The organism is Pseudomonas sp. B3G-3, from assembly GCF_028640915.1.
In the GTDB taxonomy this organism is placed as follows: Bacteria; Pseudomonadota; Gammaproteobacteria; order Pseudomonadales; family Pseudomonadaceae; genus Aquipseudomonas; species Aquipseudomonas chlororaphis_I.
The window spans coordinates 1-42,109 of the sequence record NZ_JAQZAB010000102.1; the positions used below are offsets into that span (position 1 = coordinate 1).

At 56.5% G+C, this 42,109-nt stretch carries 32 protein-coding genes and 5 pseudogenes; 13 read left to right on the top strand and 24 right to left on the bottom strand.

Annotated features, from left to right (window positions below; translation table 11 throughout):
* The 3 genes and pseudogenes from PVZ80_RS13400 to PVZ80_RS13405 form a co-directional block, all read left to right on the top strand.
* Nucleotides 1-444: pseudogene (locus tag PVZ80_RS13400) on the top strand (IS3 family transposase); the annotation flags it as partial.
* 888 nt (nucleotides 445-1,332) lie between these two features.
* Nucleotides 1,333-1,608 (top strand): annotated as a pseudogene (locus tag PVZ80_RS33975) (PAS domain-containing protein); the annotation flags it as partial.
* A 216-nt stretch (nucleotides 1,609-1,824) separates the two neighbouring features.
* Nucleotides 1,825-2,898: a methyl-accepting chemotaxis protein gene (locus PVZ80_RS13405; RefSeq protein WP_435307294.1), complete on the top strand. Its 1,074-nt coding sequence runs from the start codon at nucleotides 1,825-1,827 to the stop codon at nucleotides 2,896-2,898.
* A 91-nt stretch (nucleotides 2,899-2,989) separates the two neighbouring features.
* Here PVZ80_RS13405 and PVZ80_RS13410 read toward each other — a convergent pair.
* From PVZ80_RS13410 to hutH, 17 genes and pseudogenes are all read right to left on the bottom strand, one after another.
* Nucleotides 2,990-3,468 (bottom strand): annotated as a pseudogene (locus PVZ80_RS13410) (integrase core domain-containing protein); the annotation flags it as partial.
* A gap of 234 nt (nucleotides 3,469-3,702) precedes the next feature.
* On the bottom strand, nucleotides 3,703-5,004 hold the full coding sequence (locus PVZ80_RS13415) for a hypothetical protein (protein ID WP_273864039.1): 1,302 nt from the start codon (nucleotides 5,002-5,004) through the stop codon (nucleotides 3,703-3,705).
* 79 nt (nucleotides 5,005-5,083) lie between these two features.
* Nucleotides 5,084-5,854 carry an SDR family NAD(P)-dependent oxidoreductase gene (locus tag PVZ80_RS13420; RefSeq protein ID WP_273864040.1) on the bottom strand — a complete coding sequence of 257 codons (771 nt, stop codon included), beginning with the start codon at nucleotides 5,852-5,854 and terminating at the stop codon, nucleotides 5,084-5,086.
* Nucleotides 5,855-5,865: 11 nt separating this feature from the next.
* Nucleotides 5,866-6,873: a zinc-dependent alcohol dehydrogenase gene (locus PVZ80_RS13425; RefSeq protein ID WP_273864041.1), complete on the bottom strand. Its 1,008-nt coding sequence runs from the start codon at nucleotides 6,871-6,873 to the stop codon at nucleotides 5,866-5,868.
* Nucleotides 6,874-6,935: 62 nt separating this feature from the next.
* On the bottom strand, nucleotides 6,936-8,261 hold the full coding sequence (gene hisD, locus PVZ80_RS13430; protein ID WP_273864042.1) for a histidinol dehydrogenase: 1,326 nt from the start codon (nucleotides 8,259-8,261) through the stop codon (nucleotides 6,936-6,938).
* Nucleotides 8,262-8,311: 50 nt separating this feature from the next.
* Nucleotides 8,312-9,076, bottom strand: a complete 765-nt coding sequence (locus PVZ80_RS13435; RefSeq protein WP_273864043.1) for an ABC transporter ATP-binding protein — start codon at nucleotides 9,074-9,076, stop codon at nucleotides 8,312-8,314.
* Nucleotides 9,073-9,930, bottom strand: a complete 858-nt coding sequence (locus tag PVZ80_RS13440; protein ID WP_273864044.1) for an ABC transporter permease — start codon at nucleotides 9,928-9,930, stop codon at nucleotides 9,073-9,075. The genes PVZ80_RS13435 and PVZ80_RS13440 overlap by 4 nt, the downstream gene beginning before the upstream one ends.
* A gap of 133 nt (nucleotides 9,931-10,063) precedes the next feature.
* A complete protein-coding gene (locus tag PVZ80_RS13445) occupies nucleotides 10,064-11,137 on the bottom strand; it encodes an ABC transporter substrate-binding protein (RefSeq protein WP_273864045.1) in 1,074 nt (357 codons plus the stop codon).
* Nucleotides 11,138-11,562: 425 nt separating this feature from the next.
* Complete coding sequence (gene hutC / locus PVZ80_RS13450) at nucleotides 11,563-12,300, bottom strand: histidine utilization repressor (protein WP_257373653.1); 738 nt, start codon at nucleotides 12,298-12,300, stop codon at nucleotides 11,563-11,565.
* 3 nt (nucleotides 12,301-12,303) lie between these two features.
* Nucleotides 12,304-13,437, bottom strand: a complete 1,134-nt coding sequence (gene hisC, locus PVZ80_RS13455) for a histidinol-phosphate transaminase (RefSeq protein ID WP_110175341.1) — start codon at nucleotides 13,435-13,437, stop codon at nucleotides 12,304-12,306.
* Nucleotides 13,434-14,234, bottom strand: a complete 801-nt coding sequence (locus PVZ80_RS13460; protein WP_435307295.1) for an amino acid ABC transporter ATP-binding protein — start codon at nucleotides 14,232-14,234, stop codon at nucleotides 13,434-13,436. Before PVZ80_RS13460 ends, hisC begins: the two co-directional genes overlap by 4 nt.
* Nucleotides 14,235-14,323: 89 nt before the next feature.
* The gene (locus tag PVZ80_RS13465; RefSeq protein WP_081360987.1) at nucleotides 14,324-14,995 is read right to left on the bottom strand and encodes an amino acid ABC transporter permease; all 672 of its coding nucleotides are present in this window, start codon (nucleotides 14,993-14,995) and stop codon (nucleotides 14,324-14,326) included.
* Nucleotides 14,992-15,651, bottom strand: coding sequence for an amino acid ABC transporter permease (locus tag PVZ80_RS13470; RefSeq protein ID WP_257373654.1), 660 nt, complete (start codon nucleotides 15,649-15,651; stop codon nucleotides 14,992-14,994). The genes PVZ80_RS13465 and PVZ80_RS13470 overlap by 4 nt, the downstream gene beginning before the upstream one ends.
* Before the next feature lie 73 nt (nucleotides 15,652-15,724).
* Nucleotides 15,725-16,561, bottom strand: a complete 837-nt coding sequence (locus tag PVZ80_RS13475; RefSeq protein WP_257373655.1) for a transporter substrate-binding domain-containing protein — start codon at nucleotides 16,559-16,561, stop codon at nucleotides 15,725-15,727.
* Nucleotides 16,562-16,662: 101 nt separating this feature from the next.
* A complete protein-coding gene (locus PVZ80_RS13480) occupies nucleotides 16,663-18,039 on the bottom strand; it encodes an FAD-binding oxidoreductase (RefSeq protein WP_273864047.1) in 1,377 nt (458 codons plus the stop codon).
* Nucleotides 18,039-19,241 (bottom strand): alpha-hydroxy acid oxidase, encoded by a 1,203-nt coding sequence (locus tag PVZ80_RS13485; protein WP_273864048.1) that lies wholly within the window; start codon nucleotides 19,239-19,241, stop codon nucleotides 18,039-18,041. The genes PVZ80_RS13480 and PVZ80_RS13485 overlap by 1 nt, the downstream gene beginning before the upstream one ends.
* Nucleotides 19,242-19,298: 57 nt before the next feature.
* On the bottom strand, nucleotides 19,299-20,828 hold the full coding sequence (gene hutH, locus PVZ80_RS13490; RefSeq protein ID WP_273864049.1) for a histidine ammonia-lyase: 1,530 nt from the start codon (nucleotides 20,826-20,828) through the stop codon (nucleotides 19,299-19,301).
* Nucleotides 20,829-21,240: 412 nt separating this feature from the next.
* Between hutH and PVZ80_RS13495 the strand changes: the two genes are divergently transcribed.
* Nucleotides 21,241-22,203, top strand: a complete 963-nt coding sequence (locus PVZ80_RS13495; protein WP_041988089.1) for an isopenicillin N synthase family dioxygenase — start codon at nucleotides 21,241-21,243, stop codon at nucleotides 22,201-22,203.
* 63 nt (nucleotides 22,204-22,266) lie between these two features.
* Here the strand turns inward: PVZ80_RS13495 and PVZ80_RS13500 are convergent, their stop codons facing one another.
* Nucleotides 22,267-22,572 carry a hypothetical protein gene (locus PVZ80_RS13500; RefSeq protein ID WP_041988086.1) on the bottom strand — a complete coding sequence of 102 codons (306 nt, stop codon included), beginning with the start codon at nucleotides 22,570-22,572 and terminating at the stop codon, nucleotides 22,267-22,269.
* Between PVZ80_RS13500 and PVZ80_RS33980 the strand changes: the two genes are divergently transcribed.
* Entirely contained in the window at nucleotides 22,555-22,623 is a 69-nt protein-coding gene (locus tag PVZ80_RS33980) for a hypothetical protein (protein ID WP_353857165.1), read from the top strand. The genes PVZ80_RS13500 and PVZ80_RS33980 overlap by 18 nt on opposite strands.
* A gap of 295 nt (nucleotides 22,624-22,918) precedes the next feature.
* Here PVZ80_RS33980 and PVZ80_RS13505 read toward each other — a convergent pair whose 3' ends face one another.
* On the bottom strand, nucleotides 22,919-23,599 hold the full coding sequence (locus PVZ80_RS13505; RefSeq protein ID WP_110175483.1) for a glutathione S-transferase: 681 nt from the start codon (nucleotides 23,597-23,599) through the stop codon (nucleotides 22,919-22,921).
* A gap of 186 nt (nucleotides 23,600-23,785) precedes the next feature.
* On the opposite strand from PVZ80_RS13505, the gene PVZ80_RS13510 reads away from it, so the two are divergent.
* From PVZ80_RS13510 to PVZ80_RS13520, 3 genes and pseudogenes are all read left to right on the top strand, one after another.
* Complete coding sequence (locus PVZ80_RS13510) at nucleotides 23,786-24,358, top strand: TetR/AcrR family transcriptional regulator (RefSeq protein ID WP_273864050.1); 573 nt, start codon at nucleotides 23,786-23,788, stop codon at nucleotides 24,356-24,358.
* A 124-nt stretch (nucleotides 24,359-24,482) separates the two neighbouring features.
* A pseudogene (locus tag PVZ80_RS13515) lies at nucleotides 24,483-24,877 on the top strand (IS3 family transposase); the annotation flags it as partial.
* 1,575 nt (nucleotides 24,878-26,452) lie between these two features.
* Nucleotides 26,453-27,082 carry a response regulator transcription factor gene (locus PVZ80_RS13520; protein WP_041988073.1) on the top strand — a complete coding sequence of 210 codons (630 nt, stop codon included), beginning with the start codon at nucleotides 26,453-26,455 and terminating at the stop codon, nucleotides 27,080-27,082.
* A gap of 498 nt (nucleotides 27,083-27,580) precedes the next feature.
* Here PVZ80_RS13520 and PVZ80_RS13525 read toward each other — a convergent pair whose 3' ends face one another.
* The 4 genes from PVZ80_RS13525 to PVZ80_RS13540 form a co-directional block, all read right to left on the bottom strand.
* A complete protein-coding gene (locus PVZ80_RS13525) occupies nucleotides 27,581-29,971 on the bottom strand; it encodes an ATP-binding protein (protein WP_435307286.1) in 2,391 nt (796 codons plus the stop codon).
* 68 nt (nucleotides 29,972-30,039) lie between these two features.
* On the bottom strand, nucleotides 30,040-30,432 hold the full coding sequence (locus PVZ80_RS13530; protein WP_273864051.1) for a transporter substrate-binding domain-containing protein: 393 nt from the start codon (nucleotides 30,430-30,432) through the stop codon (nucleotides 30,040-30,042).
* A gap of 254 nt (nucleotides 30,433-30,686) precedes the next feature.
* On the bottom strand, nucleotides 30,687-31,316 hold the full coding sequence (locus tag PVZ80_RS13535) for a transporter substrate-binding domain-containing protein (RefSeq protein WP_273864052.1): 630 nt from the start codon (nucleotides 31,314-31,316) through the stop codon (nucleotides 30,687-30,689).
* A gap of 231 nt (nucleotides 31,317-31,547) precedes the next feature.
* Complete coding sequence (locus tag PVZ80_RS13540; protein WP_273864053.1) at nucleotides 31,548-32,741, bottom strand: EAL domain-containing response regulator; 1,194 nt, start codon at nucleotides 32,739-32,741, stop codon at nucleotides 31,548-31,550.
* A gap of 233 nt (nucleotides 32,742-32,974) precedes the next feature.
* Between PVZ80_RS13540 and PVZ80_RS13545 the strand changes: the two genes are divergently transcribed.
* The 3 genes and pseudogenes from PVZ80_RS13545 to PVZ80_RS13555 all read left to right on the top strand — a co-directional run bounded on the left by PVZ80_RS13545 (nucleotide 32,975) and on the right by PVZ80_RS13555 (nucleotide 38,390).
* Complete coding sequence (locus PVZ80_RS13545) at nucleotides 32,975-36,235, top strand: hybrid sensor histidine kinase/response regulator (protein ID WP_041988068.1); 3,261 nt, start codon at nucleotides 32,975-32,977, stop codon at nucleotides 36,233-36,235.
* A 796-nt stretch (nucleotides 36,236-37,031) separates the two neighbouring features.
* A complete protein-coding gene (locus PVZ80_RS13550) occupies nucleotides 37,032-37,289 on the top strand; it encodes a hypothetical protein (RefSeq protein WP_231999310.1) in 258 nt (85 codons plus the stop codon).
* A gap of 74 nt (nucleotides 37,290-37,363) precedes the next feature.
* A pseudogene (locus tag PVZ80_RS13555) lies at nucleotides 37,364-38,390 on the top strand (linear amide C-N hydrolase).
* Here the strand turns inward: PVZ80_RS13555 and PVZ80_RS13560 are convergent.
* A complete protein-coding gene (locus tag PVZ80_RS13560; RefSeq protein WP_273864055.1) occupies nucleotides 38,368-38,736 on the bottom strand; it encodes a hypothetical protein in 369 nt (122 codons plus the stop codon). The pseudogene PVZ80_RS13555 and the gene PVZ80_RS13560 sit on opposite strands and share 23 nt — an antisense overlap.
* A 593-nt stretch (nucleotides 38,737-39,329) precedes the next feature.
* Between PVZ80_RS13560 and PVZ80_RS33985 the strand changes: the two genes are divergently transcribed.
* Both PVZ80_RS33985 and PVZ80_RS13570 read left to right on the top strand, forming a co-directional pair.
* Complete coding sequence (locus PVZ80_RS33985; protein WP_371923056.1) at nucleotides 39,330-39,515, top strand: hypothetical protein; 186 nt, start codon at nucleotides 39,330-39,332, stop codon at nucleotides 39,513-39,515.
* A gap of 273 nt (nucleotides 39,516-39,788) precedes the next feature.
* Nucleotides 39,789-42,109 (top strand): inverse autotransporter beta domain-containing protein (locus tag PVZ80_RS13570; RefSeq protein ID WP_273864056.1); only part of this gene is annotated, 2,321 nt, incomplete at its 3' end.

A 42,109-nucleotide genomic window follows, 5' to 3' on the forward strand; every position in this document is an offset into this window, starting at 1 on the left:
ATTTGGCTGTGGTGTTGGATCTGTTTTCTCGCCAGGTCGTTGGCTGGTCAATGAAGTCGCAGATGACCAGTGATTTGGCTATTGACGCGTTGTTGATGGCGGTTTGGAGGCGTAAACCGAAGCAAGAAGTGATGGTTCATTCCGACCAAGGCAGCCCAGTACAGCAGCTCCGATTGGCGCAGCTTTTTGAAGGCAAACAATTTGGTTGCCAGCATGAGTCGCCGAGGCAACTGTCATGACAACGCTGTGGTCGAGAGCTTTTTCCAGCTTCTGAAACGGGAACGGATCAAGCGAAAAGTCTACACCTCGCGGCAAGATGCTCGTAGTGATGTGTTCGATTACATCGAGATGTTCTACAACGCAAAACGCCGTCATGGTTTCAACAATCAGCTGTCACCGGCAGAGTTTGAAAAGCGTTACGCAATGAGCTTGCAAGGTGTCTAGAGAATCCGGGGCGATTCATCCGCCATGAATTCCCGGCCGACACTGCCGAGCGATATGGCTGGATAAACCGTGCGATTCCAGATAAGGAGCTAGATGCCTTCGTCAAACACTTCGCCCAACGCGTCGCTAGTTTTGATATTCGAACCCTGGAGTTTGCCTAGAAGACGGTGAATGCCCTCGCCGGGGGCCTTGGAGACTCAGAACGCTGGGCTTCCAACCTAGCTTTTATTGCGTCAACACAATGGGGCGGCGTATTGCACATATACCCTTACCTCTACCGAGGAAAGTGGTATGGATAAGTACCACCGCCTCAATTTCAAGCTGCACGATTACCTGGAGATCGCTTGTATTTAGCACTATCTATTGCTGGTAGAACTTGACGAGGGTTCGAGCTTTGAAGTACAGGCCCTGATTGCACGTCTAACGCACAGAAAGAAGTGTAGTAGTCAACTACAGAAGAGTCCTTCTGCCTGCTCAGCGACGATGACCCACTGGGGGTTCGCCTCGACAGGCTTGCCGCTATAACCCCGAAAAGCCATAAACCAAGTTCGGCCGCATTGAGCTCATCGGACAGTTCTGTCGCGCAACCACAACCAGTAATCGCCCGAGCAATTTACCTACATGGCGCCGTTGCCATTGGCGTTGGGATCTTGACCGGATGCTTACCCAGAACAGACATCTATGCTACTTGAAATGCAGCTTCCTTACGCTCAAAAAGTCCATTTATCCAATATATTCAATGATATAGAGAATAATAAAAAACTGGATCCAATCTGCGCCGAAAAACTTAATGCAACTCATTGTTGTTAAAGGATTTTTTAGAAAAATTTATTAACCTTTTCCTAGTGTCTGCCGATGGCTTTTTACAGGGTATAGGGAGTGTTAGGTATGAGAAATAATCAGCCAGTTACACAGCGTGAGATTTCACTCGCACCTCAGCAGAAACTCATCTCAACGACAGATGTTCGAGGCGTGATCACATACTGCAATGACGCGTTCGTGGAGATCAGTGGTTTTGATAGAGCCGACCTGATTGGCGCCCCGCAGAATATCGTCCGCCATCCTGACGTCCCCCCTGCCGTGTTTGCCCATATGTGGGGCGCTCTCAAGCAAGGCCGACCGTGGATGGGGGTTGTCAAAAACCGTTCCAAAAATGGTGATCACTACTGGGTCAACGCTTACGTCACACCGATATTTGAAGGCAGTCAAGTTGTGGGCTTTGAATCGGTCAGAGTTAAACCGACGGCAGATCAGATCCGTCGTGCTGAATCCCTCTATAAGCGCATCAGCCAGGGAAAACCGGCCATCCCTCGCTATGATAGCTGGCAGCCCGCGCTGCTGAATTGCCTGCCGTATCTGGCCATGGGGCTGGTGGGTACCATGAGTGGCTTGTTCTTCAGCGCGCCTGTGGCGATTTCCGTGGTCGTAGGTATAGCCGTGCCGATAGGTTTGCTCTCTTCGCGCTGGCAGGCGCGAGGAACTCTGCGCCTGTTGCAGATGGCTGAGCCCTCTACCTCCGACTCATTGATCGCCCAGATGTACAGCGATGCGCGTGGATCACAAGCCCGCCTGGAAACCGCCTTCGTCAGCCAGACTTCACGCCTGAAGACTTGTTTGACACGCCTGCAAGACACCGCGGAGCAACTCAGTGAGCTGGCGGGACAATCCGATGTGCTTGCAACTGACAGCTCAAAAGGCCTTGATCGCCAGCGTGTAGAAACCGAACAGGTGTCAGCCGCGGTCAACCAGATGGCCGCGACCACTCAGGAAGTTGCCAGCCACGTCCAGCGTACGGCGGATGCTACTCAACAGGCTAACCTGCTGACCAGTCACGGCCGAGATGTGGCTCGAGACACCCGCGAGGCTATCGAGCGCCTCTCCGCCGTTGTCGGAGAGACAAGTCTGACGGTTGCTCAGTTAGCCAGGGACAGCAACGAGATAGGGACGGTCGTTGACGTGATCAAAGGTATCGCCGATCAGACCAACTTGTTGGCACTGAATGCTGCCATCGAAGCAGCGCGCGCCGGCGACATGGGCCGGGGCTTCGCGGTCGTGGCCGACGAGGTTCGTCAGTTGGCCCAACGCACCTCGCAATCCACTACTCAGATCCATGACTTGATCACCAAGCTCCAGGCTTCTTCCAGCAATGCCGTGCAGACCATGGAGAGCGGTCATCGTCAGGCCCAAGAAGGCGTGACCTGGGTACTTGAGGCAGACAAGGCCTTGATGGGCATCAGCGAAGCGGTCTCCCACATCACCGACATGACCACCCAGATTGCTGCCGCCACTGAAGAACAAAGTGCCGTCGCCGAGGAGATCAGTTGTAACATCACCACGATCGCCCACCTGGCCGATCAAACCTCGGAGCAGGCTCATCAATCGGCCGAGTTGAACAAGGAGCTAACCAAAACTGCGTCCACGCAGTACTCATTGGTTGAGCGCTTTAACCGATAACCGAACAATCCTTTTGGAGAGGTCCGTCTTGCGCAGGCTTTTGTACCTGCTGCGCGGCCCCAGCGCTATAAGTGGGGAGGGGGGGTAGGAGTCAACTAATCCCGGACACGACGTTAGGTTTTTTCTCGGCCTGAGCTGGCGCGAGCCCAGCGTTGAATTGATGAGGCCGAATCCAGTTGTACCGATGCATCAAAAATGACTGATGTCGTGCTGGGCCTCTTGGGCCGGTAGCCAGTGGTTGGTATCCATTCGGTTTTCAGACTCTGGAACACACGCTCCATAGACGCATTGTCCCAGCAATTTCCTTAGCGACTCATGCTCTGGCGCATACGATAACGCCAGAGCTGCTTGCGGAATAAACAACTCGCATACAGAGCCTGGTTATTTGCTCACAAGCTCAAGTTCGTGCATTAAGCTACGTACCTTGAACCAGCCCAGTTGCTCGCCGTCTTCACGCATCATCTACAAGATGCTCCGGCTGTCCGCAGCACTGCGACTTTGCGTGAATAGTTCATTGGCGCGACTGCGCAGCCGAAGTTGCTCAACATCAGGAGTCTTGCGTCTGAGACGCTAGGCGGCGGGTGACTTCAACCACCTTGCACAGCTAACCAGCTCATGAACGCTCAACTGGCCAATCAGCGCGAACGCTCATTATCTTCCGACATCAAGAGTGAAGTAGCCTTTTAATGTTGCTGCCCGAGGTGTTCATGGGCAAGACGGCAGAAGAAAGGTTAGCACTACTGTTTGGAGGCCAGGCGCAGTGCCAGGTAGTACTGAGGTGTTCTGCCTGGCCTGCGGGCCGTCTCAGTGCGGCTGCAATCCGCTGAAGAAACGGCTGAAGATATCTTCGCCTTCAACCGGCTCACTGCCTGCGATCATCGCCAGTGCCAAACCCAGCGCCGAACTGTGCGCCGTATGGCCGCTGCCCCCGTCGGCTCGCAGGTCGAGCACCAGGGTCGGGCAACAGAACAGCGCCAGACGCATGACCCGCTCCCAATCCGTCGGTAGCCAATGCCTGTCACGTAGCGCGGCCAACAGCGGTTGCCAGTAATGACGGCTTTTGCTCTCCAGGAACGCGCTGCGCAATGGCGTCAGCTGCCAGTTGTGCTCGACGATCAGTTGTTCGCCCTTGATGCTGGCCGTTACGTGAAACTGACTGGCGACCCGCGTTGGCTCGTAGAGCCACACCGGATGAGCAAAGATGTTGTGGAACGTCGCCTTGATTTCTGCCAGCAGCGCCGGGATCTGGCGACCGGCGAAGGCAGGGTCGAAACTCACCAGACGCGGCGCCTGGCCGCTGACTTTTTCGTACCAGACATTGGCGTTATGCGCATCGCCGTGGGCAGTGACCACACCATGATCGGCCAGCCGCTGCGGGGCTAAACGCTGGCCGCTCTCGGCAAACAACTCGCCGAGCGAAGATGCATAAGTTACGCCATTGATCGTCCAGCGCAGATCCTTGAGTTGATCCCACTCGACCACAGTGCCTGGGAAAACAAAGGTTTTACCGACGTAGGCGCGCTCGACACGACCGCCAAAACCGGGAACGTTATTGGCCGATACCAGGCGGTGATGAAACAGCTGATGTATCGGTTCCCGGCAGACCGCGTCCGCCTCTCCTGGCCCCAGAGTGCGCAGTACGCCGGCCAGTCCATCGTGATCGTATTGGCGCTGGGCCTCGACGACCTGAGACATTTCATTCCAAGCCTGGCGCTCCTCGATGTCACGACAGACGTCGGCTAGACGCAGGTTGTCGCGCAAGGTGTAGAACAGAATCTGCCGGCCCGGTTCGCCGCATGCAAACAGGGGCACATCAACCCGATAACCCGTATCGCGTAGCAGTTCGGCGTTGTAGTACTCCTCAATGGTTTTATCCTCGCCTTCTTCATTGTGGTACTTGAAGAACAGCTGACGCGCATCGCTTAGGGTAACGCGCCCGTTGAGAGAGTTGAGGCTGTACTGATCTCGATTGATGATCAGATCTGTCGCAGTGACTCCGATCACCTCATCGACCAGTTGCATGAGCTTGGCGCGCGCTCCAGCCCAATCGCCCTGACGGGCGAGTGTCCGGGCCTGTGCGGCGAGTGGTTCGGGAGTCGGGGGCATGAAGGTGTTCCTCGTTGAAAAGTGGGGTCAATGATGAGAGGGGGTCAAGGACACGTGCAGCTGTTGACTGTCTCTGAGTTCAGATACTCGCCAGGTAGCCACCGTCGACATACAACACTTGCCCGGTGATGTAGCTGGCCGCGGACGAACAGAGGAACACTGCGGCGCCGGCCAGGTCGCGCAGTTCACCGAAGCGTCCGAGCGGGATCTTTGCCTGCATCTGCTCGCGCCAGCCGGTGTCCTGATAGAACTCATCGGTTAGATCGGTATGGAAATAGCCAGGGCCGATGGCGTTGACACGAATACCGGACGCAGCCCATTCGGCAGACAGGGCCCGGGTCATGCCAAGTAGCCCGGATTTGGAAGCACCATAGGCGGTGGCACCCGGCACGCCGACTTCGCTGGTCAGCGAGCACAGGTTGAGGATGCAACCGCCACGCACCATCATCGCTTTCGCTGCATTTTGCGCACAGAAAAAGCTCCCCTTGAGGTTGGTGTCGACGATCCGGTCCCAGGTCACCTCGTCCAACTCCAGGGCTGGTTTGATCTGCTCGACTCCGGCATTGTTGAGCAGAATGTCGAGTCGGCCTTCGCGCTGCAGTAATTGCTCGAATGCGGCAGTGCGAGACTGTGCATCGGTGACATCCAGGTACAGCGTCGAACACGTTCCGCCAGCGGCTTCAATGGTCGCAGCCACCTCAAGCATGGCTGCCTGGTCGCGAGCGGCCAGCACCACCCTGGCTCCAGCGTCGGCCAATGCGATGGCGAGCGTCCGCCCTATGCCTCGCGACGCGCCTGTGACCAACGCCACTTGCCCATTCAGGGAAAAACCTCGCATCAGGTTGCTCATGAGCCCAATCCTCAGGGTTTGATAATGGTTTTCAAGGCTCCAGCGTTACCGCATGGAAGGTCGCGGTAGGCGCCAAGCCCCTGTTCCAGTGAGATCGGTTCGCTGATCAAGGCCTGTAACTTCGCAGACAGGCGTGGCAGCAGTTCGAGGGCCTGGCGTTGTTCGTCGCGAAAGACGTTGCAGCCCAGCAGATCGATTTCGCGTTCGACCAATTGATTGATATTCAGGTTCGCGGCTCCATGAAACAGTCCGACCAGCGCGATACGCCCGCCAGATGCCACATTGGTGATCAACTGCTCAAGGACCACTGGCGAGCCGGTTGCTTCGATGCACCAGTGCGGTTCGCGACCGTCACAGGCCTTGCGGACTTGCTCAGCATTAAAGGCCACCGGTTGCACCCCCACCACTTCGCGCAACAGGTCTGCTCGAGCCTCATTGCGCTCGACCAGCAGCACCGGATGCTCGCCTAGTTCGCGCAACAATAATGCTGCTAGCCCGCCGATGGTTCCGCCTCCGGCGATTAGCACCGGTTCGCCGGGGGCGGCCGCCAACCGGTTGACCACTCGCAGGGCTACCCCCAGCGGCTCGGCCAGAGCGGCAATTTCGTCGGATACACCGGTCGGCACCTTCAGTAGGCGATGAGCTGGCTGGACACTTTGTTCGGCAAAACCGCCATCGCAGACCTCGCCGACGAAACCCAATTGCCGGCACAGGTTGCCTGCGCCATCCAGGCAGTGATCGCACTCGCCGCAGATGGCCCGAGAATCCACTACCACCCGTTCGCCGAGGGCAAAACCCTCTACGTCCTGACCCAGAGCAATAATCTCGGCGCAGAACTCATGGCCCGGGGTGACTGGCAGTTGCGAAATCCACTGACCGGTCTGGTAGTTGTGAAGATCGGAGCCGCAGATCCCCGCTGCACGCACAGCCAAACGCACAAAGCCCGCCGGAGGGGGCGCCGGCTCGGCGACCTCCTCGAAACGCAAGTCGCCCTTGCCGTAAAACCTTATCGCTCGCATATATGCTCCTTGAAAGTCTCAGGTGTAGAAGGGCGTGCTTTCAGTCACTGAGCGCCCGCAACTCAGGCGCGAGCCTTGAGGATTTCCAGGCGCAACGGCGACACCGCCAACGCATGTGCACTGAAGCCTTCGTAGAGGGCAAAGCCATGAGCCTTGTCGGCGAGCGGCTGGTAGCCGGCGTGAGTCACATAGCCAACTGAGATACGTTTCATGTAGTCGAACACTGAGAGCGGCCCGGCGGTTTTCGCTGCACCGTTGGTTGGCAATACCGCGTTCGGGCCAAGGATGAAGTTGCCTAGGGTCACGGGTGTGTAGTTACCCAACAGAATCTCCCCGGCGTTGCGAATCCTACCCAGTACTGCCATGGGCTCTTCGGCAAGAATCTCCAAGTGCTCGGGGGCGTATTGGTTGACGAATTCGATCGACGTGGCGAAATCTTTGGTCAGGACGATCCCGCCGTGCTCGCCACATAGAACACTTTGCGAGAACTCTGCACGTTTCGGCTCTAGCCTGGCCCAAAGCCCAGGGAGTGCAGCCATGGCCGCTTCAGCGACTGTACGGCTATGAGTGACCAGATAGGCCGATGAATCCGGGCCGTGTTCGGACTCAATGATCAAATCCAGTGCGGCCAGTTCGCCATTGGCGGTTTCATCTGCGAGGATCAGGCTTTCGCTCGGGCCGGCAGGTACGCCGGGGTCGATCAAACCGGACAGTTGCCGCTTGGCAGCCACTACCCAGGGGCTGCCGGGGCCAACAATCTTCAGGCACTTGGGCACGCTTTCGGTGCCATAGGCCACGGCTGCAACACCCTGAGCGCCACCGCATTTGTAGACTTCGCGGATACCGACCAGACGTGCCGCCACCAGGGTCGCATCGTCTACCTTGCCATCCGGACCGGGTGGGGTGATTACCACCGGCCGCGGCACACCAGCGACCACTGCGGGTATCGCCGTCATCAACAAGACGCTGGGAAACGACCCCTTGCCGCGTGGCACGTAACATGCGACCGAATCAATGGCCACGTGCCGATCGCCGGCGAATGCACCCGGCTGCATTTCCTTGAGCCACATATCTTCAGGCTTCTGCGCTTCGTGGAACGCACGGATGTTTTCGGCGGCATATTTGATTGACTCGATCACCTTTGGGTCCATGCGGGCGAAGGCCACTTCGAACTCACTCTCTTCAGCGCGGATCACCATCTGCTCAGTGCTGACTTTGTCGAACTCCTTGGCAAATCGCTGCAAGGCGGCATCGCCTTCGCGTCGCACGGCCTCGATGATCGGCTTGACCTTTTCGATGAAGAACGCAAGGTCGGCTTCGGTGCGTTGAAACAGCTCGGTGGGCAATTCACTGGACGCGCTGAGGTCATGGAAAGTTGGTTGTTTCATGGGGATTCCTCGTAGGTGCAAGGCCACGCGGAGGTGGCGGACTGAGAAGGTCATGCAGATTCAACAGTGTTTTCACGAATCGAGCGCAGCACCTGTCGTTGCAAAGCGATGAAATCGGGGCTGGTGCACATGTCTTCGTGACGCGGGCGTGGCAGCGGGACCTCGTAGGTGCTTTTGACGGTTCCGGGGCCCATCACGACGATGCGGTCGGAAAGGTAAACGGCTTCCTCTACGTCGTGGGTGACGAACATGACCGTGAGGCGATGGGTTTCCCATACCTGGGTCAGCAGCTCCTGCATTTGCCGGCGGGTCATGGCGTCCAATGCACCGAAGGGTTCGTCCATCAAGAGGATTTTCGGTCGGTAGGACAAGGCGCGGGCAATCGCCACTCGCTGCTTCATACCCCCCGAAAGCTCGTTCGGGTAAGCCTGAGCCGCATGGTTCAGATTGACCTGCGTCAGGTGCTCATCGGCAATCGCGCGGCAATCACTGGCGCTGTATCCGGCGGCCTTGAGGGCGAACTCGACGTTTTCTCGAGCGGTCAGCCAGGGCAGTAGGGTGTAGGACTGAAACACCACGCCGCGATCCATGCCGGCGCCGCTGATCGCAACGCCGTCGACGCAGACCGAACCATCATCATAGTCCTCCAGCCCGGCGGCGATGGAGAGCAGGGTGCTTTTGCCGCAGCCGGAGGTGCCGACGATGGACACGAATTCGTTGTCGGCCAGGGTCAAGTTGATTCCCTTGAGCACCAGTCTAGATTGCTTGGCACTGTAGAAACTCTTGGTCAACCCATTGATCTGCAGGGTGCTCATGGGCGCCTCCGGTTGTAGCGAAAGAGGATTTTCTCGGCGGCGCGCATGGCCTGATCGGTGACCAGCCCGAGTACCCCGAGCAGCAGGATGTAGCCGATGATCGTGTCGGTCTGGAAGAAGCGCTGTGACACGGTGATGCGATAACCTAGGCCTGAAGTGGACGCCACCAGTTCAGCCAACACTAACCAGGTCCACGCCCAACCAAGGCTGATGCGCAGGGCGTCCCAGATGCCCGGAAAGGCACTCGGCAGGACAATCTTCAAGAGAATGCGACGGTCCGCCATGCCCAGTGTTCGGCCCAGGCCGATGAAATCTGCTGGGACCCGTTTGACGGCATCCATCACCATCAACACTTGTTGGAAGAAGGTGCCCAGCCAGATGATCAGGAATTTTTGGAAGTCGCCGGTACCGCTCCAGAGAATGCTCAGCGGCACAAAGGCCACCACCGGCATGTAGCGGACGAAGTCCACCAGAGGTTCGAACGAGGCCTTCCAGAAACCGTAACAACCGGCCAGAACTCCAATCACGATCGACATCAGTGAGGAGACCAGAAAGGCGACAGCGATCCGATAGAGACTGACCTTCAAATCTGCCCATAAGGTGCCATCGGCGGCCAGCTTGCTCAGACGTAAGCCAACTGCTTCAGGGGTTGGCAGGAAGATCGGCGATACCAACCCCAGTCCACTGGCCAGCCACCAGGAGCAGGCCAGCAAAAGGAACACGCTAGCGGCGATGGCGATATAGCCGGCTCGCCCTGGCTGGCGACCAATTACGAACAGGTTCCCGCGCTTGCGGCGCGACACGATGGTCGGGGGGGTAGTCCTATCGTGTTTTGCTGTATCCACGTAACCCATTGAAACTCCGTACCGCTTTCAATTGACCAGCAGCATTCGACTGCCGCTGGTGGGTAATGCACTGGACGCCGGCGATGACGGTCAGCTGCCGATGTGCGATGACGTTCGCGTTGGGGATCACACCTTGGCGCGGTTACTTGAGGGCTTCGACGAACCGCGCATCGATTGTTTTGGTTGCATCAACCGGCTGCTGTATCAAGCCGGCAGCAGTGGCTGACTTCAAGATGTGTGCAAAGGTCTCATGACTGAAACCTTGAGTGAGTTGTGCCTGGTTATCGGCAAGGCTGTAGAAGTGCACACCGTCGAAGGCGCTGGCCAGATCTGTGGCGGTCGAGCCGACGGCTTGAGCAATCACTGCGCGCTCGGCCTGAGTATTGTTCTGGTAATGACTAAGCGCTGCGTCCCAGGCTTTGATCATCGCCAGCACTTGTCCGGGCCGCTCTTCTAGCACCGAGTCACGTACCACCAGCACATCACTGATAATGCCTGGGTCGTCTTTGCCGCTGTAGAGCATATTGACTTTGGCATTCTGCTGTTTGGCGGCACTCAGGTAAGGTTCATACGTCACCGCAACCGGTACTTTGCCGGCGATCAGCGCTGCACCAGCAGTACTTGCCGGCATAGGGACTGGCTGGATGTCGCTCCAGAGCATGCCAGCCGAAGCTAGTGCGCTATGCAGCAGAATGTCGCTGGTAGTGCCTTCCTCGAACGCAACCTGCTTGCCCTTGAGCTCTTTGAGCGATTTGATCTCTGGCGCGGCAATGATCGCGTCGGCGGTCATGCTCTGATCGAGCATCAGTACGATTTTCACTGGAAGACCGGCCGCAACCATGCCCATGGCGGTATGGGTAGCGATGGTGGCCGCATCGATCTGCCCGCTGGCAAGGGCAGCGTTGATGTCTTTGTCCTCACTGAAGTTCACGATGCTGACGGTTTCCAGACCCTGTTTGCGGTACAGGTCGTGGGCTGCGGCGACATGCAATTGGCCATACCCGAGCCAAGGTTCTACTCCGATTTTGAACGTGCCGGGTTCGGCTTTCATACCGGCGCTTGGTTGAGCAGCCACTGCTACACCGGCCGCCATCAAAGCGCAGGCTCCCAGAAGATTTCGCATGCCGCTCTTGAGTCGCTCACTCATGACGTTTCTCGCTTGTTTGAGAGAATAGGTTCTGCTCGATTGACCGTGCAGCAGGTCAATCTCGTCCATTCATTACCGATCGGACGGGGCATAGAAACGCACTCGGTCGAGCCGTACTGACTGGTATATACAGGTATGCAGGTAGCGTGCCTATTTTTGCTTTCTCATCGCTCGATTGCTCAAGACTCTCTCTGCTGCAAGGAACTTGAGACGTCGCCGGAGCAGGGATTACATCGTTGGTTATCCCTAGGCGCCTCTAAAATGTGCATGGAGTGCACCCGAAGATCCGTAGGAGGGCATGAGTTGGACAGGGTGTCCGAGGAAAGGAACTGCGAAAGAGGGAGCGCCTGCGCATCAGAATGCGATTTGCTTTGCTGTATAGACAGGTTTCGGAGTGCTGCCCCCCCCAAAAAAAAGAACCAACGCAGACGAACCTAGCGTCGGTCGAAAGCGATCCCTTTACCGATCACGTTATCAGTAATCGTGGCTGAGACTCAGCTGTCGCGGTGAGCGCCATTCATCGGCAGACGACTGCCGAGGCGATAGCGCGACGAGGGGTGAGTTAGCCGAACGTAGGTGACGATTTTGTTCTGGCTCCAAGTGCGACGTACTAGGATCAGGCAGGGTTCATTGGCGTCGATCTGCATATGTTTGCTTTCATCGCTGCTGGGGTGACCGGCTTCGACAATGTGCTCCATCTCGTCGGGCCTAATGACTTGCAGCAGGTAGCGCGCCGGTTGCAAGTGTTCGCCAAAGTCCTGTTGCAGGAAGTCCGGCACCAGCTCGGGGTTGACGTAGCGATCCTCGAACTGTACTGGCACGCCTTCTTCACTGTGCACGCAAATCAGATGAAATACCGACGAGCCAGTGGGCAGCGCCAGGGCGGCAGCTACCGGCATTGAGGCGGCTTCGCGGCCAAGGTGCAGCACACGGCAGCTATAACTGTGCCCCCGTGCGAGGATTTCGTCGGCGATATTGGTGATGCGCAGCAGGTTCGATTGCGGCTTGCTTTCAGCGACGAAGGTCCCGACGCCGGAGATCCGCACCAAATGGCCTTCTTCGGTCAGCTCGCGCAAGGCCCGATTGACGGTCATGCGCGAAATGCCCAGCTCTTGCACCAGGCGATTTTCCGACGGAATCAGGTCTCCGGGTTTCCATTCACCACTGCGCAGCTTGTCTTGCACAAAGTCCTTCGCACGCTGATAGAGGGCTTGCGGTGCATTTTTGATCATGGGTCAGTCCACGCCTTTTTGAGCGGCAAGAACACTTGCCAGGGCTTTGAGAAAAAGGTCGTTATCCTCACAGCTACCGATGGACACACGCAAGTACTGTGTATACCCGTCTTCACGCCAGGGTTTGAGGATGACGCCCTTGCGCAGCAAGGCCTGATTGATGGTTTCGGCCGGATAGGGCGTGCTGAAGTACAGGAAGTTGGCCATCGATGGCGCCGGGCTCAATCCCATGTTTTGCAGGGCAATCACCATGTGCTGCCGCTCGTGGGCGACATGGGCGAGGGTGACCTGCAAATGCTCTTCGTCCGCCAGTGCTGCAATGGCCGCGGCCTGGGCCACGCGATTGATGTTGAACGGGGTGCGTAGACGGTCGATCAGGTCGGCCAGCAAAGGATCGCTGACGATGCCATAGCCGATGCGCAACCCGGCCAGGGAATACGCCTTGGAGAAAGTCCGCAGCAGGATGAACGGCTTGCCACTGGCCTGAATCAATCCGAGGCAATCGGGGTAATCCGCCTCGAAATCGGCGTATTCGTAATAGGCCTCGTCGAATACCAGCAAACATTGCGCCGGCAGCGCTGCCAATAACTGTTGCAACTCGTCGGCGTCGAGGGTGCAGCCAACCGGGTTTGAGGGGCAGGAGAACATCAACAGCCGGGTCTTCGGCGTCAGCGCCGCAATCATCGCTGGCACGTCGAAGCGACCCTCATCCGTCATCGGCACCCCTGACACCAGGGCTCCGGCGGCGAGGGGGTAAATGAAGTGCAGACCGAACGACGGCACTACCGTGACCACTTCATCGCCGTGGTCCAGAAACACGCGGCTGATAATACTTAGCAAATCTTCCGAACCATTGCCGAACACCAGGTGATTGCCCGGTACGCCGAGCTTTGCCGACAGCGCCGCGCGTAATTCCAGGCAACTGGCATCCGGGTAGAGGGCGATGCTGGAACAGGCTTTGACCATGGCGGCTGCCACCGCAGGCGCCGGACCCAAGGGGTTTTCGTTGCTGCCCAGCTTGGCCACGCGGGTCAGGCCGAAACACTGGCGTACGGCTTCGGAGCTGAGGCCGGCGTTGTAGCTGGCGAGATCGCGCACTTGGGGGCGTGCAAGGAGTTGCAGTTCAGCAGCGTTCATACCAGAGAAACCTCTTTGTTGTCCTGCCAGAAGGCATTGCGATCCAGATAGTTCTGCAGAAATTGCTGCAGGCGCTGGTGTTCGGAGTTGTGGAATATCTGCTGCGGCGTACCCTGGGTGACCACTTGGCCCTGGTCGAGGAACACAACCGAATCAGCGACCTGCGCGGCGAAGCCCATCTCATGAGTGACCACCACCATGGTCATGCCTTCTTTGGCCAAGGTCTTCATGACCTGCAAGACTTCGCCCACCAGTTCCGGGTCGAGCGCCGAGGTCGGCTCATCGAACAACATGATGTGCGGCTCCATCGCCAATGCCCGAGCGATGGCCACGCGCTGTTGCTGACCACCGGAGAGCTGGATCGGATAGACATCGGCCTTGTGCGCCAGACCGACTTTGTCGAGCATCGCCATGGCCCGCTGACGGGCTTCGGCCGTCGATAACTTGCGCACCCGCAGCAGGGCTTCGCTGACATTGCCCAGCGCCGTCATGTGCGGCCACAGGTTGAATTGCTGGAAAACCATGCCGACATTACGCCGAACCTGATTGATCTGCGCTTGCGGCGCGCGTTTGCGACCCTTGCCGTTATCCGGCACAAAGCCGAGCAACTGGCCTTCGACATAGATTTCCCCTTCGTCATACTCTTCGAGGAACGCCATGCTGCGCAGCAGGGTGCTTTTGCCCGAACCGGAAGGCCCGATCAGGCATACCACTTCGGAGTGTCGGACCTGTAGATCGATGCCTTTGAGTACACGCAGGGTGCCGAAGCTCTTGCCGACATTGTGCAGGCGCAGCATAGGTTGCTGGTCGCCGGGGAGTTGCTCGGGAGTCTTCATGGGGTCACCTTGTTTCGGGGCAATGGGTTTCAAGTGGTGTTGTAGGTCATTCATTGCGGTTGTCTGCTCATAAAGCCCCCGACCTTTGTTTCCAGGTACATGCCCAGGCGCGAACAGAGTTCGACCAGTAGCAAGTAGCCGATACACAGCACCAGCAGGGTTTCGACGAAAGCGAAGGTTTGCGAGCCGATACCGGTCATGACCATCGTCAGTTCCGGGATGGTGATGATCGACAGGACCGCAGTTTCCTTGCACAAAATCGTCACTAGATTGACCAGCGCCGGCAGGATGATCACCAGCATCTGCGGCAACTGAATGCGCAGGATGCATTGCCAGCGTGTAATCCCCAGACAGTCGGCGGCTTCCAGTTGACCGCGGGCCACCGACTCGAAGCCGGTGCGGAAGATCTCCGCAAAGTAGACGCTGCCATAAATACCCAACCCCAGAACCCCGGCCGGAATCGGCTCCAGGCTGAGGCCGAAGGACGGCCCGCCGTAGTACACCAGGAACAGCTGGACCAGAAACGGCGTGCTGCGGATCACTTCGATGAACACCCGCAGCGGCGCCCGGATCAGGTTGTTGCCAAACAGCTGAGCCACGGCAATCAGCAAGCCGAGGAACAAACCGAGCACGACGCCGGCGGACCAGGTGCCGAGGGTGACCGCAAAGCCTTGGGCGATGTCATCGAGGTGTTCGGTGATGATCCGGTGATCGAAGATCATGAGCGTTGCTCCTTCATGCGTCGCTCCAGCAGACCGCCGCAGAACGCCAGGGGAATGTTGATCAGGCAATAGAAGCCGGCGAGCATCAGGTAGTTCTGAACAAACAGGTAATCGCTGGCCGCCAGGTTCTGCGCGGTGCGGGTCAGGTCAGCGAGGCCGACCACCGACACCAGCGAAGACGCCTTGATCAGCAAGATCATTTCGTTGACCAGCGCTGGCAACGTCAGGCGCACGGCTTGCGGCACGCGAATACGGATCAGCATTTGCCCGGTGCTCATGCCAAGCAGCCCGGCGGCCTCCAACTGACCACCGGGTATGGCGAGGAAGCCACCGCGCAGGATCTCGGCGATGTAGGCCCCGGCGCACAATGACAGGCTGATGATCGCGGCCGTCAGCGGCGAAACATTGGGCAAGCCGACCCGTGGCAGGAAGTAATAAACGAAGAGCAACTGCACCAGCAGCGGAATGCCCCGGAACACAAAAATGTAGCCGCCCCCCAAACGTTGGAACAATGGCACCGGTGACAGTCGCAGGCTGGCGACCAGAGTGCCGATGAAAAAGCCGATCACCAGGGCGGCGCCGGAGACTTCAAGGGTCACCAACAGGCTGGTCAGTAGCAACGGCAGGTTCTGCAAAAACAAAGGCCAATCGAACATCGCGGCGACTCCAACTCAGTTGATCGCCGGCCAGGGCTGGCCGACGATCAGGAGCTCCAATGAACAGACGGGTTTACCAGGTTGGGGTGAAGTCGGCTTTCGGCACATCCATCTCGGTACCCAGCCATTTTTTCTGCAACGCAGCGAGGCGACCGTCGTCGTGCATTTTCAGCAGCGCGCTATCAAGGGCCGCGATCAGGCCTTTGGCGTCGTCATCCTTGCGGCCAAGGTAGGCGAAGTAGGATTTCTTGCCGAACGGCGGCAGGATCACCTTGAAGGCTTTGCTGCGCTCGGCGGCGACGTAGGAGATGTTCGGCAGCGAGTTGGCAACGGCAACGATGCGCTTGGCCGCGAGGTCGGCGTAGGCCTGGTTGTTGTCGACGTATTCGCGGATCGTGACTTTCTCCGGAAGGGTGGCGGCGAAGGTCTTGAGTTCTTCGAGTTGCGCTGAGCCTTTGCCCGCACCTACGGCCTTGCCGGCAATGTCTTGCGGTTTGGTGATGGTCGTGTCGCTGGCGCCGACCATCAAGGCTACGGTGGCTTCGGCGATCGGCAGCATGAAGTGATAACGCTCTTTACGGGCCTGGGTCACGATGATAGGACCGGCAACCATGTCGAATTTCTTCGCTTCAAGCCCTGGCAATACGCTTGGCCATGGCAGGTCGATGAACTTCACCTTGACCCCTAACTCCTTGCCCAACTGATCGAACAACTCGGCGTTCAGGCCTTTCTGTTTACCGTTATCGGTGAAATCGAAAGGCGCAAATTGCAGCTCGGTACCCACCACCAGTTCACCGGTTTTTTTTACCTCCGCCAGTTGATCGGCGTGTGCAGCCAGGGACGCAACAGTCAGGGTCATAGCGAGGCACAGGCCGTTGAATCGTTTACTGAAAAGAGAATCGAGTTGCATGGTGTCACTCCTTCAGGGGATACAGCGAGGTTGGGTGTGAGTCCTGCGGTGATTCAGGAGGGCAATAGCAGTTAACGTGCCACTCCGGTATATACAGGCCCTCAGCCGAGGATTTTTCCCGGATTGAGAATGCCGTTGGGGTCGAAGCAATCCTTGAGTTGGCGCATCACGGCGAGGGCTTCGGGGCCGACCGAGTGATGAAGAAACTCGCACTTGAGCAGGCCGATGCCATGCTCGGCAGAGACCGAGCCGCCCAATTCACCGACGGCGCTGTAAACCAGATCTTCGATGTCGAGAATCGGCGCCGGCTGCGGCAACGACACACAGTCAACGGTCAGGTGCAGATTGCTGTCACCGATGTGTCCGAAATACACGCTGTGATTGCCCGGCCAGCGCTTGTCCAGGCTTGCGCGACAGCGTTCGACGAAGTCGCCGATCAGGCCGATTGGCAGGCTGACGTCGAAATTCAATGGGGTCATGCGGGTCGGAAACTCACCGGTGGCTTCACGGATTTTCCAGAGCCCCCGGGCCTGGCTCTGGGAGCTGGCGAGCACCGCGTCGAGCACTTCACCGGCGCCGAAGGCTTCTTCCAGCGACGCTTCGAGCTGTTCCTGCGAACCGGCAGACTCAAGCAGGACATACAGTGGGTAGTCCAGCGACAGCGGCGGCGCCGCGTTTTCCAGCCAGCTCACCCCGAGTTGAAAGAAGTCCTGCCACATCAATTCATAGGCTTGCGGCGTGCCGACGCTGCGCTGAATCCGCCGCAGCAGGCTGACGGCGCTGGCGTAGTTGGGCAGGGCGCAGAGCAGGGTACTGGTCGGGCCGGGTTGCGGCGCGAGTTTCAACACCGCGCGGGTAACGATGCCTAAGGTGCCTTCACTGCCGATGAAGCACTGTTTCAGGTCATAGCCGCAGTTGTTCTTGATCATCTTGTTGCGCAGATCGAGCACCCGGCCATCGGCCAGGACCACTTCCAGCCCGAGCACCAGGTCACGGGTCATGCCATAGCGAATCACCGCGTTGCCGCCGGCATTGGTGGCGATGTTGCCGCCGATCTGGCACGAGCCGCGTGCCCCCAGATCCAGCGGGAAAACGAAACCAGCGTTGAGCGCGGCTTGCTGGATCTCTTCCAGCGTGGTGCCGGCCCACACGCTGATGGTGGCCGCCGCCGGGTCGATCTCTTCGATGCCACGCAGGCGTTCCAGGGACAGCGCGATGTCGCTGGCCCGAGGCACCGCACCACCGGCCAACCCGGTCATGCCCCCTTGGGGAACCACCGCTTGCCCGGCGACATTGCAGATGCGCAGGGCGCTGGCGACCTGGGCCGTGGTGCGCGGTAACAGCAGCGCCGCGGGGCAGGCCGGGGCGTGGCCGGTCCAGTCGCTGTAGTGAAGTTGACTGATATCGGCGCCAGTGATTACCGCGTCGTCACCGAGTGCCTGACATAATTGTTCGAGGGTGTGTTGTAGATCGTTCATCAGATCAACTCACGGTCGGGGAACGAGGAGGAGGTCGTGATTAGGGCACGACAGTCGAGTTGTTTCAGGTCAGGAGTGCCAAGTAAGGACAAGGCCAGACGCAGTTCTTGCGCCAGCAGGTCCAGGGCGTGGCCTGCGCCTGCCTGTCCGCCGATGGCGACTCCGTAAAGCGTAGATCGCCCTAGCAGCACCGCATCCGCACCGAGTGCGCAGGCTTTGAGAATGTCAGTGCCGCGACGGACACCGCTGTCGAGCAACAGAGCCAGTTTACCTTTGGTCACGGCAGCAATCGCTGGCAGGCAGTCGAGGCTGGCGGGAACTCCGTCCAGTTGCCGGCCACCATGGTTGCTCACCACCAAACCATCGAGCCCCAGGGCTACGGTTTTCTCGGCATCCGCCGGGTGCAGCACGCCCTTGAGCAGCAATCGATGGGGCCAACGTTCACGTAATCGGGCCAGGGCATCCCAGTCGAGCCCGCTGTCCATCTGGCTACCGATAAACTGCGCGGCGCCTTCGATGGTGCGTTGTTCGGTCGGCAGATAGCGTTCGATGTTGCCTAGGTTCGGCAGACCGTGTGGCCAAAGCGCCTGGGCTATCCAGCGCGGATGACGCAGCACGTCGAGCTTGTTGCGCAAGCTTAGTTGCCGGGGCCGGACAAAATTGCGTCGGTCCCATTCGCGGTTGCCCAGCAGTACCGCATCGCTGGTCAATAGAAGGGTTTTGCAACCAACCGCGTGGGCGCGTTGCAACAAGTCTTCTCGGACGGAAGGATCACGCAGGCAATACAGCTGAAACCAGAGATTGACCTCCGGCACTGCTGCCACCAATTGTTCAAGGGAACTGGTGGACACGGTACTCAAGGTGAAGGGCAGGCCACGCGCCGTTGCGGCCCGGGCCAATTGAATATCGGCGTCGCGGTACAGCATCGCGTTGTAGCCGGTGGGACCAATCGCCATCGGCAGCGGCAGGTCTCGCCCGAACAGAGAGCACTGGGTTTGCGTGGCCGAGCAGGGCACCAATGTGCGAGGCAGCAGCGCGATGTCTGCGAAGGCCTGGCGGTTGCGCTGCAACGTCCATTCTTCTTCGGCACCACCCTCCAGGTATTCCCAGGCGAAATGCGGCAAGCGCCGCCGAGCCATGACCGCCAGCTCGGCAATGCTCTGTGCCCGGTGAACATCCGGCCCTGAATAATAGCGACGCATGGCGATCCCTTAATGTGAGTATGGCGGCGCAGCGAGGCTGCGCCGATTCGATTGCTATCAGGCGTACAGGCGTGCGGCGGGCAGCCAGCGCTCGAACGCGGCAAATTCCACCCAGGCCCTGGCGGTGGCGATGTCGGGGGCGAAGTAACGGTCTTCGTCGTAATGCGCGACCTCGCTGCGAATCATTGCCAGGACCTCGCCGAGCTTTTTCGAGGTCTTGAGCGGGGCATGCAGGTCCACGCCCTGAGCCGCTCCGAGCAGTTCGATGGCCACCACGGCGCTGCTGTTACTGGCCATGTCCAGTAGGCGGCGGGCCGCAAAGGTTGCCATCGATACGTGGTCTTCCTGGTTGGCCGAGGTCGGCAAGCTGTCCACCGATGCCGGGTGGGCCAGGGTCTTGTTTTCCGACGCGAGCGCGGCGGCGGTCACCTGAGCAATCATGAAGCCCGAGTTCAGGCCGCCTTCGCGCACCAGAAAGGCAGGCAGGCCGGAGAGCGCCGGGTCAACCAATTGGGCGATCCGCCGTTCGGACAATGCGCCAATTTCGGATATCGCCAAGGCCAGAACGTCCGCGGCCATCGCCACGGGTTCGGCGTGAAAGTTGCCGCCCGACAGCACATCACCGTCAGCACTGAACACCAGTGGGTTATCCGAAACCGCGTTGGATTCACGCAAGAACACCCCGGCGGCAAAGCGCAAATGGTCAAGGCAAGCCCCCATGACTTGAGGCTGGCAGCGCAGCGAGTAGGGGTCTTGAACCCGAGAGCAATTGATATGGGATTGACGTATCTCGCTGTTAGCCAGCAGTTCACGGTAGTACTGGGCCACATCGATTTGCCCCGGTTGACCGCGCACGGCCTGGATGCGCGGATCGAAGGGAACATCGGAGCCTTTCAAGGCTTCCACGCACAAGCTGCCGGCAACCACGGCGGCGGTGAACAGTTTCTCGGCGGCAAACAGCCCGCGCAGTGCCAGTGCAGTGGATACCTGGGTGCCATTGATCAGCGCCAGGCCTTCCTTCGGCCCCAACACCATCGGTTCCAGACCGGCAATCGCCAGGCCTTCGACGGCGTCCATCTCACGCCCGTTATGACGGACACGACCCACACCAATGAGCACCGCTGACATATGCGCCAACGGGGCCAAGTCACCCGAGGCGCCAACCGAGCCCTGGGAAGGAATGCACGGATAGACCTTGGCCACATACAGCTGAACCAATGCTTGAATCACTTCCCAGCGAATGCCGGAAAAACCCCGGGCCAGGGACCCGACCTTCAACGCCATGATCAGGCCAACACTAGCGTCATCGAGCAATGGACCGGTGCCGGTGCAGTGCGAAAGCAACAGGTTGCGCTGCAACTTGGTCAGGGACTCGGTCGGGATCGACGTTCTGGCTAACAGGCCGAAACCGGTATTGATGCCATACACCGTACGTTCGTTGGCAATGATCTGGTTCACGGTTCGGGTGCTGGCATCCACGGTTTCGCGAGCAGCCGGGTCCAGTTCAATCGCCCATTGCTTCTGATAGATGACGCGCAATTGATCGAGAGTGAGTCGGCCGGGTTTGAGCAGCAGAGGTGTGTGCATTGCAATGTCCTAGGGCAGTGGTGGATGGAATAGGTAGCCATATCATCCTGTATATACAGGATTAGCAAGACACGGGCCAAAATTACCGTTTCCGTCAGAGATGCGCATTTCAGGCGCATACTGCGCAGGTTTTAAAAGAGACCTTCGGTCCGCCGATCTTTGGATGTGTAACCGAAAGCCGCACCAAATACGCGCTCGGCGCACGCTGTTGGGGCGCAGGGAAACCAATTAATGCTGGGCATTAAGCCAGGTCAGGATTGTTGAACAATGAGCAGACGCCTTGGTGTACGGCGATTGGTGGTGCGGGAGAGGGGAGCGGCACAGTAAATGCTTTTTGCTGTATATACAGATTGGTCGCTATTGCGTCATACCCCTGAACGACCACCCCCGCATCACGACCCCAGGAGTGAGCATGTCTTCTACTATTCGTCTGCCTCTGATCGATATGTCCGGTGTCCGCGAAGGTAACAAGGCGAGTATTCGTCGAGCCTCCGACGCCATTCGCACTGCCTGCTGCGACATCGGCTTCTTCTACATCATCAATCACGGGGTGCCGCAGCCGGTGATCGATAAAGCGATGGCCGCCGCCAGGGAGTTCTTCGCTTACCCGGCCGAGGTCAAGCGCCAGGTGGCCGTCAACAAGCGGCATCGTGGTTGGCACGCGTTGGGCGGGGCGACCATGTATGAGGCCACCAAACCCGATCACAAAGAATTTTTCAGCATCGGGCTCGAACTGGCCGAAGCTGATCCCTGCGTGATTGCCGGTGAAGCGTTGCGCGGGCCGAACCAGTGGCCAGAATTCATGCCGTCGTTGCGTGAAGCATTGGCTGACTATTATCAGGAGGTTGCCAAGGCCGGGGCCGACCTGCTGCGGGTGGTGGCGATAGGGCTGGGCATTGACGAAGATTTTTTCACCGACAAATACACCAAGCCGTTGCAGCGCACCCAGATGGTGTATTACCCACCGCAGCCGCCCCAGGCCGAAGCCGACCAATTCGGGGTGGCGCCGCACACTGATTACGGCTGCATCACATTGCTGTATCAGGACAACAGCGGCGGCTTGCAGGTCCGCGAACTGGGCTCCAATCGCTGGATCGACGCCACGCCGATTCTCGGCAGCCTAGTGGTGAACGTCGGTGACCTGTTGGCGCACTGGTCCAACGATCGTTTTCGTTCAACGCTACATCGGGTGATCAACACCTCGGGCCATGAGCGTTACTCCATAGCGACGTTCTATGACCCGACCTATGGCGCGACGGTCGATCCTTGTGATCTGGGGGTCGCCCCGGCGCTGAGCCTGTATCCGCCGGTGGCAGCGGGAGACTACATCCTCAAGCGGATCGACGACTCGATGGCGTATCGTAAGAAGGCTTAATGAAGCTCGGGCTGTCAAACAGAACCTGGCCTTAGGCGGCACGCTGGCACGCTACTGGCTCGACTATGTCGGCATTGGCCGCTTCGCTGGCGAGTTGGCAACCCCCTTTCCTACGGTGATCAGCGTCGACTGGAGATAGTCCAGAACCGTAACGGGATCGCGTAAGCCCATGACCAACTTCACGTCATGCTCAATCAGCAGGACCGTCTTGCCATCGCCCTTCATCTTGCACATCAACTGACGCAAGCCTTCAGTTTCCGAGGCATTCATACCGGCCGCAGGCTCATCCAGGGCGACCAGCAGTGGTTCGGTTGCAAGCGCCCGAGCTATGGCAAAAAAATCGCTGATGGCCTGCCTGCGCAGGTACAAAAAGACCCTTGGGTGATCGAGGCCTATTGGGGCACTGAGACGGTGGCTTAAGCATGAAAAATATCCTTCAGGTAAACGATCTCAAGGTTTCCTATGGCGCCATTCAGGCCATCAAGGGGCTGGACGTTCATGTCGGCGAGGGCGAGGTGGTCCCTTGATCGGGGTGAGTAATTGCACAGACTTGCCCACCCATTTGCATTCGACCTGACCAGTCATTTACATCGGATTTGACCATCACGCTTCGTGGCCATGAGCGGCAGAGAACAACCCAAACCGGCCGATCATTTTTGGACAGATAGCCTCTCCCCGAACCGTTTCACGCAATCAACTACATCTACCATCCGGGTCAAGACGGCAGGTGTATGTTTTCTTTAGTTTGCGGTGCGCCTCGCTCAACCATTGCGCGCCATTCCCGCAGGCTGGGTCTTTCCTGCATTCTTGCATGCCATGCCTGCAACGCAGTGCATTCATCAGGCACTGGAAGTTTGACCAGCGCCGCGAAGATCATGCCGCCCAGCACCGCGATATCACCCATTGAAAATGCGTCCCCAGCAACGAACGGTCGGTGTTCCAGAAGACTGTCGAAATAGCGCATACCTCGCACCGCCTTGTCGCGCATACGGAAGCCCCATTCGGGATTTTGATAAAGCTCGACCTGCGGCCCAAGGCCTGCAGTGGCGTGATGAAAATACACGCTAACCGCATCCAGGAACTCGATTTCAGCACGCTTAGTCATCATGTGGATGAGGCCTTTCTCCAGAGGCGTCTGGCCCGTCAGGGTGGGGTTGCCGTCCAATGCGTCCAGGTACTGGGTAATGGCTGTGCATTCAGCGATGAGGGTGCCGTCATGCAACTCCAGTACCGGAAGCGTCCCGGAATAATTGATCGCCAGGAAATCTGGCGTCTTGTGCTGGCCTGTCCAGAGATTGACCGATATGAATTCAACTCGTGAAAGCAGGCCTTTTTCTGCCAGCGCGATACGGACGCGAGCAGGGTAGGGGCCATCGAACCAATCGTGAATTTTCATTACGGGAAGAGTGGATATGTCGAATTGCGGCATTGAAATCGTCATGATTTTTATCCCTGCCTGTCAGTTGGTAGGCAAAGGTTGTGCCTATTCCACGGGCACGTCAATCCCTACCTTCCAGTTGGCAGATTTATTAGGTAAGAGTTAGTATTCACGGCATAGGCTTGACCAGTGAAGGAATCCAATGTGAGTGCAAACTCCCGAGAAGCCATCATGGCTGCTGCAAAAACGGCAGCGCAGCGGCACGGATACAACGGCATAAACTTTCGTAGCATCGGTGAAGCGGTGGGGATCAAGAACGCCAGTATTTATTACCACTTCGCTAGCAAGGCTGAGCTTGGCGCCGCTGTTGCACAGCGCTACTGGCAGGACACAGCCAGCGTTCTGAAGGGGATACGCGAGTCCAATCCCGACCCGATTCGGTGCCTGGAAATCTATCCATCGATTTTTCGCGCGTCGCTGGAAGACGGTAACAGGCTGTGTCTATCGAGTTTCATGGCAGCGGAATATGAAGACTTGCCCGAAGAAGTCATGCATGAGGTCAAAGCGTTTGCGGATATCAATGTCACATGGCTGACGCAGATGCTGGTGGACGCGGGGCCAGGTAGCACAGATAGCTGTGAATGCCGTGCCCGCGCGATTTACACCGCTGTTGCGGGCGCTCAATTGATCGCCCGTACCCGGGTCGATATCGGGCTGTTTGACGAGCTAATTCGTAGCTACCGGGAAGTGTCGCTTATACCTACGTCTCGGGCTTGACCACTATGGCCGCTTTTGACCGATTTCCGCCGGCACCCACCGGTTGAGGCCACAGTCGGAAGCTGACAGTCGTGGAATGCGTGGCTGTTTACGGAGTAGGAATGAAATGGTGCTCCAGGATTTTGTGCCCGCTTCCGAACTAGCCGATGCGCTTAAGCAGATCCGTGAGCTACAGCGCATGCTCGGCAAGAAAATCATGTAGGTCGAGATTCTTCAGGAGGCCGTGGAGATTGCTCGGTCGTGAAAATGGATTGCGCACTCAACCTTGTCGCCGGGGGGCGACCAGTGAAGCTGATCAGTGAAAGTCTCGGTGTAGTGTGCTCGCAATTGACGGTTCGACTTAACCCTGCTGCTCAGATCGAGCGGCGTCGTCGAGTGCTGGACGATACCGCGTTGGTCAATGAGATTCGCACTGAGGTCAGCGAGTTACCCAGCTATGGCTACCGCCGTGTTTGGGACTTACTGCGACACCGGCGTGAAGCGCAGAGCCAAGCGCCGGTCAACGTGAAGCGGGACTACTTGAACACGGTGGCTCAGATGGGAGGGCTTTCACAGCTTGATGTTGCTAAGTGGAGCGGTCGGGCGAAGATTACACATAACAGATGCTACGATCATCAATCTGATCGAGACATTCTCGCTCTGGCCAGGGAGGCGTTAGGCAACCCGGAGAAATCAGCAGGTCACGTTGCAAGTCTTCCCCCAAGTAGTTTGATTACGCGTGATCAATTTGCTGAATTGAAGATTTTGACTGCCCACACTACTGATCTAGGGTATTGCGCGCATGATTTTTCAATGCTGCCTTGCCAGCTACATCGAGACTGTTCGAATTGTGATGAGCATTTTTGTATAAAAGGGGATCATGTTCGAGAATGCGCCATACGGCAACACCATTAAGAAACGGAATCACTTTTGCAACAGGCATTGACAGCGCTCGGTGAAGAGCAGTTTGGCGCTAATCGTTGGGTGGAGCATCAGACGCTGACGTTGAAGCGGCTGAACGATTTGTGCGCGATCTTGGACGACCCGTCCGTTCCGATTGGCGCAGTGATCAGACCTAGTGGCGTCTTACCTGCATCGAAGCTGTAGCAGTTTGTGGGCGCTATCCAGGTTCTGCAGAGCTCCAGTGAGGTAGAGCTAAACCTTGAAAGACCAAATGTGCGCCAGGTCCTGGCTTCCGACGGGGATACAGCATGAGCCGCTCAAGAAATCTCACCCCATCAGCAATTGAACAGGTCGTATCAATCCTGGACGGATGCTCCGGGAGATTGACCTGGGACTTGTTAATCGTTGCAGTCTCTCGGCATTTGAGGAGTACCTATACGCGACAAGCTTTGCATAAGCATGAGCGTATCCGGCACGCATTCGCCCTGCGCAAGCAAGTGCTCACGGCTTCACCTGCATTGAAGAAAGCTTCTAGCCCTGAACTGCAAGTGGCTGCCGATCGTATCGCGCTTGGAGGGGGAAAATCAGCGCCTTCGAATGGAAAATGACCAGTTACTCGAACAGTTCGTGCGGTGAGCCTACAACGCTTACAGCCGGGGATTGGATGAGCAATTTCTATCCCGCCCGCTACCCATCATCAATCGACAGCAGACTCCCTAGCTATAATGGCTTGCAATCGAAAACGCCCGTGTTCGCAATCAGCGCGATTTTCAGCTCAGATTAACTGCGACTGACTGAGTCCTACGGCTCACTCTTTGGCTTAGGAGCAGCGGGAGGAGCTAGCTTGGCCTGGGGGGACGAGCCTGCGTTGCTAGTATTTTGGATTGGGCAGGTGGATGTAGGATAAATCTGATGAAGGGGTTCGTTTTGTCTGGATGGGCATTTGGAAACGTGTACTTTTTGCCAGGTGGCTATTTGGGTAAGCTTTTCCAGCTCTCCAGAAATCAAGTGCAGAAGTTAATCTGCCGTCCAATTAAACTTGGCGACTTTACGTACTCAGCTTATTTTTCTGAGCGACGATTCGTCGGGCCCTAGTCTTGTGTGGCCGCGGGAGTGAAGGGCAGAACTCTCTGCGCTTGAAGTACCGGAGTTTCGGACTGCGCCTTCGGCATTTGCAGACAACAGGCATCGATTTTTTAGGGAAAGCTGCACATGGGTAGCATCGTTATCGTTGATGATCATCCCCTGATCCGTTTGGCGGTCAGGATGATGCTGGAGAAAGAAGGCCATACGATCATGGCCGAAGTGGATAATGGCTCGGATGCGTTGGAGACCGTGCGCAAGCTTCTGCCCGACCTGATCATCCTTGATCTCAGCATTCCCAATATGGATGGCTTCGCGGTGATTTCCTGCCTCAAATCCATCGGTCTGGCGGTGAAAGTCCTGATCCTGACTTCGGGTGACTCGCGTAATTTCGCCATGCGCTGCCTGCAGGCAGGAGCGGCTGGATTCATCTGCAAGGACGATAACCTGGATGAGCTGGTGGGGGCGGTCAAGGCCGTGCTGTCGGGGTACTCCTATTTCCCTGCGGACACCCTTTTCATGCTGCGGGAAAATGTCCAGGCGGCCAACCAGGAAAGCACCCTCATTGCGCAGCTTTCCGACCGTGAAATAACCGTGTTGAAGCTGCTTGCCCAAGGGCTTGGCAACCAGGAAATTGCAGAGACCCTGATCATCAGCCACAAGACCGTGAGCACTTATAAAGTTCGCTTGCAGAGAAAACTCAACGCACCGAACCTCGTGGCCCTGGTTGAGTTGGCCAAGCGCAACGACGTTGCGTGATCGTAGCCAGGTTCGACTCCACTTTCCCGATCGGCAGCTGGTCAGATAATTCTGAGTTAGTTTTCGATAAATCCTTAGGGGTACGAATAATCTGCTGACATTCGGTCTGGCAGCATTTGGATAGCATCAGGTCTCTCCTTATCCCTGGCTCGGCCTGATGTCGATAAACGAAACTACCCATCCAAAATTCATCTTGTATAGCCAATCCCCGGGATTGTTGTTGCAGTACTGGGCATTCGCTGAATGCCCTTGGGATTTACAACGTAATGCCGTGCTCTACCTGGGCAACCCTTATGCAACGTCCCCCATCAGATGATCGCTATGATCTGCTGCTGTACGATCATTTTGGCGTCGAGAAGTGTCTGAGCGATGTGTTACCACGCCTGGCTGAACGAAGGTTGGCCCGGCAGATCATTGTGCTGACTCATACCCAGCCCGCGTCCCGTCATCGATTGTTGGCCTGGGGTATAGACGAGGGAATTGCGCTGCTCGATGTCGTCAATCCACCGGTGGACAGCAGGACCTTGCTCGGTCTGCTGGAAAAATGGGGCGCCGGTCATCAGCAATCCCTCTGTCCATCAGGCTGAGTCCGCGCTCCAGTTCGAGCATGGCCTGTTCTACCAGGGCAGCTTTATCCCCAAGCACCGATAGGTCGCTGGAGCAGGCCTCTTCTATTTCCCGGCAATAGTCGATCAAATGTTTGGTCTTTACGACGCTAGCGGCCCCCCTTATCCGATGCAACAACTCGCAAAATGCCCGGATGTCTCGCTTTTGCAAAAGCAGACGGAGCGTCCCCAGATCCTGTCGGTTGCTCCTCAGTAATTCGCGCACCAGATCCTGCACCAGTGAAGCATTACCTCCGGCCATTCGACTTAAGGTGTCGATACCGATGCGATACTGATCGTCTTCGGTTTTTGCTGGCCGTTGAGGTTCGGCAACGTCGTGTTCTTGCGTTGGCCCGCGGCCGAGCGTGAGCGAGGACAGGCGCGTCTCCAGTTCATCCAGGCTGGTCGGTTTGATCAGGCAGTCATCCATGCCGACCGAGAGGTAGCGCTCGATGTCCACTTGCCGGGCATCGGCAGTCAAACCCAGGATCACTGCCGGAGTGAGGCCCAACAGCGGTTCTTCCTTGCGCACCGCCATGGTCAGTTCGGCCCCTGTCATGACCGGCATATGGCAGTCGGTGATGAACAGATCGCAGTGAAGATTGCGCCATGCCGCCAGGGCCACCTCGCCGTTCTCGGCACCAGTAGCCTCATAGCCGAGGAACTGGAGTTGTTGAAGGAGCAACTGGCGGTTCATGACATGGTCATCGACGACCAGTATTTGCATCCGGCCATGACGCGGTGGCACATTTATCGACCGGGGTGGGGGCTCAAGTGGTGGTAGCGCGTCGAGTCGTGTCAGCATGAGGCTCACCTTGATCCGGGTGCCGTTGCCTGGCGCACTGATCATGTGCAGTGTGCCGCCCATCATTTCGCACAGCGAACGGCTGATGACCAGTCCCAGCCCGGTGCCGCCTCGTGCGTTCGCCGGGTCCTGGTTCACCTGTACAAATGGACGGAACAGGCGACGCTGGTCTTCCGGCGAGATTCCGATTCCGCTGTCCTCAACCAGCAGCGTAAGCGCAAGGCTGAACGGTTCAACCAGCTCGCCGCCCACGGTGATTTTTACGAAACCTTCGTGGGTGAACTTGATGGCGTTGCTGACCAGATTGGACAGCACTTGCTTGAATCGCAGCGGATCGATGAGCACATCGCCATTGATGTTAGGGTCCACGTCCAGAATCAGCTCCAGGTCTTTGTGCCGAGCCAGTCCATCGAAAATCCGGAATACCGACTCCACCAGTTCCCGCGGATAGCTGCGCTTGGGCGCAAGGCTAAGGCGGCCGGACTCGATACGCACGATATCGAGTATGTCCCCAATCAGCTCCAGCAGGCTATTCGCAGCCTTATGGGCAATTTCGATACCTGCACGATCGAGTGCGCCTTGGTCCGCGCGCTTCAACGCTAACTCGAGGGTTCCTATGACGGCACTTATCGGGGTACGGATCTCATGACTCATCGTGGCCAGGAAGTTGGTTTTGGCGCGAGAGGCATCATCGGCCTGAGCTTTTGCGGCTTGCAGTTCTTCAATCAACGAGTGCTGTTCTGTCGTGTCAAGCCAGCCACAGATAACGCCCTTGATTGTGCCGCCAGACTCGCGGAATGGCTGGATCCAGTGGTCGATCCAGAGGGTTCTGTCACCCAGAATAATCTCGCGGCGTTGCTGGATCGGATCTCCGCTTTCGATGGCGAGCAGGTAGTTGCGATGGAAGTCCGAGACAGTTCCGAAGCAGTCGAAGGGCATTTCCAGGGCGGTTTTTCCTAGTATGTCGTTCAAGGAAAGGCCCAGGGCTTGCTCATAGCTGCGCGTGCAGGAAAGCATACGTCCCTCCCGATCACGCACGTAAATCGGTTGCAGCATGGCGTCGCTGAGTGTTTGCAGAAACTGCAATTGATCATTCAGTGCCTGTTCGGTCTCTATACGTTTTTTGATCTCCCGACGCAGGAGCAAAACCTTGAACAGAATGATCGCTACCACCGTCATCGCCACTGCGATGATTTCAATCACCTGACGGTAGTCTCGCCAGGTCTGGCCACTCATTGCGGTATTGGCGCGCCAGCGGTTGGTGATCGAGTTCATGTCATCGGGCGAGATACTCAGAATTGCCTTGTTCAGGATCGACTGCAATTCAGTATCGCTACGGCGCATGGCAAAGTTGTGGGTGGCCTCGTTACCGCTCGTGATCCCTGCGATCTGCAGGGTATTGTCGTAGAGTCGACTGGTGTAATAGCGCGCGGAGGAGAGGGGCATCATGACCGCATCTGCCTTGCCTTCGGCCACCATACCGAATGAGTCCAGTATGGTTGCCGGCGTGACAAGGTGGATGCCGGGATGCTCGCTGCGGATCTGTGCTATGACGGACTGCCCTTGGCGATGGCCAGGCGCTTGCCTTGCAGGCTCTGAAGTCCGTTGAATGTTTTGTTCGCCCTGGCGTTGACCACGGCAAATGAACTGGTCGCAAAGGAGGGGGTGAAGTGCAGAAAGGTTTCCCTTTCCGGCGTGGGAATCAACATCGCCAGGCCGGCCTCTCCAGCGTTCAGGGCCTGTTGAAGATTGTTGAAACTGCCCGTGCGCTGAACCTCGAACTGCAATCCGGTACGTAACGAAATGATGTCGAACAAATCAGCGACAATGTTGTTGAAGTTGCCGTTGGCGTCAAAAAAGGCGGCGGGTGCCAGGTCATCGTTGACGATCATGCGGACCACCGGATGCTGCGCTATCCATTGCTGTTCCTGGGCGCTCAAGGTCACTTTGTCCCCGGACAAGACAAAGCCACTGCCTGCCCAGCGTTTGATGATATAGGAGCGTTTTACCTGGCCCAGCGCATCGATGCCGTTATTCAGGATCTCTGCAGCAGACGTGTACTGTCCTGCTTCACGGCGAAGCTGAAACCATTGGAGTTCATTTCCACTGGTCGATCGAACTTCACATAATTGAAAAAACTCTGGTTGATCATGTAAAAGGCCGAAATCGAATCTCCCAGATAAACATCGACCTGCTAAAAGGCCAGCGCAGCCATGGCCTCGGTCTGTGACTTGAATTGCACAAGCTGTGCTTGCGGAAACAGGTTCTGCACGTCCTTGGGTGACCGATAATCTTCGGCCATGGCGATCGTCGCTCCGCTCAGGTTTTTGGGAAGCGAGCGAATGTCCCCCTGGCGACGGAAAATAGCCGGAGAGTCTTCCGCGTACGGGCGACTCAACCTTACGGGGTGGGTGTCAAGTTCAAAGTTGTTGGCGCCACTGAGCAGGTCGATTTTTCCGGATTGGAGCGCCTCGAGCGCCTCGGCCCAATCCGTCAGATTGAGAACACTGATTTCGATGCCCAATTGCTGGCTGAGCAAGGCAACCATGTTGGCGCTGATGCCTTCATAATTACCGTCGCCATATACGATATCCAGCGGCGGGAAACTTGGCAGAGAGACGCCAAGCGTTAGCTTGCGCTTGTGCCTCAGCCAGGCCCAGTCCTGCTCGGAAAGTTGTATGTCCCGATGTTCTGATGAGAGCTGGCTCAACAATTGGAGGTGCTCAGATGTCTTGGTCGCGCCCCAGGCAGAAATGATTGGCAGCATCAGGAACAGGGCGCCCAGCATTGCGCAAGGGCGGATCAATGAGCGGGGTTTGAACATGGAAGTTACCAGATAAGGTCAAGAGCTCGTCACCATCCTTGAGGGCTTGCTGTCATGAGGATCTTCACAGCGTGTTGGCACGACGCTGTCCATGGATAAAAAACGTGGTCTCAAGGTAACGAGCACACCGTTGCAAATGGCTGATTAAAGGCCGAGTGAGCCTGGCCTGATGGGTTTCAGGTGAGATACGCGGCGGGCGATTTCAGGGAGAGGTGTTCAGGCCCTAAACTGCTAATCGCGCTTGCTGCGTTTAGCGTCCAGGCAATACTGGAAAAAATGCGTCCCTGACATCGGTCGTGCCAAGCCATAACCTTGACCAATGGAACAGCCCATCCTGCGCAATTGCTCTTGTTGTTCCGACGTCTCCACGCCTTCCACCACAAGTGAAAGACCCAGGGAGTCGGCCAGCCTGACCGCGCTTTCGATGACGGCGCGGTGATCAGGGCGTGACTCAAGTTCGCGCACAAAGGAACCGTCCAATTTGAGTTGACTGAAAGGAAGGTCACATAGTCGTTGCAATGATGAATAACCACTGCCGAAGTCGTCCATCGCCAGGCCACATCCCATCAATCGCAGACGTATCAGGTTTTCCAGACTATTGGCCGTAGAATTGACCAAACCTGTTTCGGTGATCTCGAAGAGTAATCCGTGGGCAGGTAGCCTGAGTTCACTCAAGGCTTTTTCAACCTGATCGACAAAGGTTGTAGAGCCCAGTTGCGTGGCGTGCACATTGAACGCTAACTCAACGGGCGGGAGGAATAGCGACAAGGTTTTCTGTAGCATCAGCCCCTTTTCCAGCAGCCGAACGAGCAGCTTGTCAATGAGGTGATGGGCTTCGAGGGTCGGCAGAAAGTAGCCGGGTGACAGGATCCCCAACCTCGGATGGTTCCAGCGCGCCAGGACTTCCGCGCCTTTAAGCTCGCCGCCATTGAGCATGATTTTGGGTTGATAGTAGGGCTCGAATTCATCGTCATCGAATGCCCGCTGAATATCCGCAATGGAAGGCGGAGCATTCAACTCAGGTGTCACGGGCTTGTCGCTGCCAGCACGAAAAGCATCGAGAGCAATCTTTATCTGCTCGACATCGCTGGTTTGCCCCAGGTCCCCGAGCACTTGCATGTCAAGGCAAGTGATCATGGCTTGGGCCGCGCTGCACAATGAGGCGTCCATTTGACCAGTGGTCAAAATGGCTCGGGCCAGGTGGGCTTTGCTGACCTCGCGCAGGAAGGTCAAGCCATCCCTGCCGGCCGCGCGTAGATTACAGATCGCGATATCGACCCCGCCACAGCGATGAAGTCCTTCGAGTGCTTCTTGGCCTGTCGAGGCTTGATGTACTGGCCCCGGTTCGAGCGGTTGTAGAAGCGCGACGATACGCTGCCTTTCGCAGTGCTGTGCGTCGAGTATAAGAAAGCTGATGGGCTGCATGACGGGTCAACCGGAAGTAAGCGATGGACCTACCTTGAAGGAAACGCGCCTTAGTGACGATCAGCGCTTTCTATGAAGGTACTAGGATTTATCCTACTGGGCACTTAGGATTTATTGCAGAATCCGTTAATCTTCTTACACAGCACGCGGCTTGGCGGCAGGCAGCCGCGCGGCGCGGGCCCGGTTACTCAGTCGTCGACAGGGTGTAGCTGATAATTTGAATTAGGCTGTCCATGAAATCCATTCGTTCCAATCTGCGCAAACTGTCCAGGTCTTCGCTGCGCTTTAACTTTATTTTGCTGTCTTCATTTCTTCTGACGATTTTCTTTTTTGGTGCCAGTTATTGGGCCATCTACAAGGTGCTGTCAACGCAACGAATCAAGGCTAACTACAGTTATTTCAGATTGATCGGCGCGATCCACGAGCACGAGCTTTTTCTGCTGCAAGTCATCCGATCGACCCCCGCGCCTTACCAGTCGGATGTCGAGACGATGACGTCAACTATCACTAAAGAAGAGTCCAGTCATCTGACGCTTTATGACGTGGCCGGGGGAGCGCGCGCGTCAGCGTTTTCTTTGGTGCTGCCCGATGCCGTGCCTGAAAATGCCGATCACCTGGCCACGTCTCGGAAGTTGGCATTGGGCATGATGTTGTCGAACTTTCACCATGGGTTCTGGAGCGACTCAATTTATCCCGCGCCACAGATGTTCTTGCTGGACCTTGACAGTAAGCTTGGAATGGCAATCCCTGCCATCGAGCGCCGGGCCGGACGCGGCGAAACGGCCCGTAACAGCCTGCTAAGTGTTATTGAAAGGGTCAGTCATGCCGTGCATGAAAATCCACCGGATCCCAACGCCCATCGAGTGTATTGGCGTCCGGGTGAAGCGTTTCTGGGAAGTCATAGTCAGGAAGTGCTCGCTTACGTTTCGGATAAGGAGCCCGATCAATCCTGGGGTATGAACCGCGGGTCTCCCCGAATTGTTGCCGCCACGCTTTTTGAATTGAACAACATCTATGATCACACCCCATCGCGGCAGGCACCGGTTTTCGATTCGCTGGATCTGATCTCTCCAAATGGAGTGGTCTTGCTGGGTTCTGGCAGCTCGAACTCTGACTATGAAGACGGTATCTATCTAACTTGGAAGGGGGTGTTGATCAAGCGCAGTTCCGGAACCGAGAACAGCTGGCATGTCATTTATCACATTGGCTATCAGCGACTTTTCCAGGATGCCAAATGGCAGCTATTCAATGTGGCGCTATTGCTCATCATCTGTCTGGGATTAGGCTGGTTGTTGTTGTGGTGGCAACGGAGAAACATCTCCAGCCCTACCGATCAATATTACGGTTCTCTGCTCAGTCGTGATGAGTTCAGTCAGGGCATCATCCAGGCAACACCTGTAGCACTGTGCGTGATCAAGGAAAGTGGTCGGCAGCTGGTCATGCAAAACTCTTTAGCTTTGCAATGGCTCGGCGAGCAGGACGATCTGGTGCAGCTGACGCACGACTGGCACATGTTCGAGGAGGGTAATCCGGTTAATGGCGAAGCCTGCGCCGTTATCGGTTCGCTCTGTTTACATGCGCGGTTTGCACCAACGACCTATCAAGGAGAACCCGCATCGCTGTGTGCGTTCATTGATATAACAGCCCATAAAGAGGCTGAATCCGAGCTGCTGGTTTCCCGAAGCAGAGCGAATGCTGAAAATGAAAAAAAAAGCCGCTTTCTGGCCATCATGAGCCATGAAATCAGAACGCCTTTGTACGGTGTCGTCGGGACCCTGGAGTTGCTGGGGCTGACGCACCTTAGTCAGCAACAGCATGGCTACCTACGAACGATCAAGGGGGCCTCCAACATTCTGCTGCAACTGACCAGCGACATCCTTGATATCTCGAAGATCGAAGCCGGAGAAATGTCGCTGGATACTGGGCACTTTGCTCCGCTGGATGTGGTGGAGGAAGCGGTGCGCAACTATTCGGCTATCGCCGATGGCAAGGGACTGCTCTTGTACAGCTGCGTCGATACGGACCTGCCAGGGGGGGTTCTGGGCGACGGCATACGGGTTCGCCAGATCATCAACAACCTACTGAGCAACGCCATCAAGTTCACCAAGGCTGGCAGGGTAACGCTTTACTTGAACGTGCTTGGGCGCGAAGAAGGGCGCGTACGGCTGCAGTGGCAGATCGTCGATACGGGCGTGGGTATTTCGAGCGAGCAGCAAGTCAATCTGTTCGAACCGTTCTATCAGGCCAATAACCAACAGCATACCTCGAGCGGTGCCGGATTGGGCTTGTCCATTTGTTCCCAACTCAGCCAGATGATGCACGGGACCCTGGAAGTGGTCAGTGCGCCGGGTTTGGGTAGCAGTTTCAGTTTTGAAGTGGAACTGCAGGAATTGGAAAGCAGTGTTCGGCTTCCAGAGATCATCCAGGTCGGGAGCGCAAAAATCCATGTCCGTTCTCCGGCAGCCGAACTCACCAACGATATTTGCCAGTGGCTTGAGATGTCGATGGGCAACGTCGTCCCGTGGGACAAACAGACACAAGAGCCGCCAGACCGGACAGCGTTGCTGCTGGAGTTATTGCCAGAGTCATTGCCTGAGGTGGATTGGCAGGGCCCCCGGATCGTGGCCGGGCATGATGCCAGTGTTCAACCACTGCTGAGCGAGCACCGATGGCGGGTCAATGTGCATAGCCGCCTGGGTGTGATCTATGCCGTGATGCTGGCGCTGGGTTGGCCGGTGGCATTGACCACCGCCTCGGATTCGGAGCGCCCCGAGGGGGCTCTCGGTTTGAGGGTATTGCTGGCGGAAGATCATCCGGTCAATCAGGCACTGCTCACCGAACAGCTGGAACAGCTTGGCTGTTCGGTTACGCTGGTCGGTAACGGGCTGGAGGCTCTGGAATGCCTGGAACATGCCGAGTTCGATGTGGTGTTGACGGATGTGAACATGCCGGTAATGGACGGCTACGAATTCGCCGAGCGATTAAGGCTGAACAATGGTGCGCTGCCGATTGTCGCTGTGTCCGCAAATGCGTTACGGGAAGAGGGTGATCGCTGCATCGCGGCGGGAATGAACGCCTGGCTGACGAAGCCCATCACTCTGCATGCTCTTTATACCTGCCTGAGGAAAGTGACAGACGAAAAAACTGTCAGGATGATCAGGGTAGAGTCTCGGAACAAACCCTGTCCACAAGGCGATGGGGAAGACCTTCTGGCGTTACCGGAGCGGATCCGTACACTGTTTGTCAGTTCCATGGCAGAAGATCTCGATGCCATTCACGCGGCCATGGAGCGTAAAGATATCGGCGAAATCATACGTCTGCTGCATCGCATTCGCGGAGTTCTGTCTGTTGCCAGAATACCCAGCCTGATAGCAGCCAGTCGTGAGGTAGAGATTGCTTTGGCGCAAGGGGGGGGCGTTTCATCGGTGTCTGGTTTGAAGCCTTTACTTGGGCGCTTCCAAATACTGCTGAACCAGCTTGTGGATACCCATTGACCTTGACGCACAGGTCTGGTGATCGAAGTAGAACGCTCTGATGCGTGATTTGAGCAGGCCACCACATAAATGGCAACCGGTCTAACCGAGCAAGACGGGATGCCCGGGCGTATACCCACCGATTACGTTTCGTCACAAAGACGGATAACTATTTTCGGTTGAAATATAAGCGCATGAGATCATTTTGCGATGCTAGGGAGATTTAAACGCTAGAAATTCTTAACATGGATAATGTAAAGAATGATGCTGAAGCCTGTAAGAGAACAGATTTTCAGATGTGTATTAGCCGCCACATTCCTGTGGAATTTCTTGCCGATGGCCCATGTAAGCCGGTCGATACTGGCTCTGATTGAATGGTAGTGGCTAGCCCCTTTGTCTGGGCTCCGTCAATGAAAGGCCAGGCCTCGCTAGCGGGAGTGGATACAAAAGTCGATGTGCCGTTCTCAGAGGTTTTTAATAACCTGAACTCTGTCTTCATGGCAATCTGGAAGCCACCAATCGCACCCTCGGCTTCTATATCGATGGCGTCTATCTAAATACGAGCTAGTCTGAGAGAGTACTTGGTCAGAGAGTAGGACTGTCTATCACCCAGAGCACCATTGCCGCTGGCATGTATTACCGTGTTTATGAGCAGGCGCTGGGAGGTACTACGATTTTCGGTGAGCCTTGTAGCTAGCGCGTCAAACCCACGGTTGGTGCGCGCTGGACAAAGCTTTCGACAAAGCTGGATGTCAACTCCGTTGGCTTCAGTACCAAGAAAGAAACAAACTGGACTGATCCATTCATTGGCTTACGGATGCAATCCGACCTGACGGGCCGTTGGACTCTCTCCGGCGAAGCGGACGTCGGTGGATTTGATACGGCCTCTAAGGAAACGTTCAATGCTCAAGGTTGTCTGGGCTATCGGATATACCTCTTTGAACACCCGACTATTTTACGTGCCGGTTACCGGGTGTTGTCCCAAAACTATCGCATCACCGATTTCACTGGTAATAAGTTTAAATACGACGTTACCCAACGAGGCTCAGTACTGGGGCTGTCCATGCGTTTCTAATAATCATTCGAAGGATCACAGGAATGAAGGTGCGTAAACCAAAGCAGAGAGCCATCACGAAAATCCTCGCGTTGATGCTGACATGGATTCATGTTGTCTCTCCCTGTCGTGCACGCCTGCACTCGGTTAGTCTACCTGGGTGACAATCAAGATGTTATTACTGCTCGATCAATGGATTGGAAGACCGATGTGGCGACAAACTTGTGGGTTTTCCCTAATGGTATGCGGCGCAGCGGAGAAGTAGGGCAAAATTCGATCAAGTGGGTATCGAAGTATGGCAGTGTCGTAGCCTCGGGCTATGACATTGCAACGACTGACGGTGTCAATGAAGCAGGGTTGGCTGCCAACCTGCTGTGGTTGGCTGAATCAGAATATCCAGCCCCCAATAGCGCTAAGCCTGGCTTGACTATTGCCGCGTGGGCTCAATACGTTCTGGATAATTACGGTACCGTGGCTGAAGCTGTTGATGCTCTGAAGAATGAGCCGTTTACCCTGGTCACTTCTATGGTGCCTGGGGACAGTCGTTTGGCGACCCTCCACCTGTCTATATCCGATGCATCAGGGGACAGCGCCATTATCGAATACATTAAAGGCAAACAAGTCATTCACCATGATAGAACTTTCCAGGTGATGACCAACTCTCCGACATTCAACGAACAACTGGCGCTAAACTCATACTGGAAAGCTATTGGTGGGACGGTCATGTTACCTGGGTCTAATCGCGCGGCTGACCGCTTTGCAAGAGCATCGTTTTACGTCAATGCAATTCCCAAGTCCGAAAACCCACAAGTGGCGCTGGCCAGCGTATTCAGCGTTATCAGAAATGTTTCCGTACCTTATGGCATCTCGACGCCAGGCGAGCCCAATACCTCATCCACCCATTGGCGTTCAGTCGTTGACCACAAGCGGAAACTGTACTTTTTTGAGTCTGCGCTAACACCTAATACGTTCTGGGTTGATTTGAAGAAAATAGATTTTTCCAGTAGTACCGGTAGCACAAAAAAGTTAGACCTGGGAGTGGATCAATCCAATACGTTTTCTGGAGAGGTATCGAGTGAATTCAAGGTGATGTCCGCCTTCAAGTTCGAAGGACTCCATTAAGCCGTCTTCCGTATCCTGCCTGAGCTCCCATGCTCTGGATCGCACCGACGAAGGCTTCAGAGTCGTAACCTTTGTCGGTCAGGAGGGCCTTGGATGTGAAGCCCTCAAACGGTGCTGTGGCTTGTTCATATTCCGAAGCCTGCCCCGCGTTAACAGCGCAGCGGGTTATCCAGGGCATCCACTGTTGCGTGAATCCTGATGCAAAAAACGCCTCGGGACTTGTCTGTGGCCTCGAAAGCCTGTGCTGTTTTTTTGCAGCGCCATGCTGGTGAATGCGGACAATGCTGCCATTCACCATCAGATGCTCTAAGTCAGCATCCCTGGCAAGTGAGGTCATCAGTTTCAACCAGTCCTCCCCCCTTGCGCGACCATCGGTCATAGTGGACGTAGACGCGATGTCAGTGGCCATGGATACCCAGGCTTTCCAGGCCCTCTGAACTTTTGGTTACGTGGTAGTAGGCATCCGAGCTGGCGACTCCGACTTGGGGGCAGAGTGCCCTTGGCCTGGACGCCTGGAATATCACTGGGCAACTGAAGGCTGCGTTCCAGTTCCTATCCCTGAGCGGCTGCTCCGCTTTTAAGATCCTCCAGAGGCTGGCGAAGCTCGTGGTCTCGAGTACACGACTGGTTCCGTAGCTCGATCTGCTCGTAACGGCCTTCGACCACTAAAATTGTTCTTTTGCAGCACACTGCACGCTCACGTTTTTTGGGTGCTGCCGAGAATTGCTCTCGGTTTTAATTCATGGGAGTTGGCCACGCTGGCCTGTAGGAAGTATGTCTATGGGTTGTAGGATTTATCTGATGCATTGATGGGAAAGTCCTGATTTTTCGAGCTGGCGATGTAGGGTTTAATCTCTTCCGTGGAATGCAAGGGTTCACGCTAAAATATTCTGCTTCTTTATTGAAGGTAGCAATGCACGGATATATAGAGATAAATAAATGAAAACCAGCCAGCTGATTGAAATGGGCTTTATGTTTACCGTGGCAGCTCTGGCGAGCGGTTCCGCGGTAGCAAGGCTTGATAGTCTTCTATCGACTGCGCATGTGGTAACCGCTCAAGTACGTGGCGTAACTACGTATACACTGCGTGACAACAAAGTTGTTCTTGCTACTCGCAGCGTTTAATACGACTCGGGATGGCGTCTGGCACAGAAAATGCGGATTTCCGTATCTACCCATCAGTGTTCCGCTTTATGTTTTAACCTCAAGCGGGGACGCTTTTGTCGTGCGTATGCCGGCTTGCAATAGATACGGCTTTTTGATTGTCGACTCTGTCACCCGGCACGCTGCCAGCACAATCAATCCTTGGCTGCGAACGCGCGTAAGGCCGAGCAAAATTTAACTGATATAGCCTTCGATTAACTTCCGTATGGGAGGGGAGGCTCTGTGAGCGCTAATATGATTCCAAGCAAGAGAACAACGCAAACACCCTGCGATCCCTCCGCTTCTGATACCTCCAACTTCTTTCAGCACGGCGAGTCTTCCTTTCGGCGTACGGCGTTACTTTGCCTCAGCTTGCAGTTGTTTGGTGTGGGCAGCGCGGTAGCGGCGCCGCTGTTGAATTCGGAGGGTGCAAGCGTTGGGGCTTTTTCCGGGACGCAGCTCTACACCTTAAAAGCGGGCGAGTCGGTGTCGTCGATTGCCAAAAAATACGGCTTGACGCTGACTGAGCTGAAAAAGCTCAACGCACTCCCTACCTTTAATAAGCCGTTCTCTGAGTTAACGGTTGGCGATGAGCTAGTGGTGCCAGCGGGTCCAGCGCAGGTCGCGGTTAAATCAATGCCCGACCCTGAAAAGGCTGAGGGAGCCTATGTCGGCGTCGTCAAGCAGTTGGGCGGGATTGTCGCCTCGGACAACGCGGGCCGTGACGCAGCATCGATGGCCAAAGGGGCCGCGGTGGGCGCGATGAATCAGGAGGCGCAGGCCTGGTTAAACCAGTTTGGTACCGCTCGTGCGCAAATCAATGTGGATGACAAGGGCAATCTGTACGGCAGTGCCGTGGATATCCTGGTGCCCCTTGCGGATACCAAGCAGACGCTGTTGTTCTCCCAAGTGGGCGGGCGCAACCAGGACAGCCGCAATACGCTGAACTTTGGCGCGGGTGTGCGTCATCACATGACGGAGAAGTGGCTGCTGGGCCTGAACGCTTTTTACGATGTGGATGTGACGAACCATAATCGTCGATTGGGCGTCGGTGCAGAAGCCTTTCATGACAACCTGAAACTGGCCGCCAACTCTTACATGCGCCTGTCCAATTGGCGTCAATCGCGAGACTTTGCCGATTACGATGAGCGTCCGGCCAATGGCTTTGATATTCGCGCCCAGGCTTATCTGCCGTCTTACCCTCAGTTGGGGGGCAAGTTGATGTACGAGAAGTACTACGGTAAAGACGTGGGGCTATTTGGCAAAAATAATCGCCAGAGCGACCCTCAGGCAGTGACTGTCGGTTTAGAACATACGCCGTTCCCTCTGATGACCTGGGGTATTGATCATAAGTCTGGGTCCGGCGGGCAGAGTGATACCCAGGTTAAACTGGGATTTACTTATCGTTTCGGCGAGCCACTGTCCAAACAGGTTGACCCATCAGCCGTGGCGGCAATGCGCTCGGTGGCGGGCAGTCGCCTGGATTTGGTGGAACGTAATAACAACATCGTTCTGGATTACAAAAAACAAGTGCTGTTGAACATGAGCTTGCCGACCAAAACCGGTGTCGGGAGCAGTGCCGATACGCTGGTCGCCAGTTTGACCAGTAAGTACCCATTGGCCGCCATCGAGTGGGATACCTCGGCCCTGGTAGCCGCTGGCGGTTCGGCGACGCCTGATCCGACCAACAAGCTGGCCCTGAATTTTACTTACCCACCTGCGGTCAACACCTATCTGGTCAGCGCGATCGCCAGGGATGTGAATGGCAATAGCACGGCCCGTATCAGCACCTCGATCGTCACCAGCGTCAGTGGTGTGAGCGTGTCGCACGTGGTGGACAATAATGGTGCTGCGGCCAATGGCACTGAGACCAATCAAGTCACCATCACGATGCAGGATGGTAGCGGTGCGCCGCTGCAAGGCGAGGCCGTAACCTTCAGTGCATCGGCAGGAGCGATGCTGACCTCCGTCAGTTCGCGAGCCAATGCGCGTAAAAACGCGCCCGCACGCAGTGCGGGCGACGTCACACTCAACGAAACAACCAACGCGCAGGGCAAAGTCTCGGTCCAGGTGACGAATGTCCAGGCGGGGGACATGGCCCTGCACGTCAGCTACGGCAGTGGCGCGGCGGCGAGTAGCTTTGATGTACCTATGAGCTTTTCGGCGTACCAGTTCATTGCCGCACTGAGCGTAGCAAACAATAATGCACCGGCAGATGGCACCACACCGATTACGGTGCAAGCCACTGTGACTGACGCCCTCAACAATCCGGTGTCCGGTCAGGAAGTGACATTTACAGTTGAGGCGGGCAGCGCGACGGTAGGCAGCAAATCAGTGCTCACTGATGCCTTGGGTGTGGCCAGTACAACGCTGAGCAGTACCGTGCCGGGTAGTAATACAGTGAAAGCCAGCATCAACGGCAGCGAGCGCACTGTGGGCACCACGTTTGTGGCGGATGCCGGTACGGCTGAAATCGCCGCGGGCAGCCTGATTGTTCTGGCTGACGGTGCCAATGCCAACAACACTGACACCAACAGCGTGCAAGTGACGGTGACCGATGCCAATGGCAACCCGGT

Excerpts from the sequence above, each read along its gene's own strand:
- PVZ80_RS13405 (WP_435307294.1), top strand. The coding sequence starts at position 1,825 with ATGAGTGGCTTGTTCTTCAGCGCGCCTGTGGCGATTTCCGTGGTCGTA.
- PVZ80_RS13415 (WP_273864039.1), bottom strand. The coding sequence starts at position 5,004 with ATGCCCCCGACTCCCGAACCACTCGCCGCACAGGCCCGGACACTCGCC.
- PVZ80_RS13420 (WP_273864040.1), bottom strand. The coding sequence starts at position 5,854 with ATGAGCAACCTGATGCGAGGTTTTTCCCTGAATGGGCAAGTGGCGTTG.
- PVZ80_RS13425 (WP_273864041.1), bottom strand. The coding sequence starts at position 6,873 with ATGCGAGCGATAAGGTTTTACGGCAAGGGCGACTTGCGTTTCGAGGAG.
- hisD (WP_273864042.1), bottom strand. The coding sequence starts at position 8,261 with ATGAAACAACCAACTTTCCATGACCTCAGCGCGTCCAGTGAATTGCCC.
- PVZ80_RS13435 (WP_273864043.1), bottom strand. The coding sequence starts at position 9,076 with ATGAGCACCCTGCAGATCAATGGGTTGACCAAGAGTTTCTACAGTGCC.
- PVZ80_RS13440 (WP_273864044.1), bottom strand. The coding sequence starts at position 9,930 with ATGGGTTACGTGGATACAGCAAAACACGATAGGACTACCCCCCCGACC.
- PVZ80_RS13445 (WP_273864045.1), bottom strand. The coding sequence starts at position 11,137 with ATGGACGAGATTGACCTGCTGCACGGTCAATCGAGCAGAACCTATTCT.
- hutC (WP_257373653.1), bottom strand. The coding sequence starts at position 12,300 with ATGATCAAAAATGCACCGCAAGCCCTCTATCAGCGTGCGAAGGACTTT.
- hisC (WP_110175341.1), bottom strand. The coding sequence starts at position 13,437 with ATGAACGCTGCTGAACTGCAACTCCTTGCACGCCCCCAAGTGCGCGAT.
- PVZ80_RS13460 (WP_435307295.1), bottom strand. The coding sequence starts at position 14,234 with ATGCTGCGCCTGCACAATGTCGGCAAGAGCTTCGGCACCCTGCGTGTA.
- PVZ80_RS13465 (WP_081360987.1), bottom strand. The coding sequence starts at position 14,995 with ATGATCTTCGATCACCGGATCATCACCGAACACCTCGATGACATCGCC.
- PVZ80_RS13470 (WP_257373654.1), bottom strand. The coding sequence starts at position 15,651 with ATGTTCGATTGGCCTTTGTTTTTGCAGAACCTGCCGTTGCTACTGACC.
- PVZ80_RS13475 (WP_257373655.1), bottom strand. The coding sequence starts at position 16,561 with ATGCAACTCGATTCTCTTTTCAGTAAACGATTCAACGGCCTGTGCCTC.
- PVZ80_RS13480 (WP_273864047.1), bottom strand. The coding sequence starts at position 18,039 with ATGAACGATCTACAACACACCCTCGAACAATTATGTCAGGCACTCGGT.
- PVZ80_RS13485 (WP_273864048.1), bottom strand. The coding sequence starts at position 19,241 with ATGCGTCGCTATTATTCAGGGCCGGATGTTCACCGGGCACAGAGCATT.
- hutH (WP_273864049.1), bottom strand. The coding sequence starts at position 20,828 with ATGCACACACCTCTGCTGCTCAAACCCGGCCGACTCACTCTCGATCAA.
- PVZ80_RS13495 (WP_041988089.1), top strand. The coding sequence starts at position 21,241 with ATGTCTTCTACTATTCGTCTGCCTCTGATCGATATGTCCGGTGTCCGC.
- PVZ80_RS13505 (WP_110175483.1), bottom strand. The coding sequence starts at position 23,599 with ATGAAAATTCACGATTGGTTCGATGGCCCCTACCCTGCTCGCGTCCGT.
- PVZ80_RS13520 (WP_041988073.1), top strand. The coding sequence starts at position 26,453 with ATGGGTAGCATCGTTATCGTTGATGATCATCCCCTGATCCGTTTGGCG.
- PVZ80_RS13525 (WP_435307286.1), bottom strand. The coding sequence starts at position 29,971 with ATGGTGGCCGAAGGCAAGGCAGATGCGGTCATGATGCCCCTCTCCTCC.
- PVZ80_RS13535 (WP_273864052.1), bottom strand. The coding sequence starts at position 31,316 with ATGTTCAAACCCCGCTCATTGATCCGCCCTTGCGCAATGCTGGGCGCC.
- PVZ80_RS13540 (WP_273864053.1), bottom strand. The coding sequence starts at position 32,741 with ATGCAGCCCATCAGCTTTCTTATACTCGACGCACAGCACTGCGAAAGG.
- PVZ80_RS13545 (WP_041988068.1), top strand. The coding sequence starts at position 32,975 with ATGAAATCCATTCGTTCCAATCTGCGCAAACTGTCCAGGTCTTCGCTG.
- PVZ80_RS13550 (WP_231999310.1), top strand. The coding sequence starts at position 37,032 with ATGCAATCCGACCTGACGGGCCGTTGGACTCTCTCCGGCGAAGCGGAC.
- PVZ80_RS33985 (WP_371923056.1), top strand. The coding sequence starts at position 39,330 with ATGAAAACCAGCCAGCTGATTGAAATGGGCTTTATGTTTACCGTGGCA.